38 protein-coding genes and 1 pseudogene (1 of these 39 cut by a window edge) are annotated in these 53985 nt (G+C 66.2%); 23 read left to right on the top strand and 16 right to left on the bottom strand.

The genetic code is table 11. From position 1 onward, the window contains the following. Nucleotides 1–648 (top strand): hypothetical protein (locus ABD002_RS12795; RefSeq protein ID WP_343791686.1); only part of this gene is annotated, 648 nt, incomplete at its 5' end. A gap of 214 nt (nucleotides 649–862) precedes the next feature. Here ABD002_RS12795 and ABD002_RS12790 read toward each other — a convergent pair. The 3 genes from ABD002_RS12790 to ABD002_RS12780 form a co-directional block, all read right to left on the bottom strand. Then, nucleotides 863–1708, bottom strand: coding sequence for a methyltransferase, TIGR04325 family (locus ABD002_RS12790; protein ID WP_343791684.1), 846 nt, complete (start codon nucleotides 1706–1708; stop codon nucleotides 863–865). 128 nt (nucleotides 1709–1836) lie between these two features. Further along, on the bottom strand, nucleotides 1837–3546 hold the full coding sequence (locus ABD002_RS12785) for a thiamine pyrophosphate-binding protein (protein WP_343791682.1): 1710 nt from the start codon (nucleotides 3544–3546) through the stop codon (nucleotides 1837–1839). Further along, on the bottom strand, nucleotides 3543–4601 hold the full coding sequence (locus tag ABD002_RS12780; RefSeq protein WP_343791680.1) for a GNAT family N-acetyltransferase: 1059 nt from the start codon (nucleotides 4599–4601) through the stop codon (nucleotides 3543–3545). Before ABD002_RS12780 ends, ABD002_RS12785 begins: the two co-directional genes overlap by 4 nt. Before the next feature lie 488 nt (nucleotides 4602–5089). Here ABD002_RS12780 and ABD002_RS12775 point away from each other — a divergent pair, with 488 nt between their 5' ends. Both ABD002_RS12775 and ABD002_RS12770 read left to right on the top strand, forming a co-directional pair. Beyond that, nucleotides 5090–6298, top strand: coding sequence for a carboxylate--amine ligase (locus ABD002_RS12775; RefSeq protein ID WP_343791678.1), 1209 nt, complete (start codon nucleotides 5090–5092; stop codon nucleotides 6296–6298). Nucleotides 6299–6465: 167 nt separating this feature from the next. Further along, the gene (locus ABD002_RS12770; protein ID WP_343791676.1) at nucleotides 6466–7161 is read left to right on the top strand and encodes a J domain-containing protein; all 696 of its coding nucleotides are present in this window, start codon (nucleotides 6466–6468) and stop codon (nucleotides 7159–7161) included. A 39-nt stretch (nucleotides 7162–7200) separates the two neighbouring features. Here ABD002_RS12770 and ABD002_RS12765 read toward each other — a convergent pair whose 3' ends face one another. Next, nucleotides 7201–7911 carry a hypothetical protein gene (locus ABD002_RS12765; RefSeq protein ID WP_343791674.1) on the bottom strand — a complete coding sequence of 237 codons (711 nt, stop codon included), beginning with the start codon at nucleotides 7909–7911 and terminating at the stop codon, nucleotides 7201–7203. 332 nt (nucleotides 7912–8243) lie between these two features. Here ABD002_RS12765 and ABD002_RS12760 point away from each other — a divergent pair. Continuing rightward, nucleotides 8244–8945: pseudogene (locus tag ABD002_RS12760) on the top strand (cupin-like domain-containing protein); the annotation flags it as partial. 102 nt (nucleotides 8946–9047) lie between these two features. On the opposite strand, the gene ABD002_RS19720 reads toward ABD002_RS12760, so the two are convergent. Both ABD002_RS19720 and ABD002_RS12755 read right to left on the bottom strand, forming a co-directional pair. Then, nucleotides 9048–9188: a hypothetical protein gene (locus tag ABD002_RS19720; RefSeq protein ID WP_425545130.1), complete on the bottom strand. Its 141-nt coding sequence runs from the start codon at nucleotides 9186–9188 to the stop codon at nucleotides 9048–9050. Nucleotides 9189–9230: 42 nt separating this feature from the next. Further along, a complete protein-coding gene (locus ABD002_RS12755; RefSeq protein WP_343791670.1) occupies nucleotides 9231–10049 on the bottom strand; it encodes a methyltransferase, TIGR04325 family in 819 nt (272 codons plus the stop codon). A 174-nt stretch (nucleotides 10050–10223) separates the two neighbouring features. Between ABD002_RS12755 and ABD002_RS12750 the strand changes: the two genes are divergently transcribed. Beyond that, nucleotides 10224–11147 carry a cupin-like domain-containing protein gene (locus ABD002_RS12750; protein ID WP_343791668.1) on the top strand — a complete coding sequence of 308 codons (924 nt, stop codon included), beginning with the start codon at nucleotides 10224–10226 and terminating at the stop codon, nucleotides 11145–11147. Between the two features lie 48 nt (nucleotides 11148–11195). On the opposite strand, the gene ABD002_RS12745 is transcribed toward ABD002_RS12750, so the two are convergent. After that, nucleotides 11196–12116, bottom strand: a complete 921-nt coding sequence (locus tag ABD002_RS12745; protein WP_343791667.1) for a methyltransferase, TIGR04325 family — start codon at nucleotides 12114–12116, stop codon at nucleotides 11196–11198. Between the two features lie 336 nt (nucleotides 12117–12452). Here ABD002_RS12745 and ABD002_RS12740 point away from each other — a divergent pair, with 336 nt between their 5' ends. Genes ABD002_RS12740 through ABD002_RS12725 form a run of 4 tightly spaced genes read left to right on the top strand, consistent with a single transcriptional unit; the run spans nucleotide 12453 to nucleotide 27668 of the window. Then, a complete protein-coding gene (locus tag ABD002_RS12740; RefSeq protein WP_343791665.1) occupies nucleotides 12453–19676 on the top strand; it encodes a hybrid non-ribosomal peptide synthetase/type I polyketide synthase in 7224 nt (2407 codons plus the stop codon). Beyond that, nucleotides 19673–26050 (top strand): amino acid adenylation domain-containing protein, encoded by a 6378-nt coding sequence (locus tag ABD002_RS12735; RefSeq protein ID WP_343791663.1) that lies wholly within the window; start codon nucleotides 19673–19675, stop codon nucleotides 26048–26050. Before ABD002_RS12740 ends, ABD002_RS12735 begins: the two co-directional genes overlap by 4 nt. Beyond that, complete coding sequence (locus ABD002_RS12730) at nucleotides 26047–26820, top strand: serine aminopeptidase domain-containing protein (RefSeq protein WP_343791661.1); 774 nt, start codon at nucleotides 26047–26049, stop codon at nucleotides 26818–26820. The genes ABD002_RS12735 and ABD002_RS12730 overlap by 4 nt, the downstream gene beginning before the upstream one ends. A gap of 2 nt (nucleotides 26821–26822) precedes the next feature. Then, a complete protein-coding gene (locus tag ABD002_RS12725; protein WP_343791659.1) occupies nucleotides 26823–27668 on the top strand; it encodes an alpha/beta hydrolase family protein in 846 nt (281 codons plus the stop codon). Between the two features lie 6 nt (nucleotides 27669–27674). Here the strand turns inward: ABD002_RS12725 and ABD002_RS12720 are convergent, their stop codons facing one another. The 3 genes from ABD002_RS12720 to ABD002_RS12710 form a co-directional block, all read right to left on the bottom strand. After that, the gene (locus ABD002_RS12720; RefSeq protein ID WP_343791657.1) at nucleotides 27675–29489 is read right to left on the bottom strand and encodes a phosphoethanolamine transferase; all 1815 of its coding nucleotides are present in this window, start codon (nucleotides 29487–29489) and stop codon (nucleotides 27675–27677) included. Nucleotides 29490–29627: 138 nt separating this feature from the next. After that, complete coding sequence (locus ABD002_RS12715) at nucleotides 29628–30683, bottom strand: acyltransferase family protein (RefSeq protein ID WP_343791655.1); 1056 nt, start codon at nucleotides 30681–30683, stop codon at nucleotides 29628–29630. A gap of 78 nt (nucleotides 30684–30761) precedes the next feature. Next, nucleotides 30762–32162 carry a TIGR03013 family XrtA/PEP-CTERM system glycosyltransferase gene (locus ABD002_RS12710; RefSeq protein WP_343791653.1) on the bottom strand — a complete coding sequence of 467 codons (1401 nt, stop codon included), beginning with the start codon at nucleotides 32160–32162 and terminating at the stop codon, nucleotides 30762–30764. Nucleotides 32163–32470: 308 nt separating this feature from the next. Here ABD002_RS12710 and glmS point away from each other — a divergent pair, with 308 nt between their 5' ends. Next, complete coding sequence (glmS, locus tag ABD002_RS12705) at nucleotides 32471–34303, top strand: glutamine--fructose-6-phosphate transaminase (isomerizing) (RefSeq protein ID WP_343791651.1); 1833 nt, start codon at nucleotides 32471–32473, stop codon at nucleotides 34301–34303. Nucleotides 34304–34360: 57 nt separating this feature from the next. Here the strand turns inward: glmS and ABD002_RS12700 are convergent, their stop codons facing one another. Then, nucleotides 34361–34633 carry a hypothetical protein gene (locus ABD002_RS12700; RefSeq protein WP_343791649.1) on the bottom strand — a complete coding sequence of 91 codons (273 nt, stop codon included), beginning with the start codon at nucleotides 34631–34633 and terminating at the stop codon, nucleotides 34361–34363. 127 nt (nucleotides 34634–34760) lie between these two features. Between ABD002_RS12700 and ABD002_RS12695 the strand changes: the two genes are divergently transcribed. Then, nucleotides 34761–35351: an LOG family protein gene (locus ABD002_RS12695; protein ID WP_343791647.1), complete on the top strand. Its 591-nt coding sequence runs from the start codon at nucleotides 34761–34763 to the stop codon at nucleotides 35349–35351. 293 nt (nucleotides 35352–35644) lie between these two features. Here the strand turns inward: ABD002_RS12695 and ABD002_RS12690 are convergent, their stop codons facing one another. Then, nucleotides 35645–36073, bottom strand: a complete 429-nt coding sequence (locus ABD002_RS12690) for a TfoX/Sxy family protein (protein WP_343791645.1) — start codon at nucleotides 36071–36073, stop codon at nucleotides 35645–35647. A gap of 28 nt (nucleotides 36074–36101) precedes the next feature. Further along, on the bottom strand, nucleotides 36102–36587 hold the full coding sequence (locus ABD002_RS12685; protein WP_343791643.1) for a GAF domain-containing protein: 486 nt from the start codon (nucleotides 36585–36587) through the stop codon (nucleotides 36102–36104). An 85-nt stretch (nucleotides 36588–36672) separates the two neighbouring features. Between ABD002_RS12685 and ABD002_RS12680 the strand changes: the two genes are divergently transcribed. From ABD002_RS12680 to ABD002_RS12660, 5 genes are all read left to right on the top strand, one after another. Next, nucleotides 36673–37413, top strand: coding sequence for a TMEM175 family protein (locus tag ABD002_RS12680; RefSeq protein ID WP_343791641.1), 741 nt, complete (start codon nucleotides 36673–36675; stop codon nucleotides 37411–37413). Then, a complete protein-coding gene (gene bioD / locus ABD002_RS12675) occupies nucleotides 37410–38087 on the top strand; it encodes a dethiobiotin synthase (RefSeq protein WP_343791639.1) in 678 nt (225 codons plus the stop codon). The genes ABD002_RS12680 and bioD overlap by 4 nt, the downstream gene beginning before the upstream one ends. Before the next feature lie 4 nt (nucleotides 38088–38091). Next, nucleotides 38092–39456 carry a hypothetical protein gene (locus ABD002_RS12670; protein ID WP_343791637.1) on the top strand — a complete coding sequence of 455 codons (1365 nt, stop codon included), beginning with the start codon at nucleotides 38092–38094 and terminating at the stop codon, nucleotides 39454–39456. A 30-nt stretch (nucleotides 39457–39486) separates the two neighbouring features. Then, nucleotides 39487–39837: a hypothetical protein gene (locus ABD002_RS12665; protein WP_343791635.1), complete on the top strand. Its 351-nt coding sequence runs from the start codon at nucleotides 39487–39489 to the stop codon at nucleotides 39835–39837. A gap of 120 nt (nucleotides 39838–39957) precedes the next feature. Next, the gene (locus ABD002_RS12660; protein WP_343791633.1) at nucleotides 39958–40791 is read left to right on the top strand and encodes an energy transducer TonB; all 834 of its coding nucleotides are present in this window, start codon (nucleotides 39958–39960) and stop codon (nucleotides 40789–40791) included. Between the two features lie 173 nt (nucleotides 40792–40964). Here ABD002_RS12660 and ABD002_RS12655 read toward each other — a convergent pair whose 3' ends face one another. Next, nucleotides 40965–42329, bottom strand: coding sequence for a glutamate--cysteine ligase (locus tag ABD002_RS12655; RefSeq protein WP_343791631.1), 1365 nt, complete (start codon nucleotides 42327–42329; stop codon nucleotides 40965–40967). A gap of 166 nt (nucleotides 42330–42495) precedes the next feature. Beyond that, the gene (gene yihA, locus ABD002_RS12650; protein ID WP_343791629.1) at nucleotides 42496–43107 is read right to left on the bottom strand and encodes a ribosome biogenesis GTP-binding protein YihA/YsxC; all 612 of its coding nucleotides are present in this window, start codon (nucleotides 43105–43107) and stop codon (nucleotides 42496–42498) included. 271 nt (nucleotides 43108–43378) lie between these two features. On the opposite strand from yihA, the gene ABD002_RS12645 reads away from it, so the two are divergent. From ABD002_RS12645 to ABD002_RS12630, 4 genes are all read left to right on the top strand, one after another. Continuing rightward, complete coding sequence (locus ABD002_RS12645) at nucleotides 43379–44110, top strand: c-type cytochrome (RefSeq protein ID WP_343791627.1); 732 nt, start codon at nucleotides 43379–43381, stop codon at nucleotides 44108–44110. Nucleotides 44111–44221: 111 nt separating this feature from the next. Then, the gene (locus tag ABD002_RS12640; protein ID WP_343791625.1) at nucleotides 44222–44899 is read left to right on the top strand and encodes a thiol:disulfide interchange protein DsbA/DsbL; all 678 of its coding nucleotides are present in this window, start codon (nucleotides 44222–44224) and stop codon (nucleotides 44897–44899) included. A 104-nt stretch (nucleotides 44900–45003) separates the two neighbouring features. Next, nucleotides 45004–45696: a thiol:disulfide interchange protein DsbA/DsbL gene (locus tag ABD002_RS12635; protein WP_343791623.1), complete on the top strand. Its 693-nt coding sequence runs from the start codon at nucleotides 45004–45006 to the stop codon at nucleotides 45694–45696. Nucleotides 45697–45800: 104 nt separating this feature from the next. Further along, nucleotides 45801–46604, top strand: coding sequence for an endonuclease/exonuclease/phosphatase family protein (locus ABD002_RS12630; protein WP_343791621.1), 804 nt, complete (start codon nucleotides 45801–45803; stop codon nucleotides 46602–46604). 165 nt (nucleotides 46605–46769) lie between these two features. On the opposite strand, the gene ABD002_RS12625 is transcribed toward ABD002_RS12630, so the two are convergent. Beyond that, nucleotides 46770–49655 carry a TonB-dependent receptor gene (locus ABD002_RS12625; RefSeq protein ID WP_343791619.1) on the bottom strand — a complete coding sequence of 962 codons (2886 nt, stop codon included), beginning with the start codon at nucleotides 49653–49655 and terminating at the stop codon, nucleotides 46770–46772. Between the two features lie 270 nt (nucleotides 49656–49925). Here ABD002_RS12625 and ABD002_RS12620 point away from each other — a divergent pair, with 270 nt between their 5' ends. The 3 genes from ABD002_RS12620 to ABD002_RS12610 form a co-directional block, all read left to right on the top strand. Next, nucleotides 49926–51959, top strand: coding sequence for a transglycosylase SLT domain-containing protein (locus ABD002_RS12620; protein WP_343791617.1), 2034 nt, complete (start codon nucleotides 49926–49928; stop codon nucleotides 51957–51959). Between the two features lie 148 nt (nucleotides 51960–52107). Further along, nucleotides 52108–53046, top strand: coding sequence for a complex I NDUFA9 subunit family protein (locus tag ABD002_RS12615; protein ID WP_343791615.1), 939 nt, complete (start codon nucleotides 52108–52110; stop codon nucleotides 53044–53046). Between the two features lie 187 nt (nucleotides 53047–53233). Next, a protein-coding gene (locus ABD002_RS12610; RefSeq protein WP_343791613.1) for a multifunctional CCA addition/repair protein crosses the window boundary here: on the top strand, nucleotides 53234–53985 show its 5' portion. It continues 487 nt past the right edge of the window; 752 of the gene's 1239 nt are visible here — the first part of the coding sequence; its start codon is at nucleotides 53234–53236; its stop codon lies off the right edge, out of view.

Here is a 53985-nt window from a genome sequence, read left to right as displayed (position 1 = left end):
TACGGCATCGACCTGGTCGAAGAGCAGGACTACGGCACGGTCGCCCTCGCCGATCCGGCGTACCACACCGCGTTCGTCTACGGCAACCAGATCGTGTTGCCGCCGTCCAGCTCCGTCATGCTCCACTACGGCGGCGACCACATCGGCAGCGAAGCGCAATACCGCAAGGGCACCCTGTACTTCTACAACAACACGGTGCGCCTCCGGGCCCAAGGCACGGTCAACGGCGCCTTCTTGTTCCGTCTGTCCACCACCGATGAGACCGCGCAGGTCTGGAACAACGTCTTCACCTTCGACCCGGGCATCACCTATCCGGCCATGCGCACCAGCCAGGAAGTCGATGTGGGCTACACCGCCGGCGGCATCCTCAACCTGGGCGTGAACTGGATCACCGCGGGCTGGGCCGACAGCGATCCCTGGCACCCGGTCCCCGGTCAGCTCAATGGCAGCCAGAACATGATCACCGGCACGACCCCGCCGGTCGATCTGACTACCCTGGTGCCACTCGCCAATGGTCAGGCGGTTGGTAAAGCTCAAGCGCAGTTGCCACAGGTCGCGGCGTACCCCGTGAGCTACGAGACCGACGCGGTCACGTACATTGCGCAGCCCCGCCCGACCACGATGGACCTGGGCGCCGTCGAGCACTGACCTTCGACAGGAGCGTTCCCCTCTGAAACAGCGGGCAGGGCGTTGAAAAACGCCCTGCCCGCACGATGTGGAAAATCGCGGCACCACTTTCGAGAGCCGTCGCGATCAACACGAGCCGCCCTGCCGCAATGGCGATGGCGCATAACCCTGCATGGCCTCGGGTCGACCAATCCACGGACAACGGCGCTGGCATCTACGCGCCTGCGCGTTGGAGCTATCGGTCGCGGCGGAAATAGAACCCGTAGTAGCGGTCGACGTAACATTCCGGGTGAAAGGGCACGCGTACCGTCCGCTCCGGGTGATCCCAGCAGTCGATCAGGTGATAGCCCAGCGATCGGACGCTTGCGAGGAATTCCGGCAGCGCGCCGATGCGATAAGGGCAAATCGCGATGACGATATGCTGCAGCGTGAAGAATGCGCGGCTCGAGTGCATCGGAGTCAGGTTCACGAGCACGTGAGCCGGCCTCTTATCCAGCCGCAGCAACAGGTCTGACAAGGTGTAGTCGAGGTATTGCAGCGAACCCTTCGCCATCAACACGTCGCTACCGTCGGCAGCGGCAAGATCGACAAACTCAAGCATGCCTTTCTCGTCGCGCTCAGCAGCCAATGCGCGACCGCTTTGCATCACCGCAGGAACGTCATGCACTTGCCAGCGCATGTCGCCTGGATAGTCCAGATACTGCTGAAACGCGTAATAGCTCAGGCCCACATGGCCACCCAAATCGAAGATGCGGCGCTGCCCGCCATCGAGAAACTTCGAGAACCAGAACAGCGCCGGATAATCGAAGGATTCGAGCATTGTGAGTCGATGGTCGTACATGCGACCCGACGCTTCGATGTCAAAACTCGAAGGCGCTGACTGATGCACGCGCGCTTCGGCTTCAGCGCGTGTTTTATATACGCCGTAATAGGTGTTACCGATTCGTCGCTGGCGAAACTCGCGCCAGTAGAGAGGCTCGGCCAGCAGTCGCACTCCCGGCAATACGGCGATTTCGCTTGCGATGTGATGGAGGTTTCGCCGAACAATGCCCACGCGGCCTCCCGCGGCAACAACGCTCATCAGGTCAAATCAACCCCGACTGCCCTCGACAAGCTGCTGCAATGAAACGTGCAACATCCGGCGACGTCCGACTCATCTCCGGGAAGAAGGTGTCTGCTCGCGTTCGCCCGCCTTGGCATAGGAGATGCTCATCTGCGTGAACGGGCGCCAAATCTCGCAAGCCAAAATAACCAGTGCCTGGCGACTCCCTTCGCCCGCATCCATTGCATCGGAAGCGTATCTCCGACACCGACCTCGACGAGGGTGACGCGCCCTGACTCGATGGCTGTTCGCAAGACGGTTTCCGGGTCGCCCTCCAGGCGCACATGCGCCGCTCCCACCGCCGCAGCAAGCGCTGCGATATCAGGTCCGGAAAATTCAGTTCCGTGGGTGTGGCCGAACGCCGCCAGCTGCTGGACCCGGATCATGCCGTAGGCTCCGTCCACGAACACGATCACCGTCAGACCGACACGCTCGCGCACCGCCGTCAGCAGCTCGAGCCCGGAAAGCGCGAGACCGCCGTCCCCGATCAAGGCCACCACCGGACGGCTCGGGTCGGCCAGGCAGGCTCCGATGGCGGCGCCGATCCCGAATCCCATTGACTGCAGATTCGTCGGAGTCATGAGGCCGCGCGGGTGCAGCACGCGGAAGTAGCGGCGCACGAGCACCTGGTGCAGACCCGAATCCGTGACCAGGCAGGATGACCGCGGCATCGCCCGGCGCAGCGCGGCGAAGAATTCCTCGGGCTTGCCGGAGCGGACGCCGTGGATCTTCGGTTCGACGAGATCGCCCGCTCCCTCTTCACGCCCGCGCTCGCGAAACCGCGCGATTTCGTCGGCGCTGAAACCGGCGGGACGTCCTCGCCCGACGAGCTTGTCCAGCACCGCCGCCGCGAACGCGCGCGCATCCATGCAGAGTGTGTGTCGGGCGGGATAATTTGCGCCGAGTACGTCGGCCGATGCATCCACGTGGATGAGCTTCTCGGCCGGGATGCGCAGCTGGAATCCACGGCTGCCGTTGTGCGAGAACTTGCATCCGATCGCGAGCACGAGGTCGCTGGCCTCGATGAGGGCGTTGAGGGTCTGGGTTCCGTTGCCGCCAAGTTCGAAGCCGAGCGACAACGGATGGTCCTCCGGAACGACGCCGCGGCCCGACGTGGTGGTCACCACGGCCGCCGAAGCGCCTTCCACCAACCGTACGATGAGATCCGAAGCATCGTTGGCGCCCTGTCCTGCGAAGATCACGCAGCGCTTCGCGGTCACGAGCGCGCGGACGACCTCATCGACCACGGACAGGTCGGCTGCGCATGCCGTGTTGCCCGGTTGAGTGGCCGCGACGGCAGCGCCTGCCCGCTGCGCAAGCATGGCTCGCGCGGTCTGGATCAGAACCGGGCCCGGCTCGCCGCTGAGCGACTGCGCGTGCGCGGCCCCCAGAACGGCGGCGACATCCTCTGCGCGGTCGACCTGATGCACGGCCTTCACGATGGGACACGCCATTGCCGCCTGATCCAGAGCCTGCAGCTGAAACCGTTCGCCGGGCGAACGGGCGGGTTGACCGACGATGTGCAGCAACGCAGTGGAGTCCAGCGACGCTTCCGCCAAGCCGGACAGGGCCCAGGTGAAGCCGGGACCGGGGATCGTGACCAGCACGCCGGGCCGGCCCGATGCGCGGTAGTAGCCATTGGCCATCATTGCCGCTGAAAGCTCGTGGACGGCGACGACCGTCCGCAGCGGAGAGTTGCGCAGGGCTTCGAACAAATCCACGTTCTGCGTTCCCGGCAGTCCGAAAACGCACTCGACGCCCGCTCGATGGAGTGCCTCGCAAATCAGCTCGGCGCCAGACGCCACCGGCACGGTCATGCGTCTCTCTCCGCAGCGGGCCGAAGCATGCGGAGCAAGCGCCGCTTTGCGCGACGCGGAATCGATATGGCGCGCTCCCCAAGGCGCAAGACCGGATGGTCGGGCCGCGAGATCTCCAGGCACATCATCAGGTCTCCGCCAAGCTGGCTCTTGAAGTGGGTGACCGGATTGAGCGCGGCATCGGTCATGTCGTTGGCTTTGTACCCCCGCCTCGCAAGATCCTCGAAAACCTTCCAGCGCAGGAATGCTGAAGCGCCGAGATTCAGGAACTCGGCATCGGCGCCCGCAGACAGGGTGTGGGTCACCGGGTGCGGGCTCACCTGCACGAGCTGTGTCGCGATGGCGCGTCCGTCGGGCAAGCGCGCGTGGTAGAGCCGGCACAGGTCTTTCGAGCGCAGATCTTCGATGAAGATGCGAAAGGCCTCGCGCGGCAGGTATAGCGCCGCACCTTTGCGTTCGTGCGTCTGCACGTGGAGGCGGTAAAACGCATCGAAATCGCCGTCCATCGTCATCTCGAGGCCTTGCTCCCGGCAGCGCCCGACGAGCCGGCGCAGGTTCTTGTCGACGCGGGACCATGCCGCATCGAGGTCGGAAATGTCCACCACATACGTAAAATGCGGTTCGATCGACCAGCCGTGCGACTGGAATACGCGGCAGTCGGTGAATGTGGCTCGGCTCTTCAAACGCAGGCGCGCATGGCGCATGCGCGACAGCGCCTGCTCCAGGGCCGCAAGGGTCTGCAGGTGCCAGGAGGCACGCTGCGAAGGATATTTCGTGTCGTGAGGCATCAGTACGATGCCGTTGTAGTAGAGCAGCAGGCGTGGCGATATGCAGGTCCCGAACCTGGACGGGCATTCGTACAACGCTATTCCACCCACGATCTGCCCCTCGCGTTCGGCGACAAGAACGCGATAACTACCACCCGCCGCGCCACAAAGGGCATCGAGGTAGTCCGGCAGCGAGTAGCCGCTGCCGTCGGGCGAACCCGCCACCAAGGTCGCCCAATGCGGGTACTCGCCCTCCGCGAGAATGCGCGTCGTGACCTCGGTCGCCACCAGCGTTGTCTCCTTCGCACTGAAGTGACTGCGAAGACGCCCCACGGGCCGCCTGCCCCATCGCTCGCCGGGCCCAGATGTCGTCCGACCTGCGGCGCCTTTCAACGCAATCGATGCAGCCGCCCCGATTCCAAAATTCGGCCTATCAGGCGACAGGGCCGTCCAACGCTTCCACGCCAGGATACCTTGGCACGAAACAATGAAGAATGGATTGCCGTACTGCTTCGTCAATCACCCATGACGCTGTGGAACAATCTTCCACGCTGCAACGGATCGGGCCGGATGCGTGTCATGCCGTGGCAGTCGCGTCGAGTATTCGCCCGCGAGAAACCTGCTCCCCTATACATCCCGCGTCGACGGGACCAGCCCACGCGATCTCCAACCATCGATATGGTGACGGCACCCTGCATGGGCTACCATCCCCGCGTGTAACGGTGTCGGCAAGGTTTCGGCGTTATTGCTTTTTCCAGATCTCTCGGACGTCGGAAATGGCTGATCCCGATCATCTCATACCGGCGATTGTGCTGGGGCACGATCAGACAGGCCTGGGCACACTGCGATCCCTGCACCTTGCCGGCATACCGACTTATGTAGCTTGCCCGCCTGGCGATCTGGCGACGCGCTCGCGCTGGTACAGACCAACTCCAGGACCCGTCGCCTGGAATGGCGAGGTCGGGCCCCAAGCCTACGATATCCTGCGCGCAATGCCCCTCGAAGAGGCGGTCCTGATCCCGGGCGCCGATGACGCCGCCCTGTGGCTGGCCGACATTCCGCAAAGCGAGTTGCACGCACGATTCCGGGTGAGCACCAGTTCGCGGGACAGCCTGGAGATCCTGCAGAACAAGGCGCGATTTGGAGAATTCCTCGCGCGCACCGGAATCCCACACCCGCGCACATTCTCGATCGACTGCAGCGCGGATATAGACGCCATTCCGTTCGACGAGCTCGATCGGGTGTTCATCAAGCCGGCCAATTCCCAGCAGTTCAGCCAAGTCATGGGCGCCAAGGGAATCTGGGCCAGGAACCGGAAGGAGTTCGACGAGATCTGGCTGAAGCTGGATGCGCACGGACTCAAGGTCATGGCGCAGGAATATATCCCCGGCAGTTCCTCCGACCATTATTTTGTCGATGGATTCCGCGACCGGAACGGAAACATGACCGGCCTGTTTGCGCGCCGGAGAATAAGGATTTACCCACCGGATTTTGGCAACAGCTCCTATTGCCAAAGCATTCCGCTGACGGAGGTGCAGGGTGCGATGGAAAGCGTGGCCGACCTGCTGTCGGAATTGAATTACCGGGGGATTTTCAGCGCCGAATTCAAGCGTGATTCCCGCAACGGGAAATTTTGCATACTCGAGGTCAACACGCGTGCCTGGTGGTACGTCGAATTCGCCGCGCGTTGCGGCGTGAACGTCTGCCGGATGGCATTCCAGGATGCCAACGGACTTCCGGTCACAGCTGCGCCGCGGAACTACGCGAGCGGTGTCGGCTGCGTCAGTCTGTATGGGGACATCAAGTCTGTCCTTGCACAGCCTCCGGCGGCGAGAGACCCGCGAAGGAAGATTCTTGGCCAGTGGGCACGCGCCCATTTCCATGTCTTCCGGTTCGATGATCCCGGGCCCGGGCTGTCCGTCGCCTGGAACATTTCCGGCCAACTGATCCGGAACAATGTCCGGCGCGCCTTGGGCAGGCAGTAGGCTGGCGTGTCCAGGCCCACGCTGCGGCGTATCATCGAACCGGCGGTTGCGGTCGCTGCTCGCGGAGTCATCGCCGCGTCGGGATTCCTCGAATCCGGCCAATGTGCACGACCGGCTGCAGGATCCCGCTCCGGCGCGGGACGACGGTGGATGAACAGCAGGTGCCCATGAGTGTCGATCTCGATTTTTCCTCGTTGTATCGGGAACTGCGACTGACTCCGTCGGCCAGCCTGCCCGACATGAAGCTCGCGTATCGCCGTCGCGTGGCCGAACTGCATCCAGACCGCATTCGCGATGGCGGAGATGCCGCACTGGCGGCTTCCGAACTCCAAAGGCTGACACGGCTGTACAACGATGCGATGGACTTCGAGCGTCGCTATGGACGGTTGCCCGGTGCACCCGCATCGGCTGCAACGACGAAACCCAGAATCGACATGCAGGTGCCGCGATCCGCGGCGCCAGAACCCCAACGGCGTCTGCCATGGGTATGGCTGCTGATCGGCATCGGCTTGATTTGCGCGATCCTGCTGCTGGTCGATGCCACTGTCGATGAGTCCGATACTCCGGCCATTCAGTCGCCGCCCTCGAACACGACCCAAACCGTGCCCGCCGCAACCCTCAGGCTGGGTATGCCGCGCAAGATTGTCCGGGACGTGCAGGGCGAGCCGTACCTGGATGGCGGTGATCGCTGGGAATATGGGCCATCCTGGCTGCTGTTCGATCGCGACATGCTGGTCGACTGGTACAGCTCGCCACTGAATCCATTGAAGGTCGCGCACTCGCGGCCGACGGGCAGCGACGAAACGGACCTGCGCATCGCCCGTCAGCGCGGACCGGCCGAACGATCCGCTGCCGTCGAGTGATTTCTCCTGCCCCGGTCTGCGCGGCGACGCACGTCGCCCTCATTCGAATCCGTTGACGAAGATGAAATCGGACTCGAACGCGAGCAGCCACAGCACCGCACCCTGATCCGGCGATTGGGTCCAGGTCACATCGTAGGTGCCGGGGCCGCCGACCTGCCGGTAGGCGACGGCGACTTGCACGCCACTGTTAGGAGGCAGATCGACGAAGCTGTCGATCAAGGTGAAGCCGTTGCCGGGAATCGCCGAATTGACCAGGTGAGGCGCATCGCCCCACCACAGTGCAATGAGCGTGGCGGGACCGGTCGTGATCACGCGCCCGCTGGTCGCGCGCGGTCCCTGCGCGGGGTAATTCTGCGCGATGTCCTGGAGGATCCCTGCATTGCGCAGCTCGACGAACGGCAGCGACAGCTCACCTGCCGCATAACCGTTCTTGACGATACTGACGGTATGGGCCGCTCCACCGCGTGCCGACAGCGAGATATAGGCCTTGATGTCGAACGCGCCGCCGTAGCCGTTGTAGACGACCGGCGGTCCGAGCGGTGTCCAGGTGTTGCCCTTGTTGTCGGTGGGCGGCTCCGTGTTCGAAGCGTATCCCCCGTTGAACACGATGAATGAACTGCCGCTTGCCTGCGTGTCGATCGGCGAGGTGACGGCCGGACTGATACCGTGCTGGTCCTCCTGGCCAAGCAGCGTATGCGAACCGGGTGACGGGATGCCCGCCTGCGTCCCCGCCGGCGGAACGTTGACCACACGTCTGATTTCGTGACCCGTCCAACTCCAGTAGACGAAGGCTCGTACCCGCGATGACCGCAGGCCCAGGCCGACCAGGAGAAGCACGAGGACTGCCGGTACCGTCAACCAACGGTATCGCACCGCCAAAACCCGAATGTGCCGATACATGCGATCGCACCTCTGCGGCCTTGGAGCGACTGCCGGAATCCAGTGAAAGCGACCAACCGCGAGCGCGTCAATCCAGAATTGATCAGTAGATCACCGAAGCGCCCCTGTCATCCAGATAGTGACACCGGCGGCAGACGGGCGGATACTTCAAATCCCTCTACCTGTCAAGGGGGGCGGAAATCATGAACGCCAGTGCCACCGGCCTTATCGATTTCGACTGGACCACGTTCGATCCATGGCGCATCCAGACGGTTCGCCATCAGCTGTCCGAACATCCTCTGATGCAACCCGATCAACTGGCCGCGCTCGCCGAGCGCTTCGAGGCTGGAGCTCCCAGCCAGATCTTCACGTTCAACAATGCAGCGACGGCGGGCACGAATCTCGATGCAGCGTGGCGCCTGCATCCGAACCGCAAGCACGCCGCCGACACCGTGCAGCGCATCGTCGATGCCAAGGCATGGCTGGATCTGCGCCACGTGCAGGCCGATCCGGTGTATCGCGGGCTGCTCGACGCGATCCTCGACACCATCAAGCCGCACATCGAGCGCAAGGATCCCGGCATGTACTACCGGGCCGGCTGGATTTTCGTGGCCTCACCGCACACGGTCACACCGTTCCACATCGACCGGGATCACGGCATCCTGCTACAGGTGCGCGGATGCAAGACGATATACGTGTGGGACGCTGACGATGCAGTGGTGGTCAGCGAGCGCGCACGCGATCGTTTCCACTCGCGCCACGAGCTGGATCTGGTCCAGTGGCATGAGGAGTTCCGGGAACGCGCGCATGCGTTCCATCTGCGCCCCGGCATGGGCGTGTACATGCCGTCGACCAGCCCGCACATGGTGGAAACCAGCGACGATGCGTCGATTTCGATGAGCTGTACCTACAGCACCTACGCGACACATCGCAACGCGCTGCTGCATGTGATGCACGACGTGGTGCGCGACGTGGGCATCGAACCACCCGCAGTCGGCCGACACCCGCTACTCGATACGATGACCTATCCCTGCGCTCGTGCGCTGGTTGGCGCACGCAGGTTTGGCCCCCGTGCGGACGTCTGTCCGTCGCATACCCGTTTCAGTCCATACGCGGTGGCGGATTGACCCAATGCAGGCGTTGATCACGCGAACAGGTCGAGCAATTGCACACTCGGTCACTCCGCGTTTTCAGCGGCTGAAATAGAAACCGAAATAGCGATCCAGGGAATGTGCCGGGCGATAGGCGATCTCGCAGCGCCGATCCGGATTCTCCCAGCGGTCCTGCTGGGTGTAACCGAGGGCTTTCAGGCCATCGATGAATTCGCGCTCGGCCATGATCCGGTACGGACAATACGCAGCCCCCATGTTCTGCAGCGTAAAGAACGATTCGTTCATGTGGATCGGCATCAGATTCACGAGCAGGTGGCGTGGTGGCTGCGCCAGCGAGCCGAGCAGATCGGCCAGCGTATAGTCGAGATACTGCAGCGATCCGGACGCAAACAGGATGTCGCAGCCGTCGGCGTCCGCCGGGCGCTCAGTGAACTCGAGCCTCCGGCACACGTCGTGCTCGTGCGCCCATGCAGCACCGGCTGCGATGACCGCGGGCACGTCGAGTACGCGCCAGCGGATCGCGTCGGGATAGCGCACGTAGCGTTGGTACGCGTAGTACGCGATGCCGATATGGCCGCCGATGTCGAACACCGACGTGTTGCCGGATTCGAACAGACGGGCAAGCCAAAGCATGACCGGATAGTCGCTGATGTAGACGCGGCGCGCACGCTCCCGATACAGCGCGGCTGCATGCTGATTGTCGTAGCCGAGCGGACGCGTCGTGGGGGCGCTGGCCTGCACCTCGGCGAAGCTGGAGAATACGCCGCGATACCAGTTGCCCGTTGTCGGCGCCCCGTGCGTGAACCGCCGCTCGTACAGCGCTTCCAGCACATGGCGGATGCCCGGCACGGTCGCCGCCCAGTCGGCCGTCGCGCGCAGCGATTGCGATACGCCCATCGCCCCTCCTCGCTGAATCACATCGTCGCCGCCGCGCGCGTGTCATCGCGACGTGTCCCACTGGACGCACCCATGCGTGCGCGGACCCCGGATGCCGGCATGCCCGGACTTGTCCCCGACGACTCGGCAGTGGACACTAGAGCGGACTCATACGCAAGGGGGAACGATGCGATCATGAGTGCCCACGCAACCCGCCTCGTCGACGTCGACTGGAGCGCTTTCGATCCGTGGCGCATCCAGGCCGTGCAGCACCGGCTGATGGAGCACCCACTGCTGCAACCGGACCAATTGATCGAACTCGGCAAACGCCTCGAGATCGACGGTCGCGTGCGCACGCACAGCAATGAAGCGGTGGCTGGCACACCGTTCAACACCGCGCCGCGTCTGCATCCGAACCGGAAGTCAGCCGCGGAAACCCTGCAGCAGATCCGTGATGCCAAGGCATGGATGTCCCTGCTCAACGTGCAGTCCGACCCGACCTATCGCACCCTGGTCGACGAAGTACTCGACGAATTGAAGGTCGGGGTCGATCGCAGCGATCCGGGTATGTGCTATCGCGGCGGCTGGATCTTCGTGACCTCGCCGAACACGGTCACTCCGTTCCATTTCGACAAGGAGCACAACTTCATCCTGCAGATCCGCGGGCGCAAGACACTTTATGTCTGGGACCATCGCGACACGGTCGCGGCGAGCGAGCAGGCGCGCGATCGCTTTCATGCGCGCCACGAACGCGACCTGCTGGTCTGGCGCGACGAGCTGCGCGAGCGCGCGCACGTGTTCCACCTGGAGCCGGGCCAGGGCGCCTACATGCCGTCGACCAGTCCGCACATGGTCGAGAACGGCAGCGAACCCTCGATCACGGTCAGCTTCACCTACTATACCGACGCGACGCGGCGCGACAGTCTGTTGCACAAGGCGCACGACCGCATGCGCAGTCTCGGCATCACGCCGCCGCCGGTCGGCCAGAACAAGGGACTCGACGCGCTGGTTCACGGCGGCTGGCGCTTCGCGTCGAACTCGGCGCAACTGGCGCGGCACCTTGCAGGCCGTACGATCCGTCCGGACAGCGCGCCGTACGCGTTCGCGGACGTGTACTGACCGGGCACCGCGGACACGCGGAGGTGCATGCGCAAACGGCACCAACGCTCAGGCATCGCGAAAATAGAACCCCAGGAAATGCTGCAGTGTGCATTCGGGATGCAACGGAACGTAGAGGGAACTCTCCAGGCAGTGCCACGAGTCCTCCAGCACATAGCCGAGATTTACCAGACTCGCGACAAACGCGGCGATGCTGTCGACCCGGCATGGACTGACCGAGAAGCCCGTGTTGTGCAACGTCACGTACGGCGTTCCACCGGTCAGGCACAGACGGTTGATCAGGACATGGCGCGGCATCCTGTCGAGCGCGCCGAGGATCGCAGCCAACGGCTGCTCGACAAATTGCAGGCATCCCGCCGTGAACAGGAGTTCGGCGCCGTCGAGTACTTCGACGCGGTCAGTGAAACTCAGGGCGGGCGCCGCCCGCTTCTCTGCAAAGAGGCGCCCCAGTGCGACGACCTCGGGCAGCTCGCAAACCGTCCAGACCATGCCGCGTGGCAGCGGCAGGCGATCACGATATGCGTAATAGGAGGCACCGACGCTGCCACCGAAATCGATAAAGCGGCCGTCACCCAATGTCGGCAGCAACCGGGTCAGCCAGTACAGGATCGGGTAGTCGTGCGACTTGATCGTCAGGTGCTGTTGCAGGCCGACTTCGTGGTCGGTCCGGTAGCGCGTATCCGCACCGAACCTCGCTGCAAAGGTCTGCGCGCTTGCGAACGAATCGAAAACGCCCCAATGCAGGTTCTGCCAGCCGCGCGCCGCAAAGAACCGGCGCTGGCCGACGTGCTCGACCAGGAAACGTGGCATGAGCGGCCTCAGCCCCCGCCTTGCCATTGCCATCGCTGCGGCCGGCATGATCGCTCCGCATGCAGCAACTACTGCTGCAATATCGGTATCACCCGACGCAATTCGCAGCATGGTCCGGAAACGACGGGAGCGCAAACGTCCCGTCACCGCGTCGATCAACCTGCTGGATCCGGCACCTGCTGGCACGGGATCCGCACCCGGTCCGCAGTGCGGCGTCGCGCGAGTCGCGACTCTGGTGCTGCCTTCTGCACCGGAAACAGCCCGGCTGATTCAGCCTCGGCCACACTGAGATACGAGATATCGGATGAATACGCGCATTCCCGAGCGAGAAATGCGAGAATTTCGTCGCATTTTCACCAGCCCGGACCCGTATCGGTCCCGGCAGGAATTGCGAGAGCTTCCCGTCGTTACATCTGCGGAGCGCAGGGCGTAAACGGTCGTCATGACAGGGGGCGCACGCTGCGCACTTAGCCGGGCGGAGCAGCGAAGCGAACGATGATCCAGCGTCAGCCGGACCAGCAGGATCAAGCGACGGGCCATGTGGCACTGCCCGATGTGCTGGTGCGCGCGGCGCGTGCGGAAAATGATGTCGCTGCGCGTACCACCGACTTGCCGGTCGACACGGCGATCGTCGTCGCGCTGCGAGCACGCGCACAACGGCTGGCCGTCCCGTTTGATGACCTTTGCCGGGCAGCATTGGCGCTAGTGGATGCGCGACTGACCGGCAATGCGCAAGTCACGCTAGGCGCCGCGCCGGCGGCGCGCGCGTGCGCGTACACGATCCCGGCAAGCGCCGAGCTCGAGGCCTGGCTGCGCGCCACCGTGGTCGCTACGCCAACGCATGACACGCCCGCGGCGGCAATGCCCGCGGCAGCCAGCGCGATGGGCGTCTGGACTGAGGATGCCGCGACTGCGGAGGCAGCGCTCGCATCGACATCGACCGCCTGGTGGTTTGACGGTACGCATCTCAATGCGCGCTTCCGCGATCCGCCGTTCGATGCGGCCACGGTCGACTTGCTCGCCGGTGCGCTCGGCAACGTCATGCGTGGACTTGCGACTGCGCAACGCCTCGAGGACGTGTCCGCGCTCAGTGTCGATGAAACACGGCGGCTGCTCGTCAACTGGAACGCGACCGCGGTCGTGCGTCATCCCGGCGACACCGTGCACGCCCTGTTCGGCGCGGTCGCGCGGCAACATCCCGAGCGCACCGCACTCGTCGACGGTGATGCACGCATCGGCTATCGCGAACTTGACGCACGCTCGGACCGCGTCGCTGCCGCGCTGATTGCGGCCGGCGTCGCGCCCGGCGATGCGGTCGCACTGCTGCTGGACCGCTCGATCGCGGCGATCGTCGCCGTGCTCGGCATCCTCAAGGCCGGTGCCGCCTACCTGCCGCTCGACCTCGCCCATCCGCCGGAGCGGCTCGCGTTCACGATCACCGACGCACGTGCGAAGCTCGCGATCGCGCAGCGCGGCGACGCGCCTGAGCTGCCGGGCAGCGGCGCGCACGTCGTGGCGATCGAGGATCTCGAGGCGGGCGCGTCCGGCTTCGACGCGCCCGCGCTCGACGGCGACGCACTCGCCTATGTGATGTACACCTCCGGCTCGACCGGCACGCCGAAGGGCGTCGAGATCGCGCACCGCTCGATCATTCGTCTCGTGCGCGAGGTCGACTACGTCGCGTTCGGCGATGCGCCGTGCGTGCTGCACGCGGCGCCCCTCGGCTTCGATGCGTCGACCTTGGAGATCTGGGGCGCGTTGCTGAACGGTGGCACGGTGGTGATCCATGCCGAGCGCATACCGAGCGGACGCGGACTCGCCGCGACGATCGCGCGCGCGCAGGTGCGCATCGCGTGGCTGACCGCGGCGCTGTTCAATGCGATCGTCGACGAGGACCCGCGCCACCTCGCCGGTCTCGAGCAGCTCCTGATCGGCGGCGAGGCGCTGTCCGTACCGCACGTGCGCAAGACGCTGGCCGCGCTGCCCGGCACCATGATCATCAACGGCTATGGCCCGACCGAATGCACGACATTCGCGGCGACCTACGCGATTCCGCGTGATCTCCCGGCCGATGCGCGCACGATCCCGATCGGCCGGCCGATTGCCGATACCACGCTGTACGTGCTCAACGCACGCGGCGAACCGGTGCCGACCGGCGTGATCGGCGAACTGCATATCGGTGGCGCTGGTGTCGCGCGTGGCTATCTCAACCGCCCGGAATTGACGGCCGAGCGCTTCGTGCCGGATCCGTTCGGCACACCCGGCGCGCGGCTCTACCGCACCGGCGATCGGGTGCGCTGGCTGCCCGAGGGTGTCATCGAGTTTCTCGGCCGCGCCGACGGCCAGATCAAGATCCGCGGCTATCGCATCGAGACCGGCGAGATCGAAGCCGCGCTGAAGAACCATCCGGCCGTGCGCGCGGCGGCCGTCGTCGTACGCGAAGACCGACCGGACCACAAGCGCCTGGTCGCCTACTACGTCGAGGACGCCTCGGTCGCGCCGGCCGCGTTGCGCACGGCGCTCGCGCGCACGCTGCCGGAGTTCATGGTGCCCGCGCTGTACATGCGCCTCGATGCCCTGCCGGTGACCGCGAACGGCAAGCTCGACCGGCGCGCGCTGCCGGTGCCGGATACGCAGCGCCCTGAACTCGGCGTCGCGTATGCGGCGCCCGTCGGCGCGACCGAGTCGCGTATCTGCGCGCTGTTCGCCGATCTGGTCGGCGTCGATCGCGTCGGTCGCGATGACAACTTCTTCGATCTCGGCGGCAACTCGCTGCTGGCGGTCAAGGCCGTCGCCGCGCTGGATGCGCAACGCGAGGCCCTGTCGATCACCGACTTCTTCCGTGCGCCGACACCGTCCGCGATCGCGATGACGCTCGAACACGGCGCAGATCGCACTGTCGCCGACTCGCGCCTGGCCCGGCGCGGGCGCGCCGATACGGCCGAACCGATCGCGATCATCGCGATGGCCGGCCGTTTCCCTGGCGCAGCTGACGTCGAGACATTCTGGCGCAACCTCTGCGACGGCCAGGAATCGATCACGTTCTTCGCGCCCGACCAGATCGATCCCGGCGTGCCGCGCGAGCTGCGCGACGATCCGGCCTATGTGCGCGCGCGCGGCGTGCTCGACGGCGTCGAGGACTTCGATGCCGCGTTCTTCGGCATCACGCCGCGCGAAGCGGACCTGATGGATCCGCAGCAGCGGATCTTCCTCGAGCTGTGCTGGGAATGCCTCGAGCGCGCCGGCCACGTGCCGGATGCCCACGCGGAGCCGGTCGGCGTATTCGCCGGCATGTACAACGCGACGTACTGGCAGCGCCATGTCAGCCAGCATCCGGAACTCGTCGAGAAGCTCGGCGAATTCCAGGTCATGCTGGGCAACGAGAAGGACTACATCGCGACGCGCGTCGCGCACAAGCTGAACCTGACCGGTCCCGCGATCAGCGTGCACACCGCGTGCTCGACCTCGCTGGTCGCGATCTGCCAAGCCGCCGACGCGCTGCGTGCGGGCCAGTGCGCGATGGCGCTGGCCGGCGGCGCTTCGCTGACCTGTCCGCCGCGCAGCGGTTATCTCTACCAGGACGGCGCGATGCTGTCGCCGGACGGGCATACGCGCGCGTTCGCCGCGGACGCGCAGGGCACGCTGTTCAGCGACGGCGCCGCGGTCGTGCTGCTGAAGCGCCTCGCCGATGCGCTCGCCGATGGCGACCCGGTCTACGCGGTGGTCCGCGGCGGTGCGGTCAACAACGACGGCGGCGTCAAGGCGAGTTTCACCGCGCCGAGCAGCGCCGGTCAGGCCGCGGTGATCGCAATGGCACTCGATGCGGCCGGCGTCGATGCGCGCTCGATCTCGTACGTCGAAGCGCACGGCACCGCGACACCGCTCGGCGACCCGATCGAGATCGAGGGTCTGACTACGGCGTTCCGGCGCAGCACGAACGCGACGGGCTTCTGCGCGATCGGCTCGCTGAAGAGCAACGTCGGCCATCTCGTCATTGCGGCCGGCGCCGCCGGCGTGATCAAGACCGCGTTCGCGCTGGCCGAGCGCCGACTACCGCCGACACTGCACGTCGGCGCGACCAATCCGGTGATCGATTTCGCGCATTCGCCGTTCGTGGTCAACCGCGAGCTGCGCGAGTGGCGCGACGACACGGGTCCGCTGCGTGCCGGCGTCAGCTCGTTCGGCGTTGGTGGCACCAACGCGCACGTGATCCTCGAGCAGGCGCCATCAAGCGTTGTCTCCGAACCGGCCGCGGGACCGCAGCTGCTGCCGCTGTCCGCGCGCACGCCGCGGGCACTCGCGGCAGCCGCGCAACGGCTCGGCGCGCACCTCGCCGCAGAGCCGGGCATCAATCTTGCCGACGTCGCATGGACGCTCGCGCACGGACGCAAGGCGTTCGCACAGCGCACCGCGATCGTCGCCGCCGATGTCGAGGACGCGATCCGCCAGCTCGGCGAGGCCGGCCCGACGTTGCGCGCGACCGAGGCACAGGCCGCCGGCGTCGTGTTCATGTTCCCCGGCCAAGGCGCGCAGTACGCCGGCATGGGCCGTGCGTTGCACGCGAGCGAGCCGGTGTTCCGCAACGCGCTCGACGCCTGCGCGGAAATCCTCGCCGGCGAGCTCGGCTTCGATCTGCGCGAACGCCTGTTCGCCGACACTACCGATGAGCTGCGCGAGACCGCGCTGACCCAGCCGGCCACGTTCGCGATCGAGTACGCGCTCGCCCAACTCTGGATCGCTGCCGGCATCCGTCCCGCCGCGCTGATCGGGCACAGCGTCGGCGAGTTCGTTGCCGCGGTGCTGGCCGGCGTCATGGGGCTCGACGATGCGCTGCGCCTGGTCGCACGACGCGGCCAGCTGATGCAAGCACTGCCGCCGGGCGCGATGCTGTCGGTACGCCTCGATGCCGAACGGCTCGGCGCGCGCCTGCCGGCCTCGCTCGCGCTCGCTGCCGAGAACGCGCCGGGCGCCTGCGTCGTCGCCGGCGAGATCGCCGACATCGAGACCTTCCGCATCGCACTCGAGGCCGACGGGATCGCCTGCCGCCCGCTGCGCACCTCGCATGCATTTCATTCATCGATGATGGAGCCGGTGCTTGCGCCGTTCCGCGCCGAGGTTGCGCGTGTCGCGCTGGCCGCGCCCTCGATCCCGATCGCCTCGACCTTGACCGGCGCGCTGCTGGAAGCCGCCGAGGCGACCTCGCCGGATTACTGGACGCGGCACCTGCGCGGCACCGTGCGCTTCGCGCGCGCGCTGGCGACGCTGCTCGAACGCGACGCCGGCAGCATCTTGCTCGAAGTCGGGCCGCGTGCGACGCTGGCCACGCTCGCGCGCCAGCAGGGGACACGGCCGCGCCACGCGATCGCGTCGCTCGCCGACACATCGGTGGGTGAACGCTGCGCCTGGCTTGGTGCGGCCGGACAGCTCTGGTGCGCCGGCGCGTCGTTCGATTTCGGTCCGCTCGACCGGCGTGCGCACAAGCGGCGTGTGCGCCTGCCGACCTATCCGTTCGAACGCAAACGCCACTGGGTCGAGGCAACACCCACGGCGACGCTTCCGGTACCCCTGCCGACGTTTGTGCCACCGCCGATCCCGGAGCTGCCGATGGCCCCTGCTGCGCCTGCTGCATCGCCTTCCGCCAACGCCGCCGACCGCCGGCCGCGCCTGCTCGCGCAACTCAAGAACCTCATCGAGGATGTGGCCGGTGTCGAAGTCGGTGATGCGGATCCGGCCGCGAACTTCATCGAACTCGGCCTGGATTCGCTGGCGCTGACCCAGGTCGCGCTACAACTATCGAAATCATTCGGCCTCAAGCTCACGTTCCGCCAGTTGATGGAAGACCTGTCTTCCCTGGAGGGCCTTGCCATGCATATCGACCGCGAACTGCCGCCGGACGCACCGCCGTCCGCCGCGTCTGCCGCCGCGCCGACGGCACCCGCAATGCCCTCCGCCATCCTGCCGGTCGCCGTGCCGGGCGGACTCGTGCAGCAGGTGATCCAGCAGCAGATGCTGATCATGCAGCAGCAACTCGCGCTACTCGGCGGTGCGGGACCGGCGATCACGCCCGCACCTGTGGGGGTGCCGGTTGCGCCCGCTGCACCGATCGCCGCGGCGCTGCCGATTGCGACGCCCGCGCCGGCGCAGGACGACGAGGCCGCGCTTGCGCACACGACCTACGACGTGAAGAAGGCGTTCGGCGCGATCGCGCGCATCCATTCGACGAAGACCGATCTCACCGACCGCCAGCGCGCGCGCCTCGATGCGTTCATGCGCCGCTACATTGCTCGTACGCAGAAGTCGAAGGACTACACCAGCGAGCATCGTCCACATCTGGCCGACCCGCGCGTGGTCAACGGTTTTCGCCCGCTGCTCAAGGAGATCATCTACCAGATCGTGATCGGGCGTTCGAAGGGTGCTCACCTGTGGGATCTGGACGGCAACGAATACGTCGACGCGCTGAGCGGCTTCGGCATGAACCTGTTCGGCTGGCAACCGGATTTCGTGCTCGACGCGGTGCGTCGGCAACTCGATCTCGGCTACGAGATCGGCCCGCAGCATCCGCTCGCCGGTGAAGTCGCCCGGCTGATCTGCGAGGTCACCGGCTTCGATCGTGCCGGCCTGTGCAACACCGGCTCCGAGGCGGTCATGGGCACGATCCGCATCGCGCGCACCGTGACCGGGCGCAGCACGCTGGTGATCTTCAGCGGCGCCTATCACGGCATCTTCGACGAGGTCATCGTGCGCGGCACGAAGAAGCTGCGCTCGGTGCCAGCCGCGCCGGGCATCCTGCGCAACACCGCCGAGAACGTGCTGGTGCTCGATTACGGCACACCGGAGACGCTGGCGATCATCCGCGAGCGCGCGCACGAGATCGCCGCGGTTCTGGTCGAGCCGGTGCAGAGCCGGCGTCCGGACTTCCAGCCGCGCGAGTTCCTGCACGAGCTGCGCGAGATCACACGCGAGGCCGGCGCGCTGCTGATCTTCGACGAGGTCGTGACCGGCTTTCGCGCGCATCCGCGCGGCGCGCAGCACGTGCTCGGCGTCGACGCCGACCTCGCCTCATACGGCAAGGTCGTCGGCGGCGGCTTCCCGATCGGCGTGATCGCCGGCAAGCGCGACTACATGGACGCGCTCGACGGCGGCCAATGGCAGTTCGGCGATGATTCACACCCGACCGTCGGCGTGACGTATTTCGCGGGCACCTTCGTGCGCCATCCGCTCGCGCTGGCCGCAGCGAAGGCGGTGCTCGGCCACCTCAAGCACGAAGGCCCGGCGCTGCAGGAGCGGCTCAACACGCGCACGGCGAAGCTGGCGGCTGAATTGAACGCGCACTGCGCAGAGGTCGGTGCACCGGTCACGATCGCGCACTTCGCCTCGATCTGGAAGATCGCTTTCAGCGAAGACCATCCGCTGCAGGATCTGCTGTTCGCGATGATGCGCAGCCGCGGCATCCACATCCTCGACAATTTCCCGTGCTTCTTCACGACCATGCACAGCGAGTCCGACTTCACCGCGATCGCGCAGGCGTTCAAGGAGTCGATCGCGGAACTGCAGGAGGCCGAATTCCTGCCGCGCCGGGCGATCGCGCAAAGCCGCGCGTTCGATGCGGCGAAGCCGCCGCTGCCCGGTGCACGGCTGGGCAAGGATGCGGATGGCAACCCGGCCTGGTTCGTGCCGAATCCGGACGCACCGGGCAAGTACAGAAGGATCGACGCATGAGCACGGCGGACATCCAGAGCGCTGCTTCGACGGCCGTGGACTACGATCCGTTCTCGACCGCGCCGCTGGCGCGCGTGGTGCCGTCGACCGAACCGCAGCGCGAGATCTGGCTCGCGGCAAAACTCGAACCTGAGGCATCGCTCGCCTACAACGAATCGGTGTCGCTGCATCTGCGCGGACCGCTGGACGCGAACGCGTTGCGCACGGCCCTGCAGGCGCTCGGTGATCGCCACGAAGCGCTGCGCGCGACGCTGAGCGCGAACGGCGAGGATTTCTGCATCGCCGAACACGTCGATCTGCCGTATGCGGAGCACGATCTTTCCGCGCTCGATCCCGAGGTGCGCGAGGCCGAGGTCGCGGCGGCGCTGCGCCGCGTCGTCGAGACGCCGTTCGATCTCGAAAAGGGCCCGCTGCTGCGCACGGAACGCCTGCGTCTCGGCGAACACGATCACCTGCTCGTGCTGACCGCGCACCATATCGTCTGCGACGGCTGGTCGTGGGGCGTGATCGTCAGCGATCTGGCCGCACTTTACCGCGGCGCTGGCGCCGCATTGCCACCGGCTGATTCGTTCGGCGACTTCGCGCTCGCGCAGGCAGCGCTTCCGGGGACGGATGCACACCGCGCGGACGAGGCGTACTGGCTGGCGCGCTTCGGCGGGCCCGCGCCGTCGCTCGATCTGCCGACCGATCGCCCGCGACCGCGCCGCCGCACGTTCACGTCGCGGCGCGAAGACCGCATGCTCGATGCGGCGCTGATTGCCGAAGTCAAAAGCCTCGGCGCAAAACGCCGCGCCAGTCTCTACGCAACGCTGCTGTCCGCGTTCGGCGTGCTGCTGCAGCGCCTCAGCGGGCAGGACGATGTGGTGATCGGCATTCCCGCCGCGGGACAGGCCGGCGGTGGCCATCACGCCCTGGTCGGTCATTGCGTCAACGTGCTGCCGCTGCGCGCGGCGATCGATCCGGCGGCGCCGTTCGCGGACATCCTCGACCGCGTGCGTGGCGATCTGCTCGACTCTTTCGATCACCAGCAGTACACGCTGGGCACGCTGCTCAGGCGTCTCGCGCTGGCGCGCGACGCGAGCCGGCTGCCGCTGGTCAGCGTGCTGTTCAATCTCGATCAGGCGCTGGACGAGTCGAGCGTCACCTTCGCCGATCTCGGCTTCGAGTTTCGCGGCAATCCACGCACGTTCGAGAACTTCGAACTCTTCATCAACGCGGTGCAGGTGAACGGCGCGTTGCGCCTGGAATGCCAGTACAATAGCGATCTCTTCCACGCGGACACCGTGCGTGCGTGGCTCGATGCGTACGAAACCCTGCTGCGCAGCGCGGTGGCCGACCCGGCCGTCGCCGCGCGCGATCTCGTGCTGATTTCCGAACCGGCGCGCGCGCGGCTCGAAGCGTTCCAGCCCGCGCGCACACCCTACGCGGCCGATCGTCTCGCGCACGAATACTTCGAGGCGCAGGTCGATCTCGCACCGACACGTGCGGCCGTTCGCGACGCCAAGACGCGATGGAGCTATGCCGACCTCGAAGCGCGCGCGAACCGCATCGCTCACACATTGCGCGCACGCGGCGTGCGGCGCGGCGCTCTGGTCGGCCTCAGCCTCACGCGCGGCGTCGACATGGTCGCGGCCGTGCTCGGCACGCTCAAGGCCGGCGCAGGTTACGTGCCGCTCGATCCCGCGTTTCCGGCGGAGCGACTGGCCTTCATGGCGGAGGACGCCGCGCTTGCTGCGCTGATCGTGGACGATGCGGCGCCGAGCAGTTTCACGTTTGCGAACGATCGCACGATATCGCTGACGCGCGATGCGGACACGATCCTGGCGGCGCCGTCGACGCGCGCCGCGCGCGACGACGCGGCCGCAGCCCCCGACTCGGTCGTGTACGTGATCTTCACGTCCGGATCGACCGGCAAGCCCAAGGGCGTGCGCGTGCCGCACCGCTCGGCCTCGAATTTCCTGACCACGATGCAGCGCGTACCCGGCATTGGTGCGGACGATCGTCTCGTCTCGGTGACCACGCTGTCCTTCGACATCGCGTTCATGGAGCTGATGCTGCCGCTCAGCGCGGGTGCGGAGATCGTGATCGCCGGTCACGATGATGTGCGCGATGGTGCCGCGCTGCGCAAGCTCGTCGAACAGAGCGCGGCGACGATGATGCAGGCGACACCGGCCGGCTGGCGCATCCTGGTCGATTCGGGCTGGCGGGGCCATGCCGGTTTCAGGGCGGTCTCGGGCGGCGAGCCGCTGCCGGTCGATCTTGCCGAAGCGCTGCTGCAGCGCTGCGGCGAAGTGTGGAACGGCTACGGGCCGACCGAGACCACGGTGTATTCGACCTACTGGCGCGTCGCCGAACCGCGCAACGGCATCTTCATCGGCCGGCCGGTCGGCAACACCAGCGTACGCGTGCTCGACGCCGGGGGCGCACTGTGTCCGCTCGGCGTTCCGGGTGAACTCTACATCGGCGGCGACGGCGTCGCGCTCGGCTATCTCAACCGACCCGAACTTGATGCGGAACGCTTCGTGCCAGATCCGTTCGGCACGCAACCCGGCGCGCGCCGCTACCGCACGGGCGACCGCGGCCGCTGGCACAGCGATGGCCAGATCGAACATCTCGGCCGGCTGGATTTCCAGGTCAAGGTGCGCGGCTACCGCATCGAGCTCGGCGAGATCGAGGCGAACCTCGCCGCTGCGCCCGGCGTCGCGCGCGCGGTCGCGGTCGCACGCGAGGACCGTGCCGGCGATGTGCGGCTGGTCGCCTACGTCGTCGCGCGCGAGGGGGCTTCGCTCGATGAAACGGCGCTGCGGACGCAGCTGAAGGCACGCCTTCCGGACTACATGGTGCCGCAGCACATCCTCCTGCTCGATGCGATTCCATTGCTGCCCAACGGCAAGATCGACCGCAAGGCGCTGCCGGCGCCGCAGCGCCCGGCCAGCGCCGCGAGCGAACGCATCGCACCGCGTGACGAACGCGAGCAGCGCGTCGCGACCGCGATGGAGGAAATCCTGGTGCTGCCCGGGCTCGGCATCCACGACGACTTCTTCGCACTCGGCGGCCATTCGCTGCTCGCCGCCCAGCTCACCGCGCGGCTCAACCGCGAGTTCGGCGTCAGTCTGTCGTTCCGCACGCTGTTCGACGCGCCGACGATTGCCGGGCTCGCGAGCGCGATCGGCGCCCAGCTCGATGACCGTGATGCGATCAAGGCGGATCCCATCACGCGCCGTGTGGACCAGACCCGCGCACCGCTGTCACTAATGCAGCAGCGCCTGTGGTTCCTCGAGGAAATGAACCCGGGCCGCGTCACCTACAACGCGCCGTCGGCGCATCGACTGCGCGGCCATCTCGACGAAGCCGCGTTCGAACGCGCGTTCGCGGCGATGGTGCAGCGCCAGCCGGTGCTGCGCACCGCGATCCGTCGCGACGGCGATCAGCTCATGCAGGTCGTCGAGCCGATCATCGATCTCGAGCTGTTCCCGGCGGAGGACCTGTCGGCGCTGCCGGTGAACGAGCGCGAGGCGGTGCTGATGCGGCGCCTGCAGGAACTGACCGACACGCCGTTCGACCTCACGCGCGCGCCGCTGTTCCGAGCCCGCATGTTCCGACTCGGCACGGACGATCACGCGCTGTTCTTCATGCCGCATCACATCATCTGGGACGGCTGGTCGTTCGATCTCCTGTATGTCGAACTGACTGAGGCGTACCGCGCGATCCTGGCCGACCGACAGCCGACCTTGCCGGCGTTGCCAGTGAGTTACGGCGATTTCGCGGAGTGGCATGCGCGCTGGCTCGAGGGGCCGCAGCTGCAGGCGCAGCTCGCGTTCTGGCGCGAGCGACTGACGCAGGTCGGCGAGCCGCGGAGCCTGCCGACCGACAAGCCGCGCCGGCCGGGCATGTCCGGCGAGGGCCGCACCGAATGGATCCGCGTGCCGAAGGAGCAGACTGAGGCCATGCATTCGGTCGCGCGCAGCGCCGACGCGACGCTCAACATGACCCTGCTCGCGCTGTACTACGTGTTGCTGCACGGGAGTACGGGCCAGCGCGATCTGGTGATCGGCACGCCGGTGCGCGGGCGCAACCACGCCGAAGTCGAATCGGTCATGGGCTATTTCACCAACCTGGTGCCGCTGCACGTCTCGGTGAATCCGGCACTGCCGTTTGTCGACTTCGTGCGCGAGGTCAAGCGCGTCGTCATCGACAGCTTCGGCAATCCGGACGTCCCGCTGGAGTACCTGCAGCGCGAACTCAAGGTCCGCCACGGCGGCGGCGCGCTGCTCTATCAGGCGCTGTTCTCGTTCCAGGACGCGCGCCAGCGCGTCACCGACTGGGGCGGCCTTTCGCACGAGCAGATCCTGCTTTTCCAGCGTGGCGCGACCGAGGATCTTGGCCTCTGGTTCCTGGAAAACGCCAGCGGCATGATCGGTGGCGTCACCTACAATGCGGACATCCTGCGCGCCGACACGGCGTGCATGCTGCGCGAGCGATATCTCGACCTGCTTGCGCGGGTGATTGCGGATGCACGGCAACCGATCGCCTCACTAACGCGGATCAGCGATGCCGACCTGGCGCAGATCAAACGCTGGAATGTGCCTGCAACAGATCTGCCTGCGCCGGCGTGCATCCATGCGCTCTTCGAAGCTCAGATGGATCGCGCGCCTGCGTCAACCGCCGTCAGCGTCGGCAGCTGGGGCACGAGTTACGCGGAGGTCGAGCAGCGCGCGAACCGCATCGCGGCGTGCCTGCGCCGGCGCGGCGTCGGCGAGCACAGCCTGGTCGCGCTCGCCGCAGAACCCGGCGTCAACCGCATCGCCGCCGTGTTCGGCATCCTCAAGGCCGGCGGCGCTTGCCTGCCACTCGATCCTTCGGATCCACCTGCACGGCTCAAGGCGCTGCTCGCCGACGCACGCGCGACAGCGCTCATCGGCGACTCCAGACTCGAGCACGCTCTCGAATGGCCGCGCACGCGCGCGCTGTGGTTCGATGCCGATGCGCCGGAAATTATCACTGCGCCCAGCGGCCGCGAGACGCGCCAGTACGGCGACCTCGACGCACCGGCGCTCGCCCTCTACACGCCGCACCCTTCCGGCCAACCGCACGCCACCCGGTTCACGCATCGCACGATCGTGAATCTGCTTGCGGGCCTGCGCCGCGTACTCGACATCGGCGACCAGGATCGCGTCCTCGGCACCGCCGGAGTGGATACCGGAATGTCGATCCTCGAGTGCCTGCTGCCGCTCGTCAGCGGCGCCGAGTTCGTGCAGGCAAGCCGCAGCGAGGCCGCCAGCGGCGATGCCTTGTCGAAACTGGTCGTCTCCAGCCGGCCCAGCGTTGCCTTTGCGAGCGCGGAAGCCTGGCAAGCACTGCTTGCCGCCGAAGGACCGGACCACCCGCAACCGAAGGCTGTCTGCGTTGGCGATTCACCGAAGTCCGAGCTCGCCGAGAGGATCGCGGCGCGTGGCAGCGGACTCTGGCATGCGCTGACGACCGATGCGACGATCATCGCCAGCTGTGCCCGGGTCGATTCGCTCGCGGCCGGCGTCGATGCCGGCGCCACGTTTGCGATGGTTCCGATCGGCGTGGTCGATGCCTCGGACCAGCCGTGTCCGATCGGCGCGATCGGCGAGATTTGCGTCGGTCACGTGATGGACCCTGCCACGATCGCGCTTCGTGAAAGTGTCGGGCGCACCGGATATCGCGGGCGCTGGCTCGCGAGCGGGCGCATCGAGGAACTGGGCCGCCTGGATCGTCGCGTCAGCGTCGGTGGCCGCGCCGTCGAACCCGCGGAGATCGAAACCCGACTGCAGGCGCAGCCTGGCGTCGATCGGTCGGTCGTCGTCGCGCGGGCGGATCGCGCAGGCGCCATGCAGCTGGAGGCCTACGTCACGCCGACGCCGGCTGGCACGCAGACTGACCTCGCGCATCTGCGCGCGACGCTCGCGGAGAGTCTTCCCGCCCATGCGATCCCGGCCCGAATCATCGCGCTGGACGAGCTGCCGATGTCGGCGAATGGTGACGCGGACGTTGCGGCGCTTGTGCCACCCGCGGAAGCTGGCGATGGCCAGACCAGTGTCGCCGCCGATGAGCCAGCCACTGCTGCCGAACGGCTGCTCGCCGCCATCTGGATGGAAGTACTCGGAGTTCCGCGCGTCGGCTCCGGCGACAACTTCTTCGACCTTGGCGGACACTCACTGCTCGCGGTCGCCATGATGACGAAGGTCGAGAAACAGACGCGCGTGCGCATGAACCTGCTGAGAGTCGCCAACAGCACGCTGCGCGCGCTCGCCGCCGAGCTGCCGGACGCTCCGGCCAGCATTGTCGCCACGCCGACGCTGGGTCAGCGCATGCGCAACCTGTTCGGCCTGGGGCGGCGCGAATGAATCCGCCGCTGCAACCGCAGATGCTCGAGGCGGATGGGCGGCGACTTTTCTCGGTGCTGCATTCGCCCGAGGGACGCCCGCGCGCTGGCGTGCTGATGTGTGCCCCGATCCTTCACGAGCACGTGCGCAGCTATCGCCTGTTCGCGCTGCTGGGTGATGCGCTCGCCAGCCATGGCGTGGCGGTGTTGCGGTTCGACTATTACGGCACCGGCGATTCGGGAGGTTCCGATGCGGAGTTTGACCTCGACGGTGCGGCCAGCGATGCCGCGCGCGCGCTGGAGATACTGCGTGGCCGCATCGGCGACGCTCCGGTGATCGTGCTCGGCATCCGCGCCGGCGTGTTCCCGGCCGTGCGCATCGCCGCGCAGGCCCAGGCGCTCTGGCTGTGGCAACCGATCCGCGACGGTCGTGCCTACCTGGCCGGGTTGCGGCAGCGGGACGCGGATGAGCGGCGCTCGACCCGACGCTACGCACTCCGAGCCGAGGCGCGGCAGATCGACTATCCCGACAGCCTGATGGGATTTCCGTGCAGCGATGCCCTGCTCGTCGGCCTTCGCGAGGCGCCCGATCCGCTATCCGGCGCGCCGCCGGTTCCGTTGGCAGTGTGCGACCGCGATGCCGCCGCCGCAGCGGCGCCACCCACAGTGACCGCACTCGAACTGGCGCCAGCGCTGACCGAATGGGCCGACCAGCTGGAAATGTACCTCCAGCCCGTGCGACCGGTGCAGGAAGTGGCCGGGCGCCTGGCAGCCCTCCTGGACACTCACTGAGCATGGAAGAAATTCTCGATCTCGGCGACGGACTGTTCGGCATCCTGAACCTGCCTCCGATCACGCAGCGGCGGCGTACCGCACTGGTTCTGTTCGATGCGGGCTTCATCCACAGGGTCGGCCCGTTCCGCCTGCACGCGCGCCTGGCACGAGCAGTTGCCGCGGAGGGCTATCCGGTGCTGCGCTTCGACCATCCCGGGGTCGGCGATGCGCTGGCGTTGGCCACGCTGCCGGCCGTGCGCGCAGCGGCACGCATCTTCGATCGCATCCGGGCCCGCACGGATTGCGAGCGCTTTGTCGTCGGCGGCATATGCAGCGCGGCAGACCAGGGCTGGCAGGTCGCACTGAACGAGCATCGTGCCGGCGGCATCCTCATGCTTGATGGGCTGGCCCGCAAAGGCCCCTGGCATGTCATCGGCCGACTCAAGCGGCTGGCACGCGAACCGTTCCCGCGCTGGCTGGCCGCGCTGCGCCGGCACCTGCGCTTGCGGCCGCCCCCTCAAGCTGGCGTGACTGCCGAAGACGTACGCGATTGGCCTGCGCCGGGTGTCGAACGCTCTCAACTGGCCAGCCTGGTGGCACGCGACGTCGAGATCTTTGCGCTCTACACCGGCGGCGCCGCGCACTTCGTGCATCCACGCCAATTTCGCGCGACCTACGGCGCGGCAGCAGCATCGACACGCGTGCAGTTCGCATACTGGGAGCACTGCGACCACATGTTCTACGCCGAGCCGGATCGCCAGCGCCTGATCGCCGCCGTGGTCGACTGGATGCAGGCGCGATTTCCGGACCGCACTGAACGACCGCGAGCCACCGCGGGATCACTCATCCGGCAAGATGTCGTGTGAAGCCCATCACCCTTGCGGACTGTGGAGAGAACGGCAGACTCCACTCGTCGAGGCCGTGTCCCAGTCAATCAGCTCGGAGGCATGGACCATGCGGCGCGCAGGAGAAAACGCGGCATCGAAGATATTCTTGCCGGACTCCATTCCATCATAGTCAATTCCCGCCATGCCCAGCATGGATGGGAACATTTCCGTCGTAATCAGCGGCTTTCCGGAATTGCCGGACAAATTATCCGCCCGTTCGTGGAAATCGGCTCGATATTGGTCGGATAGCCACACGAACGAGGCTACCGGATACTGGACATAGTCATAGCCTCCGTGTCCGGTTTCTCCGCATGCTCCATCGAACAGATCCTCGCCGTGGTCCGCCACATAGAACAGTCCCGCATCCGCCCCGATAGCCGCCAGATCGGAAATCACCTCCGCGAGCACATGATCGGTATACAGGACGGAATTGTCATAGGAATTGTTGACCTCCTGCTTCAGCCTCACGTCGTGATCGTCGGGATTGTCCTCCGGGAGATCGGTCAGGGATGGCTTGAATGTGTTGAATTCAATCGGATATCGCCGCTGATACGAATCGTGGCTGCCGAGCAGGTGGATTACAAAAAACTGCTTTGGCTCATTCCTTTCCAGGCGCTCGCGCAAGAGGGGCAGCAATACCCCGTCGTAGGTGCCCTTCCCGAAGCCTGAATTGTTTGATGGATTCACGAAAATCCATTCGTCGGACTGGCGCGCCACTCGCGTAATCGCGTTCTCCGCCTCGCCGAAGGAGGGCTGGTTGGAAAGCCAATAGGTTTTGAACCCGGCTTCCTTGTAAGCCCTGACCGTATTCAGGATGGTTGGCTTCCTTGGATTGGAGCCCTTCAAGTCCGCCGTCAGGATCGTCGGAACGGCATGCGTCGTCAGCGTCCACGGCGTCACCATGTCCGGAATCTTCACTACCCCGCGTGTCTCGGCCAGTCTTGGCGTGGTATTCCGCTGGTAGCCGAGGATGCCCATTCGGTCGCGCCGGCCGGTTTCCCCGATCGCCAGGACGTAGACCTCCCGAGCCGAGTTGGCGTTCAGCTCAACGGCATCGATTCTTGCGTGTTCCGTCTGCCTCAGAAAGGCGGATATCTCGGCTTCCTGCTTCATGTATTCCGCAATCGAGAAGGCGCGCCCGAAAGGAAATATCCCCTTCAACTTCAACGGAACCCGGTCGACGAACTTCTCCAGCGCGCCTTTGTAGGCGGGCATCTCCTCTGACGCCTTTTCGCTGGTGTCGATCGACCAGCCGACCGCCATCACCGAGAAGGCCACAAACAGGAGTGCAACACGGGAAGGCCACTTGAATAACTCCGTCCATTGCGGCGGATGCAAGCGCCCGCTGCTCCATACGCCCAACCACCAGGCGAGAATGGAAAAACCGATCAGGCCGACAAACTCCACCCCTCGTCCGCGCATATAGTCGGATGTTTCCGACCAATGCGTTTCCGTTATTGCCTCAACAATCGAGGGGATTATGTTTGTAGTAGGAGGCTCCCTGTAGGTTGTTGTATAGAACAGATCGAACGGGAGCAACAGAAAAAAAATCGGGAGCGAATACAGGCAGGCCCGCCTCATGCTCCGGAACGCCAGCAGCCAGGCCGCCATCAGACCGATGGAGATGGCGAGCTTCGCCTTGCTGGCGACTACGGGGATATAAATAGTCGTCAATATGTTCGGGGACAGCCATGCAAGGCAGTAGGCAGCCAATCCCGTGAGGGGAAGCATGCTCGAAAGCCATCCGCCGGCGACCGACGTGTCCCCTTCCCCTCCCGCAACCGCGACATCCCTTTTCATATCAACCTCGCCCGTCTTTCTCCAAAGAGAGCCGGCTCATCGGCGTTCTTCCGCTGCAACCCGTCAAAGGGGAAACGCAAGCAGTCACACTCGACTTCCACTACGCCATCTTCCTGCCGTGGCGGCGCCATTCTGAACTCAAGCCTCGGCGCGAGGAACAGCACTTGCACGCAACGCATGTCGACGCAACCGCAGGAACGGTCGCTCGATGATGAAGTACGACAGGAGTGCTGCCGCGAAGGCGAGCGCGAGGTTCAGTGGAAACGCGGTGACGGGCGCGTCCGCATGTCGATTCAGGAATGGCTGCTGCCACAGGTACAGCGAATAGCTGAGCGTGCCGATGAATACGACCGGGCGCAGATTGAGCAGGCGCCCGGTCCAGGTTGCGGTGCGCCGTGTGCTCGCCTCGACGAGCACCGCCATGAGCAGCAACATCCACGGCCACACCAGGAGATCGACCAAGGTGTATCCGCGCTCGCGATTGACCATCACGATCAGCGGCAGAAGCAGCAATAGCCAGCGGCTGCCCGTGAGGCGCACGTACGCCGGCTGCGTCAGCAGCCATGGTCGCAACAGCGCGATGGCGCAGCCGATGGCGATGCCGTCGGCGACCGCGGGAAAGATTTCCAGATCGCGATACGGCCCGGAGGCGAGCGCGAGATGCATGCCCGCCCTGATCACTGGTGCCGCGGCAAATGCGATGAATGCGGCGATGACCGCACGCCGCCCCCCGAGCCGGATGAACAGCAGCGGCCACAGCAGGTAGAACTGCTCCTCGACCGAGAGCGACCACAGATGTCCGATGTTCCACGAGCGCCCAGCGTTGTAGTTGACCACATAGGTCAACGCGGTGACGAGATCGGTCATACTGATCCGTACCCAGCCGATCAGATCGGCGATCACGATGATCAGGATGAACGCGTAGAACGCCGGAAAGATGCGCAGCACGCGGCGCACATAGAATGCCTTCAGCGAGACTCCGCCGGTCCGTTGCCGCTCGCTCATCAGCAACGAGGTGATCAGGAAGCCGGAGATGATGAAGAAGATGTTTACGCCGAGGTTCGCGAGATCGCCCAGCGAACGCCATAGCTCGACGGGGGGAAATCCCCGGGCACCCTGGAGATGTCCGAGCAATACCAGCGCGATGGATCCGGCACGCAGACCGTCCAAGGATGGAATCCTGTCGCTGGCCATGCGATCACCACCTCCCTCACCCGGCAGTTACAGGTTCCTGCCGGAAGTCCGAACCTGCCGACATCCGTTCGCGGACATCTACCGCGCTCCGCGCCCGAACAACACCACTTCGACGGTCTGCACCAGGATCATCGCGTCGAGCAGCAGACTCTGGTTCTTGACGTAGAACAGGTCGTACTTGAGCTTCTCGATGGCATCTTCTTCCGACGCTCCGTAGGGATAGTTGAGCTGGGCCCAACCGGTCAGACCGGGCTTCACGCAATGACGCAACCGGTAGTAGCGGATCTTCGGCGCCAGCTGCTCGACGAACAAGGGACGCTCCGGACGCGGACCGATGAAGCTCATGTCGCCGCGCAGGACATTCCACAGCTGCGGCAGTTCGTCGAGTCGCGTCTTGCGGATGAAGCGGCCGACACGGGTGACGCGATCGTCGTTCTTGGTCGCCCAACGCGCCACGCCGTCCTTTTCGGCGTCGGTGCGCATGCTGCGGAACTTGATCAGCCGGAATGGCTGACCGCGTTCGCCGACACGCTCCTGGCGGTACAGCACCGGCGCAGCCGCACCGGATTCGATCAGGATGGCCAATGCGGTGAGCAGCATCAGCGGCCAGGTCAAGGCCAGCACGAGGGCCGCGGAGCTGACATCGAACGCGCGTTTGGTCAGACGCCGCAACGGAGTGCTGTCGAACCCCCCCGAGAACAGCAGCCAGGACGGATCGGCGAGCGACAGCTGCACGCGTCCGGATTCGCGCTCGAAGAACGTGGTCAGCGGCGTGATCGCGACGCCGGCCTGCTTGCATTCAAGCAGCTCATCCATCGGCAGCTGCCCGCGACGGTCGTCTGGACCTACGACGATCTCGTTGATCTGCATCTGCTTCGTACACGCGACGAGACCGTCCGGTGCGGCGATCAGATTTTCTTGTGAAACCGCCGACTTTTCGCCCTCCACCGGCAAGAAACCCACCACGTGGAAACCGCGGCGATCGACCCGGCGGCGCATGCGCTCGACGATCAGCGCGGCGCGGCGGCCGCTGCCGAGCACCAGCACGCGCCGCTTGAGGGCATCGGCATCGACCAGGCGCACGAACAGCGCACGGAAGCCGGTGATCAGCGGAAATCCGATCAGCAGGGCCAATCCCAACACGCCACGGCCAACGTCGAACTGCGGCACCATGTAGTACAGCAGCGCGACCGCGACCCAACCCAGCGCGAACGCGATCGCCTGCCGCGCCAGCAAACCCTGCCAGCGCTCGCGCATGCGCGGCTGGTAGAGTCCGAGCGCCGACATCGCCCCCACCAGGATCGCGCCGAACGCCAGGGCACGTACCAGCAGCAGCCGCGTGTGCATGACGAGGTCCGCCGACGCATGCCAGTAGCGCAGATGCGTAGCCAGCACCAGCGACAACGCGAACAGGAACAACTCGCACAGGCCGAGCAGGAACAGCCAGCGCATCGTCTGTTCGCGCAGCAGATGGAGCATCAGTCGTTCCTTGCCGGACTGTGGCCGGCCGCTCGTTGGCGGAGCACCCCTTGTCCGCTGTACGCAGGAAGCGCGCCAGCCACGCGCAGCCACCACGGCGCAGCGGTGGCTGGAGAGACACCCGATCTAGCCTCGCGCATTCCGTCGCCCTCTGAAGCGCATCGCCCGGACAGAATCCACCCCGAAATACTGCACCCGCCACGTCAACCGCACTGCCGCATCGAGCCCCAAGCGTCTATCATCCTCCCAGTCGCGGGCACTCGCCGCAAGCCCAACTTAAACCACCTATCGCTGCAGGGAAAAACCGCATGTGCGGAATCGTCGCCGCTACCGCTCAACGTGATGTCGTGCCGCTCCTGATCGCCGGACTCAAGGCCCTGGAATACCGCGGCTACGACTCAGCCGGCATCTCCGTGCTCGAGGACGGCAAGCTCGCGCGCGTGCGCGCGGCCGGCAAGGTACGCGAACTCGAGGCACTGTACGACGCGCACCCGGTCGCCGGCGTCACCGGCATCGCGCATACGCGCTGGGCAACCCATGGCGTGCCGAACACGATCAACGCACATCCGCATGTCTCCAGTGATCGCGTCGCGGTGGTCCACAACGGCATCATCGAGAATCATGTCGAGCTGCGAGAGGAACTCAAGGCACACGGCTACCGCTTCGAGTCGGAAACCGATACCGAAGTGATCGCGCACCTGGTCGACCACGCGCTCAGCCGCGGTGCCGACCTGCGTGGCGCGGTGCTCAGCGCGACGCGGCGCCTGCACGGCGCCTACGCGATCGCGGTACTCAGCCGCGACCAGCCCGGCCAAATCGTCGGCGCGCGCCGCGGCAGCCCGCTGGTGGCCGGCCTCGGCGACGGCGAACATTTCCTCGGTTCCGACGTACAGGCGCTGATCAAGCAGACCAGCCGCTTCATCTATCTGGAAGAAGGCGACATCGTCGAGATCAGCCGGGAGGATCTGGCGATCTTCAATGCCGACGGCGAGCCGGTCGAACGCCCGGTCCGCACCAGCGAGCTGTCCGCCGATGCAGTCGAGCGCGGCGAATACCGCCACTACATGCTGAAGGAAATCTTCGAGCAGCCGCGCGCGATCGCGGACACGCTCGAGGGCCGCATCAGCGAGAACCGCATCCTGCCGAACATCTTCGGCGTCAACGCCGATGCGCTGTTGTCGCGGGTCAAGCACGTGCAGATCGTCGCCTGCGGCACGAGCTACCACGCCGGCCTGGTCGCGCGTTACTGGCTCGAGGGCCTGGTCGGGCTGCCGTGCAGCGTCGAAGTCGCCAGCGAATACCGCTATCGCCACGTCGTGGTGCCGGAAGGCACGTTGTTCCTCGCGGTGTCGCAGTCAGGCGAGACCGCCGACACGTTGGCCGCGCTGCGCGAGGGCAAGCGGCATGGCTATCTCGGCTCGCTGACGATCTGCAACGTGCCCGAATCCAGCCTCGTACGCGAGTCCGATCTCGTGCTGATGACGCGTGCCGGTCCCGAGATCGGCGTCGCCTCGACCAAGGCGTTCACGACCCAGCTGGCCGCCCTCGCGTTGCTGGTGTTCGAACTCGCGCGCCTGAACGGCATCGAGCCAGCGCGCTATTCGCGCCTCGTTGCCGAGCTCGCGACGCTGCCGCGCGTGGTCGGCGAAGTGCTCAAGCTCGACCCCGAAATCGCGGCGCTCGCCGAACGCTTCGTGCCCAAGCACCATGCGCTGTTCCTCGGCCGCGGCGTGCACTACCCGGTCGCACTCGAGGGTGCGCTCAAGCTCAAGGAAATCTCCTACATCCACGCCGAGGCGTATCCGGCCGGCGAGCTCAAGCACGGTCCGCTCGCGCTGGTCGACGAGGACATGCCGGTGATCACGGTCGCGCCGAACAACCAGCTGCTGGAAAAGCTGAAGTCGAACATGGAGGAAGTCCGCGCACGCGGCGGCGAGCTGTTCGTGTTCGCCGACACCGATGCGCCGGTCGCGCAGAGCGGCAGCCGCGGCGCGGTGCTCAAGATCGCCTCCGGCGGCAACCTGATCGCGCCGGCGGTGTTCACGGTGCCATTGCAGTTGCTCGCCTATCACGTCGCCGTGCTGCGTGGCACCGACGTCGACCAGCCGCGCAATCTCGCCAAGTCGGTGACGGTCGAATAGAACGAGCTCCGGGCCGCGCGCCGGCCGGTCGCCCTGCCTTGGCCGGACTGCGCTGACTTACCAACGCTGCACGCCGGCGTCTTCCGGCAGACTGCCTTCGCGGTACATCGTCTCCAGGTGCGCGATCAGCGCGTCCATGACCAGCCGCGTCTCGGTGCCGTTCGCCTGCACGGCGCGCTCGATCTGCGCCTTGGACAGCGGGCGTGTCACCGGCTCGCCGGCCTGCCTGGCCATCTCGACGGCCAGCTCCGCGACATGCGCGGCGAACCCGCGCATGTCGATGACCTCGTTGACGAACTCCCGCGTGAGGGAAAACTCGTTCTCCGGCATGGCGCGCTCCGTATCCGATGGCGGCAACGTACATTGTCGCACCGGGACATCGGCCGGCGCTGAACCGGTCGCATGATTTCGACGCGGCACGAGCACCCCATGCAGCGCGACCGCTGCGTGAGGCACAATGGCGACCATGCGCGTTTGCGTCTACTGCGCCTCCAGCGAGCAATGCGACCGCGTCTACCATGACGCGGCCAGCGCGCTCGGCCGCGCGCTGGCCGAAGCCGGCTGCACGATTGTCTACGGCGGCGGCGCGACCGGCCTGATGGGCGCGCTGGCGAACGGCGCGCTCGAGGCCGGCGGCGAGGTGATCGGCATCATCCCGCGCTTCATGATCGAGGTCGAATGGCAGCATCCGGGCCTCGCAAACCTCGAGGTCGTGGAGGACATGCGCGAACGCAAGCACCGCCTGCTCACCGACTCGGACGCGGTGATCGCCCTGCCGGGCGGCTCGGGCACGCTGGAGGAACTGTTCGAGGCGCTGACCCTGAAGCGGCTCGCGCTGTACTTCAACCCGATCGTGCTGCTCAACACGAACGGCTTCTACACGCCGTTGCAGCGCTTCATGGAACAGGTCGTCGCGCAGCGCTTCATGAATCGCGAACACCTGGCGATGTGGAGCATGGTCGAGCGCGTCGGCGACGTACTACCAGCCATTCGCAGCGCGCCGGCTTGGAGCGCGGATGCGCGCCGTTATGCCGCGGTCAGGGGTTGACACCCCGTAGGAGCGGCTTCAGCCGCGAAGCTGCTCCCGTTTGCGTCCGTGCCGAAGAGCATCGCGGCTGAAGCCGCTCCTACCGATCAAAGCGATGACGAGAGGAATTGCTGCGATCGGTGTTCGCCCCATCCATGGGGCTCACCCCTTCGCGCTGCGCGCTGCGGGGCCGGCCCTGCGGCCGTCCTGAATCGCTCCTGGCGATCGGTGTTCGCCCCATCCTTGGGGCTCACCCCTTCGCGCTGCGCGCTGTGGGGCCGGCCCTTCGGCCGTCCTGAATCGCTCCTGGCGATTCAGTCGAAGCGGCTGAGGTCGCGGTCGGTGTCGGAGGGCTTGGCGGCTTCGTCGCCGTCCGGATCGTCGAACAGGCCACCCGGCGTGGATTCCTCGTGCGCCGGAGCATCGGCGACGGAACGCTCGCTCGCGGCCTTCTGCTTTTCCCAACGCGTGCGGATCGGATTGGCCGACTCCGCCGATTCGAGCGTGGTCAACAGTTCCTGCTTGCGAGCCTCCGGCAATTCCGCCCAGTGGCAGTCGGCGAGTGCGCCGGCCATCGAGTAGAGCAAATTCAGGCTGGGTCGGAAACCGGCCCGCTTGACCTTGAGGAACGCCTCGACCGGGCCGATACGCGCGAGATCCTCGGTCGTCCGCACACCGATCTGGCGCAGCCACGCCGCCGATTTCGGGCCGACGTTGCGGATCTTGACATCGCGCGCGCTCATGCAAAGTTCTCCATTCGGGTTTCCGCATTCATGCGAGCGACTCCAGGAACACCGCGCACAGGCGCTCCATGCCGACGCGGTCCTCGTCATCGAAGCGCGCGAGCTTCGGACTGTCCACGTCCCACACACCGAGCAGGCGCTCGCCAGCGACCAGCGGCACAACGATCTCCGATTGCGATGCACTGTCGCAGGCGATGTGCCCGTCAAATGCATTCACGTCGCGCACGAGTTGGGTCTCGCGCGTTGCCGCCGCCGTGCCGCAGACGCCCTTGCCGAGCGCAATGCGCACGCAGGCCGGCTTGCCCTGAAACGGTCCGAGCACGAGCTCGGTGCCATCGTGGAAATAGAAGCCGCACCAGTTGATGTCCGGCAACGCGTGCCATACCAGCGACGCAAAGTTCGCGGCGTTCGCAATGCGGTCGCGTTCGCCATGCAGCAGGCCGCGCGCCTGCGCGACGAGCTCGGCGTACAGCCCGGCCTTGTTTGAGGCATCGATCGGTGCGGCGACGAACATGGCAGGCCATCGCAAGGGGGTGAGTCCGCCATTGTACGCCGGACGCGCTTTGTCGCTGGCATACTGCGGCGGCGTGGGAGCGACGATGAGCGAGACGGCAATCCTGGACGATCACGGTTTTCGCGTGCGCGGCACCCAGCCGACGCGCGCGGACGCGTTCGTCGACGCCGCGTTCGCGTTTGCGGTGACCCTGCTGGTCATCGCGATCGGCCATGTGCCGTCATCGGTGCCGGAATTGGTGCAGGCGATGCGCGGCGTGCCCGCATTTGCAGCCAGCTTCTTCCTGATCGCGCGATTCTGGCAGGCACACCGTCACTGGTCGCGCCGTTACGGCATCGAGGACGACTACAGCGTGCGCCTCAGCCTGGCTCTGGTGTTCATCGTGCTGGTCTATGTCTATCCGCTGCGCATGGTGGCCACCATGGTAATGGCGATGGTCAGCGGCGGCGTGCTGGCCGAGCAGCAGATCGACATCCAGAGCGTCGATGAGCTGCGTGCGCTGTTCGTGACCTTCGCGATCGGTTACGCCGTCGTCGCGGCGATCTTCGCGCTGTTGTACCGGCACGCGTTGACACGCGCCGACGCGATCGGCCTGTCGCCCGGGGAGCGCGTGCGCACACGCAGCGCGATCGTGGTCCATGCGGCGATAGCCGGTCTCGCGCTGCTGTCGCTGCTGCTAGCGTTGCTGCTGCCGAGCGTTCCCGCGACATCGCTGAACTACTCGATTCCCGGCCTCGTCTACATGCTGATCTACCTGATCAGACCGCTGGTTGCACGGCGCGAACATGCAGCGCTCGCCGCGCTCGGAGCGGAGCGCGCGGCGTGAGCGTGCGTGGCGTATTCGTCACCGGTACCGACACCGGTGTCGGCAAGACCTTCGCGAGCTGCGCGCTGCTCGCCGCACTGCGCGCACGTGGCCTGCGCGCAGTCGGCATGAAGCCGGTCGCCAGCGGCTGCCGTGCGACGGCCGCGGGATTGCGCAACGAGGATGCTGAAGCGCTGATCGCCGCCAGTGCCCCGGCGCCGGCTTACGCGGACTGCAATCCGTTCGCGTTTGCCGAGCCGATCGCGCCGCACATCGCAGCGCGCGACAGCGGGATCGAGATCGGACTCGAACCGATCCGCGCCGCGCATGCGCACCTTGTGCGCGACGCCGATGTCATCGTCGTCGAAGGCGTCGGCGGCTGGATGGCGCCGTTGTCCGACACACTGATGCAGGCCGACCTGGCACGCGCGCTCGAGCTTTCGGTGGTCCTCGTGGTCGGCCTGCGCCTCGGCTGCCTCAATCACGCACTGCTCAGCGCCCGCGCAATCGCGGCCGACGGGTGCGTGCTGGCCGGCTGGATCGCGAACCGCGTCGACCCGGCCATGGCGCGCGCGGACGCGAACCTTGCGACGCTGCGCGCGCGCATCGCCGCGCCGCTGCTCGGCGTGCTCGATCACACGCCGGGGTGCGCACCGGAACAGGTCGCGAACGCGCTCGATGCGGCCGCGCTTTGAACCCATGAACGACGCTGCCGCGAGCGCTGCGCGCGCCACGCCACGCTGGCTGCCCTGGCTGCTCGCCCTCGTCGGCTGGGCATTCGATGTCGCCGCCTACTGGCCGGGCCAGATGTCGTTCGACTCCGCGTATGCGTGGTGGCAGGCGCGCGGTGGCGAAACCACGGACATCGCGCCACCGGTCTTCGTGCAGGTCTGGCGCTTCTGCGATGCGTTGGTCGCCGGACCGGGCCTGCTGTTCGCGCTGCATCTGGCGCTGTTCTGGGTCGGGCTGGCTCTGCTCGCCCGCGCGCTGCGCACGGGCGTGCTTGCGACCCTTGCGGCGATGCTGCTGCTCGCACTCGCACCGGCGCCGCTGGTATTGCGCGGACATGTCTGGACCGATGTAGGTCTGTTCTGTGCATTGACCTGTGCGACCGGTGCGCTCGCCTGCGCGCAGGTCGAGTGCCGCAAACGGTGGTTGCTGCTTGCGCTGCCGATGCTGGTCTACGCGAGCGCGCTACGCCACAACGCGTTGCCGGCGATCGTGCCGCTCGCCGCATGGTTCGCATGGATCATGTCATACGATGCCCTTGCCTCAGCGCCCGCGAGAGCGCCGCGTGTCGCATGGACGACACTTGCGCTGCTCGTCGCGTTTGTCGCGGCGAACCAGGCGGTCAGCGCGACCGTGCAGCGCCGCGTGCTGATCTGGCCTTCGCTTGCGCAATGGGATCTCGCTGCGGTGTCGATCGCCACCGGCCGCATGCTGTTGCCGGATTTCATGATCGGCCCCGGCCTCGACGTGGCCGATCTGGCCCAGGCGTTCCGCGGCTGGAGCAATACGCCGATGCTCGCGAACACGCGACATGGCATGCGTGATCCGTTCATGCCGGCCTTTGCGCCGGAGCAATTGTCGGCACTGCGCCACGCCTGGCTCGAGGCGATCGTCAGCGAACCCGGCGCATGGCTCGCGCACCGCTGGCGGCTGACTCGCGCCCTGTTCGGCACGCACGAACCCGACTGGCCGCACGAACTCATTTATGTCGACGACGAGGTCGGCTATCGCGACAACCCGCCGGTCGCGTGCAACAGGGGCGCTCTGCATGCCGCACTGATGCGCGTCGTCGCAGCGCTGGTCGCGACACCGGCGCTGGCCGCCTGGCCGTATCTGATGCTCGGCTTGGCGGCCGGGTTCGTGGCATGGCGCAGGCGCGCCACGGATGCCGGCCGCATCGCCGGTCTACTGCTCGCCAGTGCCTGGCTCTACGCCTTGCCGCTGATCGTGCTGGCGCCGTCCGCGGAGCTGCGCTACCTCGGCTGGCCGTGCGTCGCGAGCCTGCTGGCCTGTATCTGTGTCGCGTTTGCGCCGCGTCCGGCGGTGCGCTGGTAAACTCGCATCGGCACTATCGAAGGGATCGCCATGGGCACGATGCAGCGCTACATTTTCTCGATCGACGATCTGCCGAAGGCGCGCGGCGAGTCGCACGAGCTGTCGTTCCCGGGCGGCTCGCCGGACACCTTCGCCGCGCTCCTGCAACAGGCCTTGCGCGGGCCGTCGCTGTGGCAACGCTGGAGGGCGATGCAGCCCGATCCCGACGCGGTCGATCCGGCGCTCGGCGCCAGCGATCCGGCCGCGCGGGTCGAGGCGCACCAGTCCGACGTGCATGTCAGCGTCGATGTCGTCAGCTCGCTGCCGCACGCGATCATCAAGCACCGCATGACCTTGCTGATCGGCAAGCACTGGACGCTGCGCGACGTCAGCGCAGCGTAGCGCTTTCCGATCGAGTCCTCGCCGCAGGACCGTAACATCGACGCTGCAGTCCGGGCGACGTCTCGCTTTGCCAGTGCAACGCCGGTAGGATGCGGCCATCCTCCTCACGGGAGCACCGATATGGTGGCGGTCCACACACCGGCATTTGATCGGGACAGCGCGCGGTTGGACTGGCGCGCGATGCTTGTGGTCGTGCTGTTCCACGCGTTGCTGGCCATCTGGTTCGTAAACCAGCGCAGCAGCGGGTCGCCGCAACCAAGCCTGACACCGCTGGTCCTCGTGGATCTGCTGGAAGCCCCATTCCAGTCCAGGAAACACGAGCAGCGTTCGCCCCTTCGGACCGCAGCCGCGAGTCCTGCGGCGCATCGGGCGCACGAACAAGCGGTGACACCCAGGATGCAACCGCGACGAGGCCGCGACATCATCGTGCCCGAAGGACATGAGGCGGTCGGTGTTTCCGCGGCGGCGGCGACAACGACGTCTGCGATGGTGACGGATGCAGGTACCGGCGCCTCACTGGCGACGCGCGGTACAGGCAGCTACGCGGGACCGCATTTTCGGCCACCGCGGGTGCGCCACCGCTCCATGCCGAACTACCCGGCCGATGCATTTCGCGCACACCAGCAAGGCACGGTCGACGTGATCGTCACCGTGTCTGCGAGCGGCGAGCCGGTCGAAGCGCATGTTTACCAATCGAGCGGAACCGCATCGCTCGACAGCGCAGCGGTTGCCGCCGTGAAGGCCTGGACGTTCAGGGCCGCTGAACGCAACGGAAACGCGACCGAAGCACAGGCGATCGTGACGATCGACTGGTCGATCGGCCCGAAAACCGTTCTCGCGGGGTTGGGATCACCGATGAATCCGTCATCGAACATGTCGACCGTGGTGAAGCAACAAACCGTGGTCAAGCAAATTGAATGCTTACAAACTTCGCCACCCGAGCTTTGCAAGTAACGCCAGTTCCACGTTTGGCTGGCATCCGCCATGCGCCATCCGTTGCCAGCGGCACACGGACCACAGCGACTCTTCCTCGACCGTGCACTTCGATCATTTCGTGTTCGGCCCAGGCGTTCGAGATCGACTGAAGCAGCGCGCCGAGATCGATGCCGCGTGACGGGGGTGCGGTGTCAGTACGCGAATTCGCGGAACACGCGGTCGATGTCGCCCTTCCACTCTCCGTGGAAGAGTTCGAGCTTGCGCTCGGCCGGCGTCTGGTTCGCATCGACGATCTGCATCAGGATGTCGAGGAACAAACTCTCGTCGGCGCCGTTGCCGTTGACGCGCGCGCGACGCCGCAGGCCATGCGCGGAGATCTTCAGCGCCTCGATCGCCAGGTCGCGCAGTGTGCCGCCGCGGAACGGCAGCTTCAACGCGTGCTTGGGCACGCCATCACGCAACGCATGGCGTTCCTCGCGCGTGAAATCCTTGACCAGATCCCAGGCTGCATCGAGCGCGGCTTGGTCGTAGAGCAGGCCGACCCAGAACGCGGGCAGCGCGCACAGCCGGTTCCACGGGCCGCCGTCGGCGCCGCGCATCTCGAGGAATTTCTTCAGACGCACTTCGGGAAACGCGGTGGTCATGTGATCGGCCCAGTCGCGCATCGTCGCTTTCGTACCGGGCAGTTCGGCCAGATCGCCGGCGAGGAACTTGCGGAACGACTTGCCGGCCAGATCGATGTACTCGCCGTCGCGGTACGTGAAATACATCGGCACGTCGAGCAGGTAATCGGTGTAGCGCTCGTAGCCGAAGCCGTCCTCGAACACGAAATCGAGCATGCCAGTGCGGTCCGGATCGGTGTCGGTCCAGATGTGCGAGCGGTAGCTCTGGTAGCCGTTGGGCTTGCCTTCGGTGAACGGCGAGTCGGCGAACAGCGCAGTGGCGATCGGCTGCAGTGCGAGACCGACTCGGAACTTCTTGACCATGTCCGCTTCGTCGGAATAGTCGAGATTGACCTGCACGGTGCAGGTGCGCGTCATCATGTCGAGACCGAGCGAGCCGACCTTGGGCATGTACTCGCGCATGATCTTGTAGCGGCCCTTCGGCATCCACGGCATGTCGGCGCGGCGCCATTTCGGCTGGAAGCCCATGCCGAGGAAGCCGAGGCCGATCTCGTCGGCGACCTGCTTGACCTCGCGCAGATGCGAGGCAACCTCGCAACAGGTCTGGTGGATCGTCTCGAGCGGAGCACCGGACAGTTCGACCTGGCCGGCCGGCTCCAGCGTGACCGAGGCGTTGCTCTTCGCCAGCGCGATCAGCTTGCCGTGCTCGGGCACGCGTTCCCAGCCGAAGCGAGCCATTCCCTCGAGCAGCGCACCGATGCCTTGCGGGCCTTCCCAGGTCGGCGGACGCAGATCGTCGAGGCGGAAGCCGAACTTCTCGTGCTCGGTGCCGATGCGCCAGGCGGAAGCCGGTTTCGCGCCTTCCTCGATATAGCTGACGAGCTGGTCGCGCCCACTGATCGGTTCATCCTTGACGGTGCTGGGGCCGGACATCGGAAACCTCGTGGAGTGAGCGGTTCGGCAAGATGGGGGATGCGCAGGCCGAACAAAAGGCCCGCGATAGCGACCGGTTGACCGTGACCTATCCTGACGTTCGTTCTGAGCTATCGACTGCGTGCGCAGGAGCGCACGCGAACGGAGGGAAGTTCTTCCAATAGCCTTAGCTGCCGCGCAGTTCGAGCCAGCCGGCAATCACCGCGCGCGCCTCGTCCAGGCCGGTCTTGGCCAGCGACGAGAACAACTGTGCGGTGCCGAGTGGGAATTCCGCGGCCAGCGCCTTGCGCACCCCGGCCAGGGTGCGGATGCCCTCGCTTCGCGACAACTTGTCCGCCTTGGTCAGCAGGCAATGACAAGGCCGACCACTGGCGGCGCCGAACGCGAGCATGTCGCAGTCGAATTCCTTCAACGGGTGCCTTGCATCCATGACCAGGACCAAGCCTTTCAGCGAGGCGCGTGTACGCAGATAGGTGTCGAGCACGCCGCGCCAGTGCAGGCGCATCGCCTCGGGTACCTTGGCATAACCATATCCAGGCAGATCGATGAGCCGGTGCGCGGGATCATCGACCGGGAACACGTTCAGCAGCTGGGTGCGGCCCGGTGTCTTCGAGGTGCGCGCGAGGCCGTGCTGGTCGCAGATCGCGTTCAATGCGCTGGACTTGCCCGCATTCGAGCGTCCGGCGAACGCGACTTCGGCACCGGCATCGTCCGGAAGCTGATTCAGGCGGTTCGCGCTGGTCAGGAAATGTGCCTGACGGAAGGGATTGGATTTCATCGATTGCTCATTGGTCGCTGCCCTCACCCCTTACCCTCTCCCGCAAGCGGGAGAGGGGGGAGAACGTGCCGTGCGGATTTGCTTCAAGCAGGGTGACGATGCTCGTGGAGGTCTGGAGCAGGCGGATTCCTGCCCCAAAAGCGGTTTGACCGCCTTCGGGCGCACAGGGATAATTCCGCGGTTGTCCGTCGCGCAGCGGCGGTGTCCCCTTGGATCCCCACGATTTTTCCGGAGTGAGTGTATGAGCTTTCGGCGCGTCTTTGTTCGGTACATGCTCGCTCTGACCGTGTTGCCCGCCGCGGGTGCGGCGCTGGCGCAGACACCGTCGAACGAGACCGCCGCGCCGGCCAGTCCGACCGCGGCGCCGGCCGCCGCAACGCCTGCGCCCGCCGAGGCGGCCAAGGCCGGCAACGCACTGGTGCTCGGCGAGGCCAAAGCCGGCGAGACCAAGGCAGCCACCTGCGGCGCCTGCCACGGCATCGACGGCAACCCGTCGGACAAGCAGTATCCGAAGCTGGCCGGCCAGAACGAGGCCTACATCGCGCGCCAGATCACGCTGTTCCAGACCCAGAAGCGCCAGAACGCGATCATGATGGGCTTCGCCGCAACGCTGTCGGCGCAGGACATGCACGACATCGGCGCGTACTTCAGCAGCAAGGCCTCGCTGCCCGGCGTCGCCGACGAGAAGCTGCTCGAGCGCGGCCAGGCGTTGTATCGCGGTGGCGACACCAAGCTCGGCGTGCCGGCCTGCATGGCCTGCCACGGACCGGACGGCCGCGGCATGGCTGGCACCGGCTTCCCGCAGCTCGCCGGCCAGTGGGCCGACTATGTCGCGGCAAAGCTCAAGGACTGGAAGACCGGTGCGACCTGGGGCGACGACGCCAACGCGAAGATCATGCCGACGATCGCACAGGCCTTGAGCGATGCCGACATCCAGGCGCTCGCGTCCTATGTCGAAGGCCTGCACACCGCCGCCGCGGGAACCACGACCGCTTCGAAGTGATCGAAGCGCGACGCGGCGATTGCAGCCGTATTCAGCGGTCCGTCCAGACACTCGCGCTGCCGTGGCGCGCGTGAGCGCGCGCCGTTCCGCCCACCGATCGGGAGATCTTCGATGTTGAAACGTGTTTCCGCCCTGCTGTTCGGCCTCGCCTTTGCCGCGTTCGCGCATGCCGAGGGCGATACGTTCGAAGCCGGCAAGAACTGGTTCGCGGTCGAGCCGGCGCAGCCGACCAGCACCGGCGACAAGATCGAGGTCGTCGAGGTGTTTTCCTACGCCTGCCCGGCCTGCAACTTCTTCCAGCCGACGATGGCGAAGCTGAAGGCCGCACTGCCGGCGAACGCCGAGCTGGTCTACCTGCCCGCCGCGTTCCGCCCGGACGAGGACTGGCCGACCTTCCAGCGTGGGTTCTACGCCGCGCAGGCGCTTGGCATCCTCGACAAGGCGCACGAAGCGACCTTCGACGCGGTGTGGAAGGACGACGGCACGCTGCACATCGCCGATCCGACTACGCACCGCCCGGTCTCGCCGATGCCGTCGATCGACGACGTCGCGAAGTTCTACGCGAAGTTCGGCGTGAAGGCCGAAGACGTGGTCGGCGTCGCGAACTCGTTCGCGGTCAACACCAAGATGAAGCGTGCCGACGCGCAGCTGAAGGCCTATGGCGTCGATTCCACACCGACGCTGATCGTGAACGGCAAATACCGCCTGACCGCGCAGTCAGCAGGCGGCGTCGACAAGGTGATCCCGCTGGTCAAGTTCCTGGTCGCCAAGGAAAGCGCCGGCAAGTAGACCGATCCGTCGCCGCGACATCCCGTGCCGACGCGGGAACGTTCGTGGCGACGCGCGGTCTCGCACTGGTTCCGCCATCATCTCTTTTTGACGAGGACACGATCATGCTGAAGCGTCTTGGGCTGCTCTGCGCCGGTCTGCTGTTCGTTTCGATCGCTGCGGCCGAACCTGCCGCGACACCGGCTGCGGCGACGAACTGGGAAGCCGGCAAGCACTACTTCATGATCGATCCGCCGCAGCCGACCGCGACGGGCGACAAGGTCGAGGTGCTCGAGATCTTCTCGTACGCCTGCCCGCACTGCGCACATTTCCAGCCGTACGCGGAACAGCTCAAAGCTTCGCTGCCCGCCTACGCGAGCTTCGGCTACATGCCGGCGATCTTCAACGCGCAATGGGAACCGTATGCGCGCGCGTTCTACACCGCACAGTCGCTCGGTGCGCTCGACCAGACGCACCAGGCACTGTTCGATGCGCTGCATCGCGACCACCTGCCGCTGCAGACGATCGACGACCTCGCCGGGTTCTACGCACAGCACGGCACCGACAAGGCGAAGTTCCTCGCCACCTCGGGTTCGTTCGAGATCGAGAGCAAGCTTTCGCGCGCGATGCAGATCGTCAAGAGTGACGGCATCGACGGCACGCCGAGTGTCGTGGTCAACGGCAAGTACCGCGTCACTGGCGCATCGGCCGGCGGCTATCCGCAGCTGATCGAAGTGGTCGACTGGCTGGTCAAGAAAGAGCATGACGCTGCGGCCAAGCCGGCGAAGTCCGCGGCGCAGGCGAAAGAGAAGAAATAGAACTCTGCTGGCCGGCGCGCCACCGCGCCGGCCGCCCGCTTCAACGCCGACAGCGTGACTCGCGGCGCTTGCCGGTTTCCGACGCGCTGGTTAGCCTCGTCCGCATGACCCCCTCCGCACCCGCCGCCGCCGCGGACACCCGCGCCGCGGAACGCCGGCTGCATCTGCTCAGCTGCAACATCCTCGCCGGCGGCAGCGTGCGCCGCTATCGCGACTACGTGACGCACAGCTGGAAGCAGGTGCTGCCGACCGGCAAGCGCGCGAACCTCGACGGGCTCGCGCGCGTGATCGGCGATTTCGACCTGGTCGGGCTGCAGGAAGCCGACGCCGGTTCCTTGCGGTCGGGTTTCCTCAACCAGACCCAGTATCTCGCCGAAGCCGCGGATTTCCCGTACTGGAGCCACCAGCCGAACCGCCGCGTATCGCGCCTGGCGACTTCCAGCAACGGCTTGCTGGCGCGCTGGCAGCCCGACGAGGTGCTCGACTATCCGCTGCCGGGCCGCATTCCGGGTCGCGGCGCGCTGTGGGCGCGCTTCGGCAGCGGAGCGGACGCGCTGGTCGTGCTCGTCGCGCATCTCTCGCTCGGCCCCGCCGCACGCGCGCGTCAGCTCGCGTTCCTCGCCGAGCTGATCGGACAGCACCCGAATGCGGTGCTGATGGGTGATCTGAACACATCGGCGCAGGGCAAAGAGCTCGATCTGCTCTACACGCGCACGTCGCTGGTGCGGCCGAAGGAATCGCCGGCGACCTTTCCGAGCTGGCGCCCGACGCGCGCGATCGACCACATCCTGGTCTCGGACTCGATCGAGGTGGAGCGGCGCTGGGCGTTGCCGCATCCGGTTTCGGATCATTTGCCGATCGCCGCGAGCGTGCGATGGCCAAAATCGCTGCGCGCACTTACTGCCTGAGGCTTACAGCAACATTCCCGTAGGAGCGGCTTCAGCCGCGATGCCTTTGCACTTTTCCATGAGGCTCGGCGAAGAGCATCGCGGCTGAAGCCGCTCCTACAAAAAGCCAAAGAAAAAGGGCCGCACGTGGCGGCCCTTCCCCTCCCTCCCTAAGCGTGAATCGAATCAGAACCGGACGCTGGCCTCGATGTAGCCGAAGCGACCCGGCAGGTCGTAGTTGGACGCGTCATAGCCGTTGAGCGAGCAGCTCACGCAGGCCGGCGGATCCTTGTCGAAGATGTTGTTGATACCACCGGAGACGCTGATGTTGTAGCGCACCGGAAGTTTCCACGTGACGCGCGCATCGTGGTAGGTGGTCGCGCCGAGACGATGCGAGCCGTTGGCACGGCCGCCTGCGGTATTGTCCGGCTGGCTGCAGATCGGGAAACCGGCCGCACCACCACAGTCCTCGACCAGATGCGACAGGTAGCGCACGGTCCAGCTCGCGCTCCAGTCGGCCAGGCCCCAGGTCGCGGCGAACGTCGAGCGAATCCGCGGGATGCCGCTGTCGGCGACCTCGATGCCGACCGTGTTCGGTTCCCGCGCGCCGGTATCCTTCGCAACCGCCTTGTACTGGCTCGTGTAGGTGATCTGCCAGTTCGCGCCGAAATGGCCAAAGCGCATTTCGGGGCTCAGCCAGTTGAGGCCGAGGTCGAAGCCGTGCGTGTCGATGCGGCCGAGGTTGCGCAGCGTGTTGTTGAAGCCGTTGATCGAACCATTGCCTGCACGCGTGATGCCATGGCAATACAGCGGATCGAGCGTTTCCACGCAGCGGTTCAGCTGGGTCTGCGCTGCGGGCGCCTGGATCGCGTTGTCGACCTTGATCTTGTAGTAGGTCAACTCGACATCGACCTTCTGCGACCACGCGGTGTTCTCGGCCCAGCTCGGACTGTAGATCGCACCCATCGTCGAGCTCTTCGAGGTCTCCGGACTCAGGTGCTGGTTGCCGCCGGTGATGATCGAGATCTGCGGATTGTTCTGCGTGAACCCGGCCGGTACGCCGAGCGCGAGGCAGTTCGCGGTCACGTTGCCCGCACACGGATCGGTCAGGGTCGCATCGAAACGCGAGAACGTGCCGAACAGTTCGCCGATCGACGGGGCACGGAAACCCTCGGCCCAGGTGCCGCGCAGGGTCAGGTCCTCGAACATCTGCCAGCGCAGGCCGAGCTTGTTGTTCGTCGTGCTGCCGAAGTTCGAGTAGTCCGAATAACGCGACGCGGCGCTGAGGTCGAGGTGCTTGGCGAACGCCATGTCGGCAAGCAGCGGCGCATTGACCTCGACATAGAACTCGTTCACCGAGTAGCCGCCCGCGGTCGGACCCGAAGGCACGCCATTGGAGTCGCCCGCAGTCACGATCGAATCCGGCGTGTACGAGCCGTCGAGCTTGCGGTGTTCGTAACCGGCCGCAATGTCGAGCGAACCGGCCGGCAGCTGGAACACGTTGCCGGAGATGTTCGCGGTCCACATCTCGAGCTTCTGCTTGCTGCGGTCGTTCTCGTTGAACAGGATGTAGTTCAACATGTCCCGCGTGATCGTGCCGGGGCCGCCGAACAGGTTCAGCGGCACGCACGGCGCGGTGCACTGCGCGATCGGACCGAGCCCGTTCATGATGTGGCGGATGTTGTAGGTGCCGCTGACCGTCTGCGTCGCGTTGTTCGTGCTGTTGACGTAGTTCACGTCCCAGAAGAACTGGTGGTCGCTGAAGGTCAGGTCGCCGTTCAGGCCGGTCGCGTAGTACTTGGTGTCGACGGTCTGCTTGAAGATGCGCGGGCCGCCCTCGATCGGGCGGCGACCCATGCCGAAGTCCGGGCTGTTGCCGTCAAGCGAGAAACCGAACGGGTTGTACGGATTGGTCTTGTCCACACCGACGCGGTAGCACAGGTCGATCGCCTGGCAGAACTGCTGGCCGAGGAAGATCGGCTCCGGCGCGGCCTGGTTGGTCGAATCGCGCGTGTTGTACAGGCCCTTCAGGTAGAAGTTGACGTGGTCGGTGATGTGGTAGGTGCCCTGCGCGAAGATGCCGGTGCGATCCTGCGGCGTCAGCAACAGGTTGAACGGCGCGAAGTCGAAGCGGTCCGCGCGCTTGAAATGATGGAAACCGCCCGGGAACGGCTGCACCCCGCCCGGCGGTGCGACGCCGTTCGCGGTGATGTTGCAGAAGCCGTCCGGACACAGGCCGCCGTAGTTGTTGGTCGGATCAGGCGTGTCGAACAGATAGCGCGTGTACGGCGTGGCCGAGCTCGCATTCGCGAGCCCGGTACCCGGCACTGGAAACCTCGACCCGGCCCAGTCAGCAGAGCTGATCTCGTTCTGCTTGAACCGGCTGATGTCCATGAAGAAGTCGAGCTTGTCGGTGCTGCCGCCGAGCGAGACGTTGCCGGAATAGGTCTTGCCGTCGCCGACCGAATAGCCGCCGCCGTAGACATGCAGGCCGAGGCCTTCCTGCTTCTTCTTGGTGATGATGTTGATCACGCCGGAGATCGCGTCGGAACCGTACAGCGACGAGGCGCCGTCTTTCAGGATCTCGATGCGGTCGACGATGCTGGCTGGAATCGTGTTCAGATCGACCGCGGCGGACACGCCCGAGGCCGACGACTCGTTCACCCAGCGCACACCGTCGACGAGGATCAGCGTGCGCTTCGCGCCGAGGTTGCGCAGCGAGATCGTGGTCGAGCCGGAGCCGACACCGCCGCCGTCCGGCGGAAAGCCGAAGTTACCGGCCGAATTGAATTTCGTGTTCAGCGATGAGCCGCTGACCGAGAGGCGCTGGATCACGTCGCCGATCGAACCGAGGCCGGTCGCCTCGATGTCCTTGGAGGTGATCGTGAGCACCGGCGTCTGGCCCTCGACCTCGGCCTTCTTGATGCGCGAGCCGGTGACCTCGATCGCCTGCAGTTTCTGGATATCTTCGCCGACCCTGTCCTGGGCGAGCGCGGGTGCGACATACAGCGCCGAAAGGACGGCGCCGGCCAACGCATTGACGGCAACTTTGACAAAACGACGTGAGCGCATGGAACTCTCTCCCGGGACAGTTAGAGCGGAACGTGGCGAAGTCGCATGGATGAAAAGAGCGGTCGCACCTCGCGGCGCGTCAAGAAAATGTAAAACAAGCATTCGCTTTTTGCTATAGCCGCGCAAGACCCAGGTAAATTTGCCGACGGCCCGGTCTGGAAATCGCACCGGACGGGGCCCGGATCGCCGTCCTTGCGACGGCCGCAACGCCGCAGCGCAGCATGCCGACGCTACACTGGCCGCATCCGATCGCTGTCCGGGTTGTCCTGCATGTCTTTCCGTCCGCTCCGCCGCTGGCGATCCTCGCTGCTCGTGCTGCTTTGCGCGTCCGTCATGCTGCCGCTGCAGGCCGCCGACCGCGCCGCCCAGCGCGAACAGTTCCGCACCGCCCTGGCAGCAGCCTCGCGGCCTCCGGAGGGCGCCTGGAAGAAGCTCGCGCAGGGTCTGGATGAAGCCCATTACCCGTTGACGCCGTACATCGAGCTAGCCGCGTTGCGCACGCGCATCGGGCAGCTCGACCGCGGCGAGGTCGAGCGTTTCCTCGCACGCTGGCCGGATACGCTGCCGGCCAGCGACCTGCGCGGCGCCTGGCTGCGCGAGCTCGCGCGCCGCGGCGACTGGACCACGTTCCGCGCGTTCTGGACCGGCAGCGGCGACCGCGAGCTCGTCTGCGACGAACTGCAGGCGCGGCTGGCCGCCGGCACAAAGCTCGACTACACGGCCGACCTCGACGCGCTCTGGCAAGGTGTGCACGCCCTGCCGGGCGCCTGCGACCCGGTGTTTGCCGCGGCCCGCACCAGCGGCGTGCTGACCGACACGCAGGTCTGGGAGCGCCTGCAGCGCGCGGCTGCCGCCGGCAACGCTGAAACGACTGCGGCCGCCGCATCCCTGCTCGGCGGCGCCGACCGCGCGGCGGCGGACCGTATCGTCGCGGCCCTGCGCGATCCGGCCACGACATTCACGAAGGCGAAGACCTGGGCCGACGAGCAGCGTGCGCGCGAGGCGATCGCGTACGGCCTCGCGCGCTACGCACGGCGCAATAGCTCGGCCGCGGAAACCGCGTGGGCCGATCTCGAGTCGCGTTTCAAATGGGATGCCGCGCAGAAGAACCGCGTGCTCAACGCGCTCGCGGTCTATCGCGCAACGAGCTATTCGCCGGATGCGCTGGCGCGCCTGAACGCGCTGCCGGCGGCCGCGGAGGATGACGCGACGCGCGAATGGCGCGTACGCATTGCCTTGAGCGGTGGCGACCTCAAGGAAACCCTGGCCGCGCTCGACCGCCTTTCCGACACGCAGAAGGCGGATGCGCGCTGGCGTTACCTGCGCGCGCGCGCGCTGATGAAGCTGGACCGCAAGGCCGAGGCGACGCCGATCCTGACTGAAGTCGCACGCGAAGCGAATTTCCACGGCTTCCTCGCCGCGGACTGGACCGACCAGCCGTACGCGATCTGCGCGCGCACGCTCGCTAGCGACCCGAAAGCCGAGGCGGCACTCGCGAAGCAGACCGACCTCGATCGCGCGTTCGAATTCCGCGAACTGGACATGTTGAACGACGCGCGCCGCGAATGGGATTTCGCGATGGCCAAACTCGATGTGAACCAGCGCCGCCTCGCCGCCGACCTCGCCTACCGGCGCGGCTGGTACGACCGCGCGGTGTTCGCGTTCTCGGCGGATCCGGAAACACAGCAGCTCTACGAACAACGCTTCCCGCTCGGCATGGAGGCCCAGGTCAAACGCGAGGCGCGCAGCGCCGGCATTGATCCGGCCTGGGCCTACGGGATCCTGCGTGCGGAGAGCGCCTGGATGACCGATGCGCATTCGAGTGCCGACGCCTACGGCCTGATGCAGCTGCTGCCCGGCGTCGCCAAGCAGCTGGCGAAGGCCGAGCAGCTGCCCTACTCGAACGCGCAGGATCTGATGAACCCCAACCTCAACGTGCAGCTCGGCACGCGCTTCCTCGGGCGCATGGCCGGCAAGTACGAAGGCAGTCCGTGGCTGGCCAGCGCCGCCTACAACGCGGGCGAGGCGCCGGTCGGGCGCTGGCTCGACGCGCGCGGTTCGCTCGATCCGGATTTCTTCATCGAGACGATCCCGTACAAGGAAACTCGCGACTACGTCGCGCGCGTGCTCGCATTCAGCGTGATCTACGACTGGCGCATGAACGGCAAGGCGCTGGCGCTGTCCTCGCGGATGCCGAAGATCGGGCAGGCCTACCAGGCACCGACTGCGGCGACGCCGCGCAAGGCCGTGGTCTGCGCGGCGGCGCCAGCGCCAGCGGTGGCTGCTGCCGAAAACAGCCATTGAGCGCGTCGGACTCGGATCAATCCGACCGAGCAGAGGGACGCTGAGGGGCGTTGACCCGCGCGCATCGTCCCGATCCATGCCCACGCTATCACCTTCCCTGCCGGCACCGGAAGGCGTTAAATGACGGTCCCACCCCCGGAGCACCGACATGCAGCCGCAGAAGATCGTCGTGCTCGGTGGCACCGGGTTCGTCGGCAGCCATCTGGTGCCACGCCTGCAGCGCGACGGGCACACGATCACCGTGCTGTCGCGCAACCGCGAGCAGCATCGCGAACTCGGCGTGCTGCCCGACGTCGCCGTCGTCAACGCGGATGTCCATGATCGCGCGGCGCTCACGCGCCACCTCGCCGGCGCGGGCGCGGTGATCAATCTGGTCGGCATTCTCAACGAGCACGGCAGCGACGGCAGCGGCTTCCGCAAGGCGCACGTCGAACTGACCGGAAACCTGATCGCGGCGTGTGCCGCAGTGGGCGTACCGCGCCTGCTGCAGATGAGCGCGCTGCGCGCCGGCGAAGGCGAGAGCTTCTATCTGAAGACACGCGGCGAGGCCGAGGCGCGCGTGAAGGCATCGCCGCTCGCCTGGACGATCTTCCGGCCCTCGGTGATCTTCGGCGACGGCGATGGCCTGTTCTTCCGCTTCGCGCAGCTGCTGCGCATCGCGCCGGTGCTGCCGCTCGCGCGTGCCGGCGCCAAATTCACGCCGGTCCATGTCGGCGACGTCGCCGAGGCATTCGCGCGCGCGCTGATCCATCCGCACACGGTCGGACGCGTCTACGAACTTACCGGACCGCGCGTGATCGAGCTCGGAGAGCTGGTGCGCTGGACCGCGCGGATGATCGGCAAGCGCCGCCTGATCGTGCCGCTGCCCGATCCGCTCGGCTTCCTGCAGGCGTATGTCGGCGAATGGCTGCCTGGAAAGCCCATTTCGCGCGACAACTTCCGCTCGCTGAAACTCGATTCGGTGTCGCGCGTGGACGGCCTCGCCGCACTCGGCATCGTCGCCACACCGATGGAACTGGTGATGCCGGCGCTGCTTTCCGGTGACGATCGCCAGCGCCGCCTGGACCGGTTCCGCGGGGATTATTGACCGCGCGTTCTGGGCGTCCGCTTGAAACACGTGTAGCCGTTCGTGGTGAGGTATCGAACCATGAGTGGCAGCACGAGGCCGCTCGCCCTTCGATACCTCAGGGCGAACGGCGGCGAGGTTTCAATCGTGTGCGCCACGACATTTGCCTGCACCGCCTGACGCATAGGCGCTCTGGCACAATCGCGCGATGCAAACGTTCCTCGTTGGCGGCGCGGTCCGCGACAAGCTGCTCGGGCTCGGTGTCGCCGACCGCGATTTCGTCGTGGTCGGCGCGACACCGGACCAGATGCGCGCGCGGGGTTTCCGCCCGGTCGGCAAGGATTTTCCGGTGTTCCTGCATCCCGAAACGCAGGAGGAGTACGCGCTCGCGCGCACCGAACGCAAGATCGGCCACGGTTATCACGGCTTCGCATTCCATGCAGATCCGTCGGTCACGCTGGAACAGGATCTCGAACGCCGCGACCTCACGATCAACGCGATGGCCGAGGACGAGCACGGCGCGGTCGTCGATCCGTTCGGCGGCCAGCGCGATCTTGCCGACCGCATCCTGCGGCATGTCTCGCCGGCGTTCGTCGAGGACCCGGTGCGCGTGTTGCGCGTCGCGCGTTTCGCGGCGCGCTATGCATCGCTCGGTTTCAGGATCGCCGACGAAACGTTGGCGCTGATGCAACGGATGGTCGACAGCGGCGAGGTCGATCATCTGGTCGCCGAACGGGTCTGGGCGGAGACACGCAAGGCGCTTGCCGAACCGACGCCCTCTGCGTTTCTCAAGGCGCTGCGCGCCTGCGATGCGTTGCGCGTGGTGTTCCCCGAGGTCGACGCGCTGTACGGCGTGCCGCAGCGCGCGGAGTTTCATCCGGAAGTCGATACCGGCATCCACATCGAACTCGTGCTCGACATGGCGGCGCGGCTTGCACCGCGTGACGACCTGGTCGGCTG

The sequence above is a fragment of the Dokdonella soli genome (assembly GCF_039523175.1).
GTDB lineage: Bacteria > Pseudomonadota > Gammaproteobacteria > Xanthomonadales > Rhodanobacteraceae > Dokdonella_A > Dokdonella_A soli.
Note: the sequence above shows the minus strand (reverse complement) of the source record. Positions and strands in the feature narration are given on the sequence as shown.

Coding starts and splice junctions, on each gene's coding strand:
- ABD002_RS12790 (WP_343791684.1), bottom strand. CDS start 1,708: ATGAGCGTTGTTGCCGCGGGAGGCCGCGTGGGCATTGTTCGGCGAAAC.
- ABD002_RS12785 (WP_343791682.1), bottom strand. CDS start 3,546: ATGACCGTGCCGGTGGCGTCTGGCGCCGAGCTGATTTGCGAGGCACTC.
- ABD002_RS12775 (WP_343791678.1), top strand. CDS start 5,090: ATGGCTGATCCCGATCATCTCATACCGGCGATTGTGCTGGGGCACGAT.
- ABD002_RS12770 (WP_343791676.1), top strand. CDS start 6,466: ATGAGTGTCGATCTCGATTTTTCCTCGTTGTATCGGGAACTGCGACTG.
- ABD002_RS12755 (WP_343791670.1), bottom strand. CDS start 10,049: ATGGGCGTATCGCAATCGCTGCGCGCGACGGCCGACTGGGCGGCGACC.
- ABD002_RS12750 (WP_343791668.1), top strand. CDS start 10,224: ATGAGTGCCCACGCAACCCGCCTCGTCGACGTCGACTGGAGCGCTTTC.
- ABD002_RS12740 (WP_343791665.1), top strand. CDS start 12,453: ATGATCCAGCGTCAGCCGGACCAGCAGGATCAAGCGACGGGCCATGTG.
- ABD002_RS12735 (WP_343791663.1), top strand. CDS start 19,673: ATGAGCACGGCGGACATCCAGAGCGCTGCTTCGACGGCCGTGGACTAC.
- ABD002_RS12730 (WP_343791661.1), top strand. CDS start 26,047: ATGAATCCGCCGCTGCAACCGCAGATGCTCGAGGCGGATGGGCGGCGA.
- ABD002_RS12725 (WP_343791659.1), top strand. CDS start 26,823: ATGGAAGAAATTCTCGATCTCGGCGACGGACTGTTCGGCATCCTGAAC.
- ABD002_RS12720 (WP_343791657.1), bottom strand. CDS start 29,489: ATGAAAAGGGATGTCGCGGTTGCGGGAGGGGAAGGGGACACGTCGGTC.
- ABD002_RS12715 (WP_343791655.1), bottom strand. CDS start 30,683: ATGGCCAGCGACAGGATTCCATCCTTGGACGGTCTGCGTGCCGGATCC.
- ABD002_RS12710 (WP_343791653.1), bottom strand. CDS start 32,162: ATGCTCCATCTGCTGCGCGAACAGACGATGCGCTGGCTGTTCCTGCTC.
- glmS (WP_343791651.1), top strand. CDS start 32,471: ATGTGCGGAATCGTCGCCGCTACCGCTCAACGTGATGTCGTGCCGCTC.
- ABD002_RS12700 (WP_343791649.1), bottom strand. CDS start 34,633: ATGCCGGAGAACGAGTTTTCCCTCACGCGGGAGTTCGTCAACGAGGTC.
- ABD002_RS12695 (WP_343791647.1), top strand. CDS start 34,761: ATGGCGACCATGCGCGTTTGCGTCTACTGCGCCTCCAGCGAGCAATGC.
- ABD002_RS12690 (WP_343791645.1), bottom strand. CDS start 36,073: ATGAGCGCGCGCGATGTCAAGATCCGCAACGTCGGCCCGAAATCGGCG.
- ABD002_RS12685 (WP_343791643.1), bottom strand. CDS start 36,587: ATGTTCGTCGCCGCACCGATCGATGCCTCAAACAAGGCCGGGCTGTAC.
- ABD002_RS12680 (WP_343791641.1), top strand. CDS start 36,673: ATGAGCGAGACGGCAATCCTGGACGATCACGGTTTTCGCGTGCGCGGC.
- ABD002_RS12670 (WP_343791637.1), top strand. CDS start 38,092: ATGAACGACGCTGCCGCGAGCGCTGCGCGCGCCACGCCACGCTGGCTG.
- ABD002_RS12665 (WP_343791635.1), top strand. CDS start 39,487: ATGGGCACGATGCAGCGCTACATTTTCTCGATCGACGATCTGCCGAAG.
- ABD002_RS12660 (WP_343791633.1), top strand. CDS start 39,958: ATGGTGGCGGTCCACACACCGGCATTTGATCGGGACAGCGCGCGGTTG.
- ABD002_RS12655 (WP_343791631.1), bottom strand. CDS start 42,329: ATGTCCGGCCCCAGCACCGTCAAGGATGAACCGATCAGTGGGCGCGAC.
- yihA (WP_343791629.1), bottom strand. CDS start 43,107: ATGAAATCCAATCCCTTCCGTCAGGCACATTTCCTGACCAGCGCGAAC.
- ABD002_RS12645 (WP_343791627.1), top strand. CDS start 43,379: ATGCTCGCTCTGACCGTGTTGCCCGCCGCGGGTGCGGCGCTGGCGCAG.
- ABD002_RS12640 (WP_343791625.1), top strand. CDS start 44,222: ATGTTGAAACGTGTTTCCGCCCTGCTGTTCGGCCTCGCCTTTGCCGCG.
- ABD002_RS12635 (WP_343791623.1), top strand. CDS start 45,004: ATGCTGAAGCGTCTTGGGCTGCTCTGCGCCGGTCTGCTGTTCGTTTCG.
- ABD002_RS12630 (WP_343791621.1), top strand. CDS start 45,801: ATGACCCCCTCCGCACCCGCCGCCGCCGCGGACACCCGCGCCGCGGAA.
- ABD002_RS12625 (WP_343791619.1), bottom strand. CDS start 49,655: ATGCGCTCACGTCGTTTTGTCAAAGTTGCCGTCAATGCGTTGGCCGGC.
- ABD002_RS12620 (WP_343791617.1), top strand. CDS start 49,926: ATGTCTTTCCGTCCGCTCCGCCGCTGGCGATCCTCGCTGCTCGTGCTG.
- ABD002_RS12615 (WP_343791615.1), top strand. CDS start 52,108: ATGCAGCCGCAGAAGATCGTCGTGCTCGGTGGCACCGGGTTCGTCGGC.